Here is a 40,525-nt window from a genome sequence, read left to right as displayed (position 1 = left end):
CCCGGTGTGCACCGGGCGCCCTTCGCGCGTGCTGTCCCTACTCGTCCTCGTCCGGCTTGATCGGGTCGAACGGGCCGCCGCCGTCGTCCGGCGGTGTCGTCTGCGGGGCGCTCGGCGGGGCGGTGGAGGTGGGAGGGGTCGTCGACGGCTTCGTCGGCGGGGTGGTGGACGGCTCCTCGCTGGTCGGCGGCGGGGAGGAGGACGGCTCCTCGGTGGTCGGCTCCTGCGTCGGTTCCTGGGTGGGCGACTGGGACGGTGTCGGCGTCCACGTCGGCTCGACGGCCGCGCCCTGTTGGGTCTCCAGGTCGAACTTCTCGACGTCACCCATCACACCGAAGGTGTACGCCGCCCAGATCTGCGCCGGGAAGCCACCGCCGTTGACCCGGGGCTGGCCGCCGGCCTTGTACATCGGGACCTGCCTGTACGGCGGTTTGTTGTCCTCTCCGAACAGACCCACCGAGGTGACCAGGCCCGGCGTGTAGCCGGTGAACCAGGCCGACTTGTTGTTGTCGGACGTGCCGGTCTTGCCGGCGACCTGCTGGCCGTCGCGCAGGGGGTTGTCGCGCACGGACGCCCGGGCGGTGCCGTCGTCGACCACGCCGGTCAGTACCGAGGTCACCGTGTCGGCGGCTTCGCGGCTGATGACCTGCTCGCCGACGGGGTCGGGCATGGTCACGGTCTTGTTCAGGTGCTCGGCCGACTTCACGAGGGCCGGGGTGACCTTCTTGCCGTGGTTGTCGAGGGTGGCGTAGACCCCGGCCATCTCCAGCGGGCTCGCGCCCATGCTGCCGAGGGTCTGGGCGGGCACGGCCTCCATGTTCTCGGTGTCCATGCCGAGCTTGCCGGCGACCTCGACGACCTTCTCCATGCCGACGTCGACGCCCATCTGCGCGAAGACGGAGTTGACGGACTTGTTCATGGCCGTCTGGACGGAGATCGGGCCGTAGTCCGCGTCGTCCTCGTTCTCCGGCGCGAAGCCGACCTTGCTGCCGTTGTCGACGACCGGGCGCTTGCTGGTGCCGTCGTAGACCGTGCTCGCGGTGATCGGCTTGCCGTCCTGCGTCTTCGCCTGCTCCTCCAGGGCCGCGGCCAGGATGACCGGCTTGAAGGTGGAGGCCGGCTGGTAGTCGGAGCGGGTGGCGTTGTTCACGTAGTGCTTGAAGTAGTCCGTGCCCCCGTACATCGCGACGACGGCGCCCGTCTTCGGGTTCACGGACACGGCACCGGCCTGGACGTCCGCGTCGACCGCCCGCTTGCCCGGGTCGAGCTTGCTGGTCAGCTGCTGCCTGACCGACTTCTCCAGGGCCGCCTGCTTCTTCCTGTCGACGTTCAGCGTGACGGTCCAGCCACCGGCGTTGACCATCGCCTCGGCCTCCTTGGCGCTGCCGGCGGTGCCGTCGGCGACGAGCTGCCTCTCCAGCGCCGCGTTGGCCGCGTTGACCAGGTAGCCCTTCTGACCCTCCATCCCCGGGGCGGGCTTGGGCTCCTTCGGCACCGGGAACTTCATTCCGGCCCGCTCCGACTGGCTGAGCCAGCCCTCGTCGACCATGTTGTCGAGCACGTAGTTCCAGCGGGCCTTCACCAGCTTCTTGCCGGTCTCCGAGGCGACGGCCCAGTCGTACTGGCTGGGAGCCTGGAGCAGCGCGGCGAGGTAGGCGCCCTGCGCGACCGTGAGCTTCTCGGCGTCGGTGCGGTAGTAGGCCTGGGCGGCGGCCTGGATGCCGTAGGCGCCACGGCCGTAGTAGCTGGTGTTGATGTAGCCGGCGAGGATGTAGTCCTTGGACTTCTCCCGGTCCAGCTTCAGCGAGATGACCAGTTCCTTCAGCTTGCGCGAGACGGTCTGTTCCTGGGTCAGGTAGTAGTTCTTGACGTACTGCTGCGTGATCGTGGAACCGCCCTGAGCGCCCTTGCCGGCGACGGTGTTGAGCAGACCGCGGGCCGTGCCCTTGAGGTCGACGCCGGCGTCCTTGTAGAAGGTCTTGTTCTCGGCGGCGACGAAGGTGAGGCGGACCTCCTTGGGAACCCGGGCCAGGTCGACGACCTCCCGGTTGACCTTGCCGTCGCGGGCCATGATCGTGCCGTCGCGGTACTTGTAGATGTTGCTCTGGCGCTTGGCGTCGGCGTTCCCCTCCGGGATGTCGATCACCATGTACAGCACGATGAAGGCGCCCATCCCGAGCAGGCACAGGCCGAGGAAGGTGCCGAGGATCTTCTTCCAGGTGAAGAGCGCGCGTATGCCGCTCTTGCCGGCCGCGCCCGACGAACGGCGGCGCCTGGGCGCCGCCCGGCGCCCACCGCGCTGTCGGGCGCGTCTCTCTTCCGCTCGTCCCATCGGTCCGATCCGCTCCGCTTCGTTCATGTGTGCTCACATGTCACACGGGTTCGCCGCTCAGGTCAGCTCAGAAAGCTAACACCGGGAGATAAGAGAAAGGGCTGTCGATCCGGGTCTTTGCGGACGTGACAATCAGCACCCATCCCAACGGAACCGACGTACGAGACACGTGTCAGGTTGCCAGCACGGGGTAAAGTGATATCACTTAGATAGGCAGAAGCTTGCAGGAGTGGCTTCTCAGAGGAACCGGGGGACACCCATGACCACACACGACGCGCAGATCACCGCCGATGTGCCCGAGATGCCGGCGCCCCGCGTACGGGAGTTTGCCGCCCACAGCATCGGCGGCGGGCTCGCCCTGCTGCTCGGCCTGCTCGGGCTGCTGGCCGGCGCCGGGCTGATCGTGGCGGCCACGACGGTCTCCGCGACCGGCGCCAAGGCCGCCCTGATCATCGCCGGCATCCTGATCGCGCTCGCGGCCTTCCTCGCCATGTGCGGGCTGAACATGGTGGCACCGGGCGAGGCCCGCGTCGTCCAGCTCTTCGGCCGGTACCGCGGCACGATCCGGCAGGACGGCCTGCGCTGGGTGAACCCCTTCACCTCGCGCACGAAGATCTCCACACGCGTGCGCAACCACGAGACGGCCGTCCTGAAGGTCAACGACGCCTACGGCAACCCGATCGAGCTCGCCGCTGTCGTGGTGTGGCGCGTAGAGGACACCGCCCAGGCGACGTTCGAGGTGGACGACTACATCGAGTTCGTCTCCACGCAGACCGAGGCGGCCGTGCGGCACATCGCCATCGAGTACCCCTACGACGCGCACGAGGAGGACGGCCTCTCGCTGCGCGGCAACGCCGAGGAGATCACCGAGAAGCTCGCGGTCGAACTGCACGCGCGCGTGGAGGCGGCCGGCGTGCAGATCATCGAGTCGCGCTTCACGCACCTCGCCTACGCCCCCGAGATCGCCTCGGCGATGCTCCAGCGGCAGCAGGCCGGAGCGGTGGTCGCGGCCCGGCGGCAGATCGTGGAGGGCGCCGTCGGCATGGTCGAGTCGGCGCTCGCCCGGATCACCGAGCGGGACCTCGTCACGCTCGACGAGGAGCGCAAGGCCGCGATGGTCTCCAACCTGATGGTGGTGCTGTGCGGCGACCGGGCCCCGCAGCCCGTCCTCAACACCGGGACGCTCTACCAGTGACGGCTCCTTCCGAGGGTTCCCCCTCCCAGCGGCGGCCGCAGCAGCGCAAGCAGGTGCTGCTGCGGCTCGACCCGGCGGTGTACGAGGCGCTGGCCCGGTGGGCCGGGGACGAGCTGCGGTCGGCGAACGCGCAGATCGAGTTCCTGCTGCGCAGGGCCCTGGCCGAGGCGGGGCGGCTGCCGCGGGACACCGGCCCGCTGCCCCGGCGGGGCCGTCCGCCCGGCCCGCAGGGCGGTCCCACCTCCGGTCCGCCGCCGGCCTGAACGGCCTTCCGCGGCCGCTCGACCTCCGGGGCTGTTCGGCCCCGGGGGCTGTTCGGCCCCGGAGGCTGTTCGGCCCCGGGGGCTGTTGCGGAACCGTGACAACACCCCCCGACCTGCGCGGCCGCACGCCCCGCCATGATCTACACACTCGGCGTATACATCCCGCGTATACACCCCGTGTACAGTCCTGGTCATGTCCATCGGTCACACTCTCCTGGGGCTCCTGGAGTCCGGTCCGCGGCACGGTTACGACCTGAAGCGGGCCTTCGACGAGAAGTTCGGTCACGACCGGCCGCTCCACTACGGCCAGGTCTACTCGACGATGTCCCGGCTGCTGAAGAACGGGCTCGTCGAGGTCGACGGCATCGAGGCGGGCGGCGGTCCCGAGCGCAAGCGGTACGCCATCACCGAGGCCGGCATCACCGACGTCGAGCGCTGGCTCGCGACGCCGGAGAAGCCGGAGCCGTACCTGCAGTCGACCCTCTACACCAAGGTCGTCCTCGCGCTGCTCACCCACCGCGAAGCCTCCGACATCCTCGACACCCAGCGCTCGGAGCACCTGCGCAGCATGCGCATCCTCACCGACCGCAAGCGCAAGGGCGACCTCGCCGACCAGCTCATCTGCGACCACGCGCTGTTCCACCTGGAGGCGGACCTGCGCTGGCTGGAGCTGACCGCGGCCCGTCTGGACAAGCTCCGCGAGGCGGTGACCCGGTGACGATTCCCGCTGGTTCGCTGCTCACCGCCCAGGACCTGCGCAAGGCGTACGGGCCGACCACCGCGCTCGACGGCGCCGAGTTCTCCATCCACCCGGGCGAGGTCGTCGCCGTGATGGGCCCCTCCGGGTCGGGCAAGTCGACGCTGCTGCACTGCCTCGCCGGGATCGTCACGCCCGACTCCGGCTCGATCACGTACAACGAGCGCGAGGTCACCGCGATGAGCGATGCCGAGCGCAGTGCGCTGCGGCGCTCGGAGTTCGGGTTCGTGTTCCAGTTCGGGCAGCTCGTGCCCGAACTGACCTGTGTGGAGAACGTGGCCCTGCCGCTGCGGCTGAACGGCTCGTCCCGCAAGGAGGCGGAGCGGACCGCCCTCGGGTGGATGGAGCGGCTGGAGGTCGACGACCTGCGCGGCAAGCGGCCGGGCGAGGTCTCCGGCGGTCAGGGGCAGCGGGTCGCCGTCGCCCGGGCGCTGGTGACCGACCCCCGGGTCGTCTTCGCCGACGAGCCGACCGGCGCGCTCGACTCCTTCAACGGCGAGCGCGTGATGGAACTGCTCACGGATGCCGCCCGGTCGGCCAGCACGGCCGTGGTGCTCGTCACGCACGAGGCCCGGGTGGCCGCGTACTCCGACCGCGAGATCGTCGTACGGGACGGCAGGTCGCGGGACATGGAGCGCGTCGTATGAACCTGAGCCAGTGGGTGCGGGACCTGGGCATGGGGGTGCGGTTCGCCCTCGCGGGCGGGCGTGAGGGGTGGACCCGGGCGCTGCTCACGGCCGTCGGCGTCGGGCTCGGTGTGGCGCTGCTGCTGCTCACCACCGCCCTGCCGGGCGCGCTGGCCGAACGGGACCGGCGCGAGGAGGCCCGCAGCGACCACACGCTGAGCCAGCAGAAGATCCCGAAGGCCGACGACACCCTGGTCGTGCTGGACGCGGACACCATGTTCCACGACCGGGACGTGCGGGGCCGCCTGCTGGAACCGGAGGGCCCCAAGGCCCCGCTGCCGCCGGGCCTGGCCGGATTCCCGGCCGAAGGCGACATGATCGTCTCGCCCGCGCTGAAGGAACTGCTGGCGTCCGACAGCGGGAAGCTGCTGCGGGAGCGGCTGCCCTACCGGATCACCGGCACCATCGGCGAGCAGGGGCTCATCGGCTCGCGGGAACTCGCCTACTACGCCGGCGGCAAGGGGCTGGCCGACCGGCTCGACTCCTCCGCGGGCGCGCGGATCGACAGCTTCGGCAACCCGGACCTGGGGTCGTCCGAGCCCTGGGACCCGGTGCTGCTCCTGCTGGTCCTGGTCGTCTTCGTGGTGCTGCTGATGCCGGTCGCCGTGTTCATCGCGGCGGCCGTGCGGTTCGGCGGCGAGCGACGCGACCGCCGGCTCGCGGCGCTGCGGCTGGTCGGCTCCGACAGCCGGATGACCCGGCGGATCGCCGCCGGCGAGGCGCTGGCCGGCTCCGTGCTCGGGCTCGTCCTCGGCACCGGGTTCTTCCTGCTCGGACGCGAACTGGCGGCCACGGTCGAGGTGTTCCACGTCAGTGTCTTCCCGAGCTATCTGAACCCCTCTCCCCTGCTGGCCGCGCTGGTCGCGCTGGCGGTGCCGACGGCCGCCGTGCTGGTGACCCTGTTCGCGCTGCGCGGGGTGGTCATCGAGCCGCTCGGGGTGGTGCGCACCGCCAGGCCCGCGCGGCGCCGGCTGTGGTGGCGGCTGCTGCTGCCGCTCGGCGGGCTCGCGATGCTCGCCCCGATGATCGGGCAGGGCGACGACGAGGGGACCTTCAACCAGTACCTCGTGGTCGGCGGTGTGATGCTGCTGCTCGTCGGTGTCACGGCCCTGCTGCCCTGGGTCGTCGAGACGGTCGTGGCCCGGCTCGGCCCGGGCGGCGTCGCCTGGCAACTGGCGGTGCGCAGGCTCCAGTTGAGCAGCGGCGCGGCGGCCCGCATGGTCAACGGCATCGCGGTGGCGGTGGCCGGGGCGATCGCGCTGCAGATGATGTTCGCCGGGGTGGAGGGCAACTACACGGCCGCGTCGCAGTACGACGTGGCGCGTGCCCAGATGCAGGTGCGCGTGCCCGACCGCCTCGACGCCGTCTCCACCGCCGAGAAGTTCCGCGACACCGAGGGCGTCCGCAAGGTCATCTCACTGTCGGAGACGTACCTCCACGGCCGGGGTGCCGACGCGGAGTCCATCGTCCAGGTCACCCTCGGGGACTGCGCCTCGCTGCGCGAGGTGGCCACGCTGCCCTCCTGCCGCGACGGTGACGTCTTCGCCGTCCACGGCGCCGAGTACGACACCTACACGAACAAGCTGGGCAAGCCGGGCAAGACGCTGTGGCTGGACGGCGAGAGCGTGGACCAGCCCGGCAAGCAGTTCTCCTGGACCGTGCCGAAGGGCATCCGGAAGGCCGAGTCCCGCGAGGACCCGACCGGCACCGAGCGCGGCGGCATCCTGATCACGCCGGGCGCGGACTCCGCCGAGCTGGACTCGCTCGCGCAGAAGGAGCTCTATCTGAGCCTCTCCCCCGGCGAGCCGAACGCGTACGAGTACGTGCGCAACACGGCGGCCCGGATCGACCCCGCGGTCGACGCCGTCGTCTGGCACGCCGTCGAGCGCAACGAGCGCTACGCGACCATCCGCACCGGTCTGTTCGTCGGCGCCGCGGCCGTGCTGGCGCTGATCGGGGCGAGCCTGCTGGTCTCGCAGCTGGAGCAGTTGCGCGAACGCCGCAAGCTGCTGTCCGCGCTGGTGGCCTTCGGCACCCGGCGCCGCACCCTCGGGCTGTCGGTGCTGTGGCAGACGGCGATCCCGATCGGGCTGGGCCTGCTGCTGGCCACGGCGGTGGGGATGGCCCTGGGCGCGGTCCTGCTGCGGATGGTGAACCTGTCCGTCCGGGTGGACTGGCCGAGCGTGCTGTCGATGACCGGGATCGGCGCGGGCGTCGTCCTGGTGGTGACCCTGCTGAGCCTGCCGCCCCTGCTGAAACTGATGCGCCCGGACGGCCTGCGCACCGAGTAGTCCCCTGAACGGGGCCTGGCGGCTCCAGACATCCCACCCCGGACCGGTGTGCCATACGGCGTCCCGGCCCGGGGTGGTGTGCCATACGACGTCCCGGCCCGGGGCCGGTGCCAGACGGTGTCCAGGCCCGGGGTGGTGTGCCATACGGAACCGGGTCCCGAGGTCAGGCATCCCGGGCGGCCAGGGCGGTGTCCAGGCGTCCCGGGCCGGCCCGGGACCACGCGTCCCGGGTCGGGCCCCGGGATCACGCGCCCCGGGTCGGGCCCCGGGATCACGCGCCCCGGGTCGGGCCCCGGGGTCACGCGCCCCGGGTCGGGCCCCGGGGTCACGTGTCCCGGGTCGGGCACTGGGGCCAGGCATCCCGGTCCAGGACGGCTGGCCGCCGAACCAGGGCCGGACGGCATCACACGTCCCGGTCCGGGTCCAAGACCAGGACGGGCCGGCGGCCCGGGACCCGGTCGCCACGCCCGGGGCCAGGGCGGTCTGCGCCCGGCGCGGGCCCCGGCCCAGGGCGGCGTCAGGCATCCCGGCCCAGGACGGTGTGCCGTACGGCACCAGGACCCAGAGATCAGGCATCCCGGGCCAGGACGGCGTCAGGCGGCCGGGCCGGGGGGCTTCAGGCGGCCCTGGCCAGGGCGACGTCACGCGGCCCGAACCACTACGACCTCACGCGGCCGAACCAGGACGACCTCACTCGGCCCGAACCAAGACGACCTCACTCGGCCCGAACCAAGACGACCTCACTCGGCCCGAACCAAGACAACGTCACGCGGCCCGAACCAAGACAACGTCACGCGGCCCGAGCCAGGACGACCTCACGCGGCCTGGGCCGCACTGTCAGGCGGCCCTGGCCAGGCGGTGTCAGGCAGCCCGGGCCCAGGCCGCATCAGGCGTCCCCGGGCAGGACCCGTACGGGCAGCGGCCGCAGGGCCTCGCGCAGGGCGGCTGCCAGTTCCTCGTACTCCGCGCCGCGCGCGGCCCCCGCCCGCATCGCCAGGGCGACCCGGCGGCTGGGGGCCGGGTCGGCGAAGTACCCGGTGAGGAGCTGGTTGCTGCGCGAGGTCTCGACCTTGACGGCCGTGCGCGGCAGCAGCGTGACCCCGAGCCCGCCGGCCACCAGCTGCACCAGCGTGGACAGCCCGGCGGCGGTCGTGGTGACCGGCACGTCGTCGCGGCCGGCCTCCCGGCAGATGTCGAGGGCCTGGTCGCGCAGGCAGTGCCCCTCGTCGAGCAGCAGCAGGTTCAGCTCGCGCAGCGCCTCGCGGGGAATGCCCTCACGTCCGCCGAGCCAGTGGTCGAGCGGCGTGACGAGCACGAAGTCCTCGTCGAACAGCGGCAGTTCCACCACCCCCGGCACGCCCAGCGGCACGGCGAGCAGCAGCAGGTCGAGCCGTCCGGCGGCCAGGCCGTCGAGCAGGCTGGCGGTCTGCTCCTCGTGCACCTGCAGATCCAGGTGCGGATACCGCTCGTGGACGAGCCGCAGCACGGTCGGCAGCAGATAGGGCGCCACCGTCGGGATCACCCCGAGCCGCAGCACCCCGGTGAAGGGCGCCCGGACCGCCTCGGCCTCCTCCATCAGCGCGCCCACCTCGGCCAGCACCGCCTTGGCCCGGACGGCGATCCGCTCGCCCTCGGGCGAGAGCAGCACCTTGCGCGTCGTACGCTCGAGGAGCGTCACTCCGAGTGTCTCCTCCAACGCCGAGACGGCGCCCGAGAGAGCGGGCTGACTCATCCCGATCGCCCCGGCGGCGTCCCGGAAATGCAGGTGTTCGGCGACGGCCGCGAACGCCCGCAGCTGGGCGAGGCTCGGCTGCCTGCGCTTACTACCCACCGTCACTGATAACTACCTCCGATCAACCCGACCGAGTGTAGCTATTTCCGTAATCAATCGACGCTGTGCCAACATCAACACCGTCCAACCCATGGGAAACGCCCGCAATCCGGGAGTTTCTTCGCTGCAAGGAGAGCCTGTGCTCACTGTCGGTGACAAGTTCCCCGAGTTCGAACTGACCGCCTGCGTCTCGCTGGAGAAGGGCAAGGAGTTCGAGAAGATCAACCACAAGACCTACGAAGGCAAGTGGAAGGTGATCTTCGCCTGGCCCAAGGACTTCACCTTCGTGTGCCCGACCGAGATCGCCGCCTTCGGCAAGCTGAACGACGAGTTCGCCGACCGCGACGCCCAGGTCCTCGGCTTCTCCGGCGACTCCGAGTTCGTCCACCACGCCTGGCGCAAGGACCACGACGACCTGCGTGACCTGCCCTTCCCGATGATGGCCGACTCCAAGCACGAGCTGATGCGCGACCTCGGCATCGAGGACGAGGACGGCTTCGCCAAGCGCGCGGTGTTCATCGTGGACCAGAACAACGAGATCCAGTTCTCCATGGTGACCGCCGGTTCCGTCGGCCGGAACCCGAAGGAGGTCCTGCGGGTCCTGGACGCGCTCCAGACGGACGAGCTGTGCCCCTGCAACTGGTCCAAGGGCGACGAGACCCTGGACCCGGTCAAGCTGCTGGCTGGTGAGTGAGGCATGTCCCTCGACTCCCTGAAGTCGCGCATACCGGACTACGCCAAGGACCTGAAGCTCAACCTGGGCTCGGTCATCGGCAACTCGGACCTGCCGGCCCAGCAGCTGTGGGGCACCGTGCTGGCGACCGCCATCGCCTCGCGCTCCCCGATCGTGCTGCGTGAGCTGGAGCCCGAGGCGAAGGCGAACCTGTCGCCGGAGGCCTACACGGCGGCCAAGGCCGCCGCCGCGGTGATGGCGATGAACAACGTCTTCTACCGCACGCGCCACCTGCTGTCGGACCACGAGTACGGCAGCCTGCGCGCGGGTCTGCGGATGAACGTCATCGGCAACCCGGGCGTCGACAAGGTCGACTTCGAGCTGTGGTCCTTCGCCGTCTCGGCCATCAACGGCTGTGGCATGTGCCTGGACTCGCACGAGCAGGTCCTGCGCAAGGCGGGCCTCGACCGCGAGGTCGTCCAGGAGGCGTTCAAGATCGCGTCCGTGATCCAGGCGGTCGGCGTGACGCTCGACGCCGAGGCGGTCCTGGCCGGGTAACCCTCGGCCGTACGCCCGTCGTGACAGGGCCCCGTCCACCCACCGGTGGACGGGGCCCTGTTCGTCGTGCGTGCTACTCCCGCGGCGCCTCGGGGGCGGGCTCCGCGCTCACCGCCGTGGCCCCGCGCGGCGGCACGGCATGCCGCACCGCGGCCTTGCGCGAGTACGCCCGCAGATACCCGGCGACGGTGTTCGTCACGGCCACCAGCGGCACGGCGACCACCGCGCCGCCGATCCCGGCCACCATCCCGCCGCAGGCCACCGCCAGCACCACCGCCAGCGGATGCACCCGCACCGCCCGGCCGAGGATGAACGGCTGCAGGATGTGCCCCTCGATCTGCTGCACCGCCAGCACCACCGCCAGCGTCATGACGGCCGTGAACACGCCCTGCGTGACGAGCGCGACGACCACCGCCAGCGCCCCGGACACCACCGCGCCCACCAGCGGGATGAACGCGAACAGGAAGATGAACACCGCCAGCGGTACGGCCATCGGCACGTCGAGGAAGTAGATTCCGAGCCCGATGAAGATCGCGTCGATCAGCGCGACGATCACCGTGCCCCGCACGTACGCCGTCAGCGTCCGCCAGGCCGCGGGCCCCGCCCCGGCCACGCCCGGCCGGGCCGCCGCGGGCACCAGCTTCAGCGTCCACTCCCAGATCCGCTTGCCGTCGTAGAGCAGGAACAGCGTGCAGAACACCGCGAGCAGAATGCCGGTCAGCGCCTCGACGACGACCGTGACGCCCTCCAGCCCGGCGGAGGTGATCTGGTCGGTGTTCGCCCCGACCGCCTCACGCAGGTTCTTGGCGATCTCGTTGATCTGCTTGTCGGTGACGTGGAAGGGGCTGTTCAGCAGCCAGTTCCGCAACTCGTCGATGCCGTCCTGGATCTGGCTCGACAGGTCGTCGATGTTCTCCATGACCTGCCAGGTCACGAACCAGCCGATGAGGCCCATGACGACGAAACCGAGGATCGCCGTCAAGGCGGTGGCGGGCCCGCGCGGCACCCCGTGACGCCGCAGCCGCGCCACCGTCGGCTGCAGCATGGCGGTGATGAGCAGCGCGATGACGAACGAGAGCACCACGAGTTGGACGGCGCTGATGATCCGCATCAGCACCCAGAGCGTGCCCGCGAGGACGAGCAGCCGCCAGCCGGCCTCCGCCGCGACCCGCACGCCCCACGGCACGGCGAGCGCGGGGTCGGGCCGGGCCGGGACGTCAGGGGCGTAGTCCGGGGGCGGCGGCACGAGCTCGTCGGGCCGCGGGACGGACTCGGGGTCGTCCCGCTCCCGTTCGGCCGCGGCACGGCGTTCGTTGTACCGCTCGCTCATCTCGGTCAGTCCGGCACCGAGCCGGCCGAGCCACCCTGGCACTCGCGACATGATCCGTCCTTTTCCCCCGTCTGTGCGCACCACTCCCCCGGGAGCCGTCCGCGTCCGACCGTACATGGCGCGAGCCCCGCACCGTACGACGGTGCGGGGCTCGCGCGAAGGAGTGGATCGGCCGTGGGCCGGTCGGCTCAGTACCAGTGGTTGGCCTGCCAGAACGACCAGGCGTCACACGGGCTGCCGTAGCGGTCGTTCATGTAGTTCAGGCCCCACTTGATCTGCGTGGCCGGGTTCGTCTGCCAGTCGGCGCCGACGGACGACATCTTGGATCCGGGCAGGGCCTGGAAGAGGCCGTAGGCGCCGGACGAGGGGTTGACCGCCTTGTAGTTCCAGTCGGACTCGTGGTCCACGATGTTGCTGAAGCACTGGAACTGACCCGCCGGCACCATCTGCCGTGCCATCGCCTGGATCTGCGCGATGGAGTAGGAGGACGCCACGGGGAAGTCGGAGATGTCCTTGGAGCGGGTGGCCGCTGCCTTGGCCTCCGCGCGCTCCTTGGCCTCCTTGGCGGCCTTCTCGGCGGCCTCTTCGGCAGCCTTCTTCTTCGCGATGGCCGTCTCGGCGGCGGCCTTGCGGGCGGCCTCCTCGGCGTCCTTCTTCGCGCTCACGTCCGCAGCGATGGCCTGCGCGTCGGCCTGCTGCGTCAGGGACGCGGTCTGCACCTGGGCCTGCTGGCCCGCGGGGATGTCCGCGAGCAGCGTGGCGCCGCTTGCCGTCGCTTCCGCGTCGCTGTTCTGCGCGGTGCTGCCCGAGGCAACGCCGACGACGCTTCCGACAGCGGTGACCGCCGTGGCCGAGGCCACTGCGAATCCCCGGACCGAGATCCGGCTCACACGGTTTCCTTCCAGCATCGCCCGCTTCGGTGACCCTCGCGGACGCAATCGTGCCCCTGGCACTGGCCTCCCCAACTACGGGGTCACGGGAGGCGCGGGCCCGGTGGGCAACTCCCGCGTGGGGAGTGCCGCGTGGTGCTCGGGCGGCATACGACATCGCTATGGAGTTGGCGTGTGCTCTACGTGGTGCCGTACCGCTGGGGGTACAGCTGTGTCGTATGCGGGGCCTGACAGAAGTGAGACTCTGCCGTAACCCGACGGGGCAAGGCAATTCCGAGTTGCGTGTGAAAGCTCACATCCCGTTTGGCGCGGGAAATTCACAGGAAAGTCCACACGCGAAGGCGCCGCCCGGCTAGGCTCTTCGCCTCTCCGGACGGCGCAACTCCTGCGCAGTCGCTCCTTATCGCATCGGGGCGGTCACATCTGCCCGTCTTCGAGCATTTCGGTCACCAGGGCGGCGATCTGGGACCTCTCGGACCGGGTCAGGGTCACGTGCGCGAAGAGCGGATGCCCCTTCAGCTTCTCCACGACGGCGACGACACCGTCGTAGCGGCCGACCCGCAGGTTGTCCCGCTGGGCCACGTCATGGGTGAGCACCACCCGTGAATTGGCCCCGATCCGGGACAGCACGGTGAGGAGGACGTTCTTCTCCAGGGACTGCGCCTCGTCCACGATGACGAACGCGTCGTGCAGCGAGCGCCCGCGGATGTGCGTCAGCGGCAGGACCTCCAGCATCCCGCGCGCGGTGACCTCCTCGATGACCTCCCGGCTGGTGACCGCCGACAGCGTGTCGAACACCGCCTGCGCCCAGGGGCTCATCTTCTCCGCCTCGGTACCGGGCAGATAGCCGAGCTCCTGCCCGCCCACCGCGTACAGCGGACGGAAGACCATCACCTTCTGGTGCTGACGGCGCTCCAGCACGGCCTCCAGGCCCGCGCACAGCGCCAGCGCCGACTTGCCGGTGCCGGCCCGGCCGCCCATCGACACGATCCCGACGTCCGGATCGAGCAGCAGGTCCAGCGCGATCCGCTGCTCGGCGCTGCGGCCCTTGATGCCGAACGCCTCGCGGTCCCCCCGCACGACCCGGATGCTGCCCTCGGGTGTGACCCGCCCGAGCGCCTTGCCGCGCTCCGACTGGATCATCAGACCCGTGTGCACCGGCAGGTCGGCGGCCTCGGGGACGTAGACCTGGCCCTCCTCGAAGAGGATGTCCACCTGCTCGCCGGGCAGGGTCAGTTCGGACATCCCGGTCCAGCCGGAGGAGTCCGTGATGGCGAGCTCCGCGCGGTACTCCTCGGCGAGGAGTCCGACGGAGGACGCCTTGATCCTGAGCGGGAGGTCCTTGGAGACGACGGTGACGTCGAACCCCTCGGCCTGCAGGTTGCGGGCGACCGCGAGGATGCGGGAGTCGTTGTCCCCCAGGCGGTAGCCGCTGGGCAGCACGCTGGGGTCCGAGTGGTTGAGCTCGACACGGACGGTCCCGCCCAGGTCCCCCGTGGGGATGGGGGCGTCGAGGCGGCCGAACCGCACCCGGAGGTCGTCGAGCAGGCGCAGGGCCTGCCGGGCGAAGTAGCCGAGTTCGGGATGGTGCCGCTTGGCCTCCAGTTCCGTCACCACGACGATGGGGAGCACGACCTCGTGCTCGTCGAAGCGGTGCAGGGCGTTCGGGTCGGCCAGCAGGACGCTGGTGTCGAGGACATAGGTGCGCCGGTCGGGCTTGTGGCGCTTTGTGCTGGTCACCACGGAAGGACGTACCCCCTCGGATGAGGTCGGGGAGCGACGGAGTGGAGCTGGACCGGTTGTCGGCCGCCCTGCATGGGCCGAAAACCGGCCCTCCGCCTGCGTCCGTGCGGTGACCGCACGATCGGGCTGGTGCAAAGGGCCTCCCGGGCGGACGGCCCCGTGCCGTCCGCTGAGATCCGACACCCGTGGTTCGGGCGTCGACCTGACTGGGTTATGCCCTCGAACGAGCGTCGCCATGCCACGGCATATGACGGCGGGCCGGTGAACTCCGCGTGACGTGCGTCTTCGGAGAGGAACCGGGGGTACCGGGAAGGGTTACGGCGCGGGAGTCCGACGTGGGACGTCCTGCGTCCGGGTGGGTCCGTGGGTGTCCGTGCCGGCGCCCGTGGGTGTGCCGGTGGTGTGCCCGTGGGTGCGCTCAGCCGCCGTAGCGGCGGTGGCGGGCGGCGTAGTCGCGCATGGCGCGCAGGAAGTCCACCTTGCGGAAGGCCGGCCAGAACACGTCGCAGAAGTAGTACTCGGAGTGCGCGGTCTGCCAGAGCATGAATCCGGACAGCCGCTGCTCGCCGCTGGTGCGGATCACCAGGTCGGGGTCGGGCTGGTCGCTCGTGTAGAGGTGACGCCCGATCATGTCGATGTCGACCGCCTCGGCGAGCTCCTCCATCGAGGTGCCCTTGTCCTGCGCGTCGAGCAGCATCGACCGCACGGCGTCGGCGATCTCCTGGCGGCCGCCGTACCCGATGGCGACGTTGACCAGTATCCCCTCGACGTGCGCGGTGGCCTCCTCGGCCTCCTTGAGGACCGTCTGCATCCCGGCGGGCAGCAGGTCCGGCGTGCCCACGTGGTGGACCCGCCAGCGGCCATCGGCGGCGAGCGCGCGCACGACGTCCTCGATGATGCCGAGCAGGGGGACGAGCTCTTCCTTCGGACGGTCGAAGTTGTCCGTGGACAGCAGCCAGAGGGTGACGACCTCGACGTCGGTCTCGGTGCACCAGCCGAGGAATTCCTCGATCTTCTCGGCACCGGCCCGATGCCCGTGGACGGTGCTGGATCCGGCGGCCTTCGCCCAGCGCCGGTTGCCGTCCATGATGACGCCGATGTGCTTGGGCACCTGAGCGTGGTCCAGGTGGCCTTCCACCCGGCGTGCGTACAGCCTGACCAGCAGGCCACGCAGCTTGTCGCGCAGGTTCACGTGATTGTCGCCCCTCCGTACGGATCGGACGGGCCGCGGCGAGCGGCCCGGTCGTGGCCGCGGGCGGTCCCCGCCCGTGTGGCAGTCCCCGGAGGCGAAGCCTACCCCCGCTGCCGCCTTGGGCCGCCAACGGGTGCGGAACGCAAGGTTCCGGCCGTTGGTTCGAGCCGCCTCGCGAGGCGTAAAGAAAACGGGCCGGTCCGTGGGGGGGAGACGGACCGGCCCGAGGGGGGGTTTCCACCATAACCCTTTGTAAGTGCTGCTGCGTGCATCGGCGTGCCACAACTACTCTCCGGAGCCGCCCGGCGACGCCGCGATGACCGCGGAACCCTTCGTTCACCGCTCGCGCATGGCCGAAACACCGCCTGTACGCAGGGGAATCGGGTGACCTGGGGCAGGATCCGGTGGATTTGCCGCACCTTGGGGTCCACTCGGCAGACTTGTCCACCCATCCCCCTGACGGGTGAACCCGGCGGCGAACGCCCGCTTGACCGCCGAGGTCGCCCACCCGCCTCCCTCGCGGGGAGGCCCTGGCACCGCGCAGCCCCCTCCACTGCGCGGTACCGCCCGCGCAGCTTTGCTCACGCGAATTACCTTGTTCCGAACTTACGCGATGGGGCGGCTCGAAAGCGAGCCAGCAGGATAACGATGTGAAAACCCTCGACGGAAGATGCGCGAGAGGAGTGAGCGAACGGAGTGACACGGCCCACGGAGCGAAGAGGACGGAACCTGTCCTCGTTCCCCTCTACGGTCGGCCCATGACGAGCACGGTGCAGATCACCTGGGACGCGGCGAATGCGCGGCGCGCGGAGCGGCAGTTTCCGGCCGGACCGGCGCCGGCCGGCACCCCGGCCGCCGGCACGGTCGCCGACATCGTCACGGCGATGAGGGGGGCGCACGCGCAGGTGCTCTCCGCCGCCGAGGTGTCGATCGGGATGCGGGCGGCGGGCGGGGTGACGCGTGCGGACGTGCGGTCCGCGCTCTGGGAGGAGCGGTCCCTGGTCAGGACGTACGGCCCGCGCGGCACGGTCCATCTGCTCCCGGCGCGCGAACTCCCCCTCTGGTCGGCGGCCCTGACCGCGGTCCCGGTCGGCCCGAGCCCCTTCCCGCCCGACGTGCGGCTCACCGACGAGCAGGCCGATGAGGTGGTGGCGGCGATCGGCGACGCGCTCGACGGCAGGTGCCTGACCCTCGACGAACTGACCGGGGAGGTCGTCGCCCGTACGGGTCCGTGGGCGGGCGACCGGGTGATGCCGGCGTTCCAGGACCTGTGGCCGCGCTGGCGGCAGGTGATGCACCGGGCGGGCTGGGCGGGGAAGTTGTGCTTCGGTCCGAACCGGGGGCGCAAGGCGACGTACACGCGTCCGGCGTGGGCGGGGGTGGGCTCGGAAGGGGCTCGCGGGGCGGAGGACGGGCTGTTCACCTTCGTCAGCCGCTACCTGCGCGCGTACGGACCGGCGACCCCGGCGCACTTCGCACGGTGGCTGGCGGCGCCGGCCGGCTGGGCCACGGGCCTGTTCCGGGATATGGCGGCGGCCGGCGCCGTCGAGGAGGTCGGCTTCGAGGGGACACCGGCCTGGGTGGCGGCGGGTGACACCGCGTTCCCCGAGGGCCCCGCGCGAGGCGTGCGGCTGCTGCCCCACTTCGACGCGTACGTCGTCGCCGGGCAGCCCCGGGAGCGGCTGTTCCCCGGGGAGGCGTACCGGCGCGCCCTCGCCGGCGGCCAGGCCGGCAACCATCCCGTGCTGCTCGTCGACGGTGTGGTGGGCGGGGTGTGGCACCAGCGGCGCCGGGGCCGTCGTACGACGATCACGGTGGAGCCGCTCGTCCGGCTGACGGCGCGGCAGCGGCGGGAACTGGGCGAGCAGGCGGAGCGGGTGGGCGAGGTGCTGGAGGCGACGGCGGAACTGGTGCTGGGGAAGGTGACCGTGGGGCCGCACGCGTGAGCTGACTGCCGCTGATCACGCAGGCCGGGCGGGCCCGCCCGGCCTGCGGGCCTCGACGAGGTGGCGGGTGCTGTGCGCGACGAAGGGCCCGTCGGCCAGGATCCGCTCGTGCAGGGCCCGCAGGCGCGGCTCGTACGCCTCGACGGTGAAGCCGGGGACCATCCACACCACCTTGCGCAGGAAGTGCACGACCGCGCCGATGTCGTGGAACTCCATCCGCAGCCGCTCCGCCCGCAGCTCGACGACGTCCAGCCCGGCGGCCTCGGCGTCGGCCCGTTCGCGCTCGGGGTGACGGCCGCCGCGCACCTCCTCCGGCTGGGGGCCGAGGAAGTACTCGACGAGTTCGAAGACGCTGGCCGGGCCGACGTGCTGGGCGAAGTACGTCCCGCCCGTCCGCAGCACACGGGCGATCTCCGCCCAGCGCGGGCGGACGGGGTGACGGCTCACGACCAGGTCGAAGGCGCCGTCGGCGAAGGGCAGCGGGGCGTCCTCGGCGGTGGCCACGACGGCGACGCCCTGCGGTGCCAGCAGAGCGGTGGCCTTGGCGACGTTCGGCGGCCAGCCCTCGGTGGCGACGGTGAGCGGAGGCCGCCGGCCGGCCCTGGCCAGGGCGAAGTCGAGCACTTCCCCGCCCCCCGTCTGCACGTCGAGCGCGGCACTCGCCCGGCTCAGCCGCCCGGCCATCGACACGGCGTACCCCCAGGAGGGCCGCGCCTCCGTGGCGCGCCCCTCGAACCACGAGAAGTCCCAGCCTTCCGTGGGCACGGAGGCGCCTTCGGCGAGGAGGGCTTCGAAGGTGGAGGGCTTGGGGGGTGTGGTGCGGTGGCCGGCCATGGGGGGATGGTGCCAGGGCGGGGTTGGGGGAAGCGCGGCATTTTCGCGCGTGGGCCGGGTGCGGACCGTGTGCGGCTACGGCTCCGGCGGGGCTTCGGCCAAAGCCGGGTGCTGTGGGTGTCTGCCGCTTTCGGGGGCGTCAGCGGAGGACGAGGAGGATGTGTGTGTCCTCCCCGTGCCGGACGGTGCCGCTCCGCTCGAAGCCGGCCTTCTCCAGGAGCCGTACGGACCCGGTGTTCCCCTCGAAGGGGTCGGCGTACAGCGGCCGGTTCGTCTCCTGCTCCAGGAAGAGGCGCAGGGCTCTGCTGCCGATGCCGCGCCCCCAGTACGGGCGCCCCAGCCAGTAGCCGAGGAAGCGGCGGTCCTCCTCCCACCAGGCGACGAGGCTGCCGGCGACGTCACCGCCGTCCACGGTCACCGTCTGCACGACGTTGGCGGGGTCGCCGAGGACCTTGGTCCTCCAGTGCCGCAGGAACGCATCGCGCGGCCGGGGCGTGAATCTCGAACGCCGGACGGCTTCCGGGTCGTGCTCGTAGGCGAGGAAGAACTCCAGGTCGGCTTCCACCACGTCACGCAGGCGTACGTCCAGGTCGTCATCGCTCATGCCCGGAGTGTGGCAGGCGCCACTGACAACCGGACCCGCCGTGGTACCGAGGCGCGCCGCACCAGGGCAGGGCGTCTGCCGGGGCCTCACGCGACCAGGGGACGCACCTCCTCGGCGGCGAACCGCACGAAGCCCTCCGGGTCGGGCTCGTCCCCGGTCGGCTGCAGCACCACCGTGTCCGCTCCGGCCTCGGCCAGTCGCGCGACGGCCTCGGCGACGGCACCGGCGTCCCCGGCGACTCCGAGGCCGGGGACGGAAGCCACCCCCTCGGCGGCCAGTTCGGCGCGCAGCCGGGCGTCGGCGCCGGGCCCGGTGGCGGCGAGGAGGTACACGACGACGTGATGCGGCTCGGCCTCGCGGCCGGCGGCCTTGCGCCCTTCCTCGACGAGCTGCCGCGCCGTGCGCACGCCGTCGGCGTTGGTGGAGGCGGTGAGGATGGTGCCGTCGGCGGCCTCGCCGCTGAGGCGCAGGGAACGCGGCCCGGTGACCCCTGCGAGCACCCCGGTCCCGATCTCGGTCCCGCTCCCGGTCTTGCTCCCGCTCCCGCTCCCGGCGGTCGGGGGCCAGTCGAGGACGACGTCGTCGAGCGTGACGTACCGCCCGCCGGTGGTGACCCGCTCCCCGCGCAACAGGGCCCGCAGCGCGAGGAGATACTCCCGCAGCAGCGTGACCGGCGACTCGACCCGGGCCCCGACCTGCCCCATCCAGTCCTGCACGCCGTGCCCGACGCCGACGACGGCCCGCCCCGGGAACATCCGGTGCAGCGAGGCGACCTCCATGGCGGTGAGGGCGACGTTCCGCAAGGGCACGGGCAGCAGCCCCACCCCGACCCGCACCCGCTCGGTCCAGGCGAGGGCGGCGGCGGCGGTGGACAGACCGCCTTCCGCGAAACAGTCCTCCCAGAGCCAGAGCTGTTCGAGCCCTGCGGCGTCCGCGGCTTCACAGACCGACCGCAGTCGCTCCGGAGGGAGTTGGGGACGGAAGACAGCGCCGAGTGTGGTCATGGACGCCTTCCTACCCAGGCCGGCGGGCACCCAACAGCCCTCGGGGTTCGGTCAGCGGTTAACGGCTTGGATCTCCTGCACGACGACGTCCTGTGTGGCGCCGAACGTGCCGTCGGGCAGGTCGCCGCCCGCGCCGCCCGTACCGGTCCAGTCGATCTCCCAGGTGACGGTGGCCTGGAGGGGGTAGGTGCCCTCACCCGAGGAGCGCAGGTACCGCACTCCGCAGGGTGGGGTGCGGTCCGCCTTGCCCTTGGCGTAGGGCTCGCCGATGCGGCCGTTGTCGATCTCGCAGACGCCGGACGCCGGGTAGGTGACGGCGTCCTTGGTGCCGGGCTGGATCCTGAGCGACACCGGTCGGGCCGTCGCGGTCGCCGTGATGCCGATCACCGGTACGGACGCGGTGACGGAGACCGGTTTGAAGTCGGCGGCGTCCAGCCAGGCCCAGGTCGGCAGGTTGACCTTGGTAGCGGCGGCGGGAGCCAGGGTCACCTTCGTGCCGGGGACGCGTATCTCGGCGTAGGCGAGTTCGGCGAGGATCTCGGGCGTGACGGCGTTCTCGATGTCTGCGGGCGGCGGGTCGCCCTGGTCGACCCAGAACGGAGGTTCCTTGCAGGAGTCCCACCCCGGGGGGAAGTCCTCGTTGACGAACGAGTCCCAGAAGTAGCCCTCGCCGGTCTTGTCCTTGTTGAAGTCCTTGTAGGGCTTGCCGTTGACGTAGCGGTCGCGCTGTTTCGCGTCCCACTCGTAGCCCGTCGAGCCGGCGTCCCAGATGGGCTCCAGCTCCTTCTGGAGCTGCTCCGGCGTGTACTTCGGGGCGTACCAGCACGCCGGGGGCGTCCAGGGGGTGGAGGACGTGAGCGCGCCCGCGGAGTTGCCGCTGCCGTTCTTCGAACGGTCGAAGACGACACCGCCGACGGTCACGGAGACGGTGCCGTCCTTGCCGGTGCCGGCGCCCTGGTTGGTGCCCTGTGTGGCACCCCCCAGGGTGTCGTCGGCATGGGCCACGCCGCCGGGCAGCGCGAGGAGCGACCAGCAGGCGGCGGCCGTGACCACCGTGGAGAGCTTGGTCAAGGGACGACTCAGGGCTGGCACTTGGGGCTCCCACTCTGCGAGACCATCTTCTGGACCACCCAGACGCCCTTGTCGTTCTTCTTGAGCGACGTGTGGTAGACGACGTAGCTCTTGGCCGTGACCTCGGTCTTCTTGACCTCGTCGTTCTTGAGGTACTTCACATAGGCCTTGCCCTGGTCCTCGCAGTAGCTGAAGGACGCCGTGCCGTCCTTGTCGACCGCCACCTGGGGGGCGTAGAAGCGGTAGGCGCCGGTGATGGCGGCCTTGTGGTCGACGTAGTTCTGAATGAACTTCTGCGTCGAGGCGGCGGCCTCGCCCTCGTAGTAGTAGAGGTACGGCTTGTCGAGCGCATTCTGGTTGACGATCGCCAGGTCGACGGCCTTGATCGACTGCTCGCTGTCGGTCAAGATCGCGTCCTTCTCCTCGTCGCCTGTCCTGGGCCAGTCGAACGTGTAGGAAAGGTCTGACGGCAGGTCGATCTCCGGGCGTCCGGCGGAGGCAGAGGCGGATGCGGTCGCGGAGGCCGAGGCCTTGTCTCCCGTGTCGGCGCCCGCGATCTTGTCGCTGTCCGTGGCCTTGGAGCTGTCATCGCTCCCGCACGCGGACAGCGTCAGGGCCGCAGCGGCGGTCAGCGTGAGCGCTGCGAGGAGGGTGGGGCGGCGGTTCACGGTCGACTCCCGGTCAGAGGCGAGGCTTCTCTTGAGCGAACCCAAGCTATCCAGCGGTGTGGGGCCACACCAGAGTGGACCTTGTGAACGGGCGGGGTGTATGGGGAGGAATCGGTGCCCTGTCGACCGGTTCGAGCCGTAACGGTTGCGTAACGCGTATGCCGGTTCGTCAAGTGCTCCGTGCCGGAGGGCGTTTCAGTCAGGAAGCAGCAAAGGGAAGAGCCTCGATGGCGAACGGGCGGGGACGGGAGGGCCGATGGGGCGGCGGTGGCGGGACGGGCGTGGTGAACTGGTGGTGCACGCGGAGGGGCGGGCCGCTGTGCGCGTGCCCTTGGAGATCGCCGCTTCCTATCGGGCCCGGACTCGGGGGCTGCTGGGGCGGGAATCCCTCGACGGGGCGATGCTGCTCTCCCCCGCCGGCAGCGTGCACACCTTCCGTATGCGCATGGCCATCGATGTCGCCTACCTCGACCGTGAGCTGAGAGTCATCGCCGTGCGCACCATGCGGCCGGGGCGGCTGGGGATGCCTCGGCTGCGGTCGCGGCACGTGGTGGAGGCGCGGGCCGGGGTGATGAGTGAGTGGGGGATGCGGGAAGGGGTGCGGGTGGAGGTCGTCGGGACAGCCACCCCGAGGTAGGGCCGGCGCCCGATGTGGTCCGCGGGGTGCAGCACCAAGCTGTCCGTCCTGGCCGCCAGGCCCAGTGCCAAGTCTCTCTCGGTGAGGCCCGCGGCGGTGGCGTCCCGCACGGTGATGTCCAGTTCGAGGGCGAGGTCGCCGGGCGGCAGGCGGCAGGCGGCAGGGGGGCGCGACCGTGAAGAGGTTGGCGGTCGGAGTCGGTGGCATCCTGGGGGCTCCGCCTTGTGATCAGGGGCCTGTTGCTTCGTTGTCCAGGTCGAAGAGGATGCTTTGGGCCGCTTCCGCGTTCTGCCAGGTCGCCGGGCCGTCCGGTTTCGCCGAGAGGCGCTGCAAGGCCGCCCTGGCCTCCGAAGTGCGCATCGCGCCCAGGAGTTCGAGGGCGGAGTCGGCGCCGATGTCCTCCGTCACGCAGCGCTCGGCAAGCTCCACCGCCCACTCCGCGAAACGGCCCGGGTCGGGGTCGAGGGCCAGCCAGCGGAACACCGAGTCGGCGATGTCGTCGCGCAGGGACGGGATCAGGGCCAGCATCGCCGCTTCGACGTGCCGTACGACGTGCCGTTGCAGCGGGTACAGCCGAGGGCGGTCCTGCCAGGCGCGGACCAGCTCGTCCACGCCGGACCAGGTCACGTCGCTCGTGCGGGGCATGCTCTCCCCCACGGCCCGGTGGAACTCCTCCCAGGCGTGCCACAGCAGGCCGGGCGACGGCGGCTGGGGGACGTGCGGCGACAGCGCCGGGTCCTCCAGGAGGTCGGTCACCACCCGCCGTGCCTCCGCCAGGCGCTCGCCGGTGCGGGGCAGTGCCGTGATCCGGCTCCAGTCGCCCGCGTCCCAGGGCTGCGGCAGGGTCCGCAGCGTACGGGGCAGGACGTAGTCACCCTCCGGGTCGTGCCAGCGCGCGACACGCGGGTCCCAGGTCTCCTCGCTTCCCCGCTCGCTCATCACCGATGTTCCGCCACAGTCGTGCCTCCGTCGTCCGTTCAGCTGATCCCCAGGTACGCCTTGGCGCTCTCCGGGTCCTTCATCCTGGACCAGTCCATCGTTCCGTCGGCGGTCCGTTCGTCAATGGCGCGTTGCATCCTGCCTAGCTGGTCCGCGGACAGGTTCTGGCCGGCCACCCGCACGTCGACGTCGTTCTTGGCCATCTCTCCGGCCGCCGTCCTGGTGTCCTTCGCCGGTTTGCCGTTCCGGGCGGGCTTGAACTCGCTGAAGATCGACGTCCAGCGGTCCGTCGTCTCGATCTCCACGGTGGCCTTGCGGCCGGGCTCCTTGGCCGCCCACTTCTTCAGCCGTTCGACCTGGTTGGCGAAGTCGGCCTTGCGCGTGGCCGAGCCGGCGTTCTTGACCTCCTTGACGTGGACGGTGCCGTTCCGGTCCTTGTAGACCACGTCGGCGTCCGGGATCTCGTCGAGATTCACCTTTTCCCCGTTGCCCAGGTCGGCCTCCTGCCGGTTCATCTTGCCGCCGACACCGGCGTCCACCCGGGTGCCGGGGGCCGCGTCGTCGGCGGCGCGGCGCACCGCGTTCACCTCCGCGCGTGCTTCCGCCAGCTTGTTGGCGTCCGAAGCGTTCACGACCTTGCCCTGCAGAGCCGCGGCGGCGTCGGGGTTGACGTTGCCGCGACGGGCCAGATCGGTGATCTCGTCGAGCGCGGCGGCCGCGTCCTGCGTGCTGATCTCGGCCTTGGCCGGATCCGGGTCGTCCTTGGCCCGGTCGACGAGCCCGTCGATCTGGTCGTCGGGGACGGAGGAACCCTGCTCCCGCAGCGCGGCCTTCGCGGCCTCGGCCCGGGCTTCAAGCGTCTGCCGTTCCGCCTCGTCGGCCTTCTTACGGGCTTCCTGGGCCTGCTGCCTGGCCTCCTCGTCACAGCCTTCCTCGGCCCGCGCCACGACCTGTGCGGCGGAGCGGCCGGCCGCCAGGACGGTGGTGCCGGTGCCGGAGGAGCCGGTGAGAGGGGCCGGTGGGTGCCCGGTTCCGCCGTAGGGCGTCCTGCGGGGCGGGGCGGCGATGGTGCAGCCGGATTCGCGGGCCTTCTTCTCGGCCTCGTCCGCGGCCTCGTCGGCCTCTTTCGCGGCCTTCTCGGCGCCCTTGACGTCGCCCGCCCTGGCGGCCTTCCCCGCGTCCTCCGCCGCGTCGGCCGCCTTCTCGGTGAGCTTGCCCAGGTCGCCCAGCTTCCCGAGTTTGCCCAGCTTTCCGAGCTTTCCGGCGAGCTTGGCCTCGCCGTAGCCGGGGATGAAGAGGGAACCGACGTTCCAGACGACCGTGGTGACGGCGCGGGTCTCGTTGCCCTGGTTCCACTGGTCGCGGACGTCCTCCCCGATGAACATGTCGTCGAGGACCTTGCCGCCGGAGTTCACCGTCGCGCCGCCCCAGTCGGTGAGCGCGTCCCAGTAGTCGCCCTTGGCCCACTTGTCGCCCGCGTCCTCGGCGTCCTGCGACCACTGGTCGGCGATGACGCCGCCGTAGTCCTTCAGGCCGTCCAGGGTGTCGAGGGGATTGGTGACGGTGTCCCAGACGCCCTTGAGGTCGCCGCCGATGCCGTCGACGACGAGGCCTTCGCCGACCTGCTTCAGCTGGTCGCCGGTGCAGCCGAAGAAGGCGCCTACGCCGGAGAAGCAGCCGTCGTCCTCGTCCTTGTCGTCTCCGCCCTGGTCGCCCTGGTCGCCCTGGTCGCCCTGGTCGTTCTGGTCGTTCTCCTGGCCGCCGGTGCTCTTCTCGGCGTCGCCGCCCCCTGTGGCCTGGCCTCCGGTGTCCTCGGGCCGCCCGCCCTCACCGCCCTCGGGCCCGGTTCCCGGGCCGTCCGCCGGGTCCGGGCGGGTGGCCGTGACATCCGTGCCGCCGTCGGCGGCCGGGGACGGGCAGGCCGTCCCGGTGACCTTGCAGACCGCCGCCTGGAGACCGCTCTGGATCTGCGTGCCCAGGCCGCTGACCAGCAGGGCGGCGATGATCGCCACGACGATCGCGATCAGGCCCGCGTACTCCACCGCCGTCTGGCCCTCGTCGCGCCGCCAGCGGATCATCCGGGGCAGGGAGAAGGGACGGCGTTCGGCGCGGTCCGGGGCGGGGAGGCGGTACCAGGCGCGACTGTCCTCACGGGTGAGGAAGTAGACGATGAGGAGGGGCAGGAAGAGCTGGGTGAAGCCGCGCGCCGATCCGTCGAGGATGTTGGCGAACGAGCCGGTGATCAACCATGCCTGTACGGCGATGAGACCGGCCAGGACCCTGGTGCCGCCCTGCCAGGTGCGCCGGGCCAGCCACCAGCCGAGGATGCCCGGGGCGGCGGCGTAGGCGGTGAGGGCGAGGAGACCGCCGTCGACGGCGTCGTAGGAGGAGGCGGTGAGCAGGACGCCGAGTCCGCCGAGGACGGTGATCGCGAAGAGGGCGTGGACGAGCACCAGCGCGGTCGCGAGCGAGCCGGGCATCGGCCGGCGCTCCCCGTGTCCCGGCGGCCACCCCATGCCGGCCCTCGGCACTCCCCCGATCGAGGCCATGCCCCCACCTCCGCCCTCGGTCCACGACACGGCCGAGGGTAGGGAGGGACGCGCGGGACGGGATGGGTCCGTGGCCCCAAAACGGGGCCCAAACCAGGGCCTTCGCTGCTCGTTCGCGGGCCCAGGGCTGCACGAGCGGTGCGGACGGTGCTCGCGCCGACTGCGGCTACGAGGGCTTTCCGCCGTCGGCGGCGATGCTGTCGGCGAGGTGCTGGTACTCCTCCTTGGCCGGAGCGGCGACCTGCTCCTCGCGGCCGCGTTCTCGGCCGACCGCGAGCCAGTACGGGCAGGAGTCGGTGTCGTCGGCGTCCATGGTGTGATCGGCGATCCTGCGGCCGGTGCGTGCTTCGTAGACGTCGATGCGGTAGCGGGCCCGGTGGAACGTCAGCTTCGACTCGCCACCGTCGTAGGTGCAGATCATGTCGACCTGGCGTCGGACCAGCCTGCTGCACGCCACGAGTTGGATGGCGTCGGGGTCCGGTGCGGCCGTCGTCGTTCCGCCGTCGCCACCTGTGGACGTGACGACCGGGTCGGTGCCGTGGTCCTCGTCGAAGAGGGCCGTGGGGTGGGGGCCGGTCGTGGTGTGTGGTGCCGACTCGGGGAACGAGGTGCCGGGGTGCGTGCAGAGGCTCGCGAAGTCCCTGAGGTCGTAGGCGCGGTGGGCAAGGACGATGCCGGCGAGGGGTGACAGCGTCAGCATCCAGAGCTGGATGACGGCGACGGCCGCGAACGCCGTGCCGGCGAGGAGGCGCGGGTGGGGTGGTGCGGCCGAGGGCCTGCGGGACTCGACGGACTCGATCAGGGCGCCCCGGGCGGTCAGGGTGCGGAGGGAGATGTACCGCTGTGTGCCGTTGTCGAGCCAGTGAAGACGTGGGGGCAGCGGACCGGCCCCTTCGGGGGTGGTCACCGCGTCCCAAGGGATGACGATCGTCCCGGCCCGGCCCGTGCCGTCCGTGTGGATCAGCAGTCCGCCGTCGCACACCGCGAAGCTGCGTCTGCCGTCACGGATCAGGGCCCAGTGGGCCAGGGCGGCCCAGGAGGCCAGCAGCCAGCCGGACACCGCGAAGGGGCGGGCGCCCGGGGTGACGTCCAGTGCGGTGAGGGCCCGGATGAGGAGCGGGATCGTCGCGGCGTCGAGCACGAGCTTGCCGGTCAGCAGGACGGGCCAGGGGCGGCGTTCGTGGTGCACGCGCCGCACGCTGCCGAGCCCGGCCTGCGTGGCCAGGCTCGGCAGCGTGCGGTGGAGACGCCATTCGCCCACGGGGCCTCGCCGTATCCGTCGGTCCGAGTGCTTCCGCCCGTCAGCTCTCCGAGCGGGGGAAGGAGACCTCGACCCGGCGGTTCTTCTTGCGGCCGGATTCCGTGGAGTTGTCGGCGATCGGGTACTGCTCGCCGTAGCCGCGGACCTCGTACGTGACGTTGGAGTCGGTCAGTTCCTGGGCCAGGACGTTCTGGACGGCGTCGGCGCGCTTGCGGGACAGGACGTCGCCGTGGGCGGAGGAACCGAGGTTGTCCGTGAAGCCGAAGACGCGGATCTTCGTCGCGTTCTGGGTCTTGATCTCCTCGGCGATCGCGGAGATGCGGGCCTTCGCCTGGGCGCTGAGTCTCGCGCTGTCCTTGCCGAAGAGGACCTCGGCCTGGAGGGCGAACTTGACGTCGGCGTTGGTGTCTTCGCGGCGCTCGTCACCGCTTTGGTCTTCGACGACCTGCTTGATGTCGAGGACCTTGGGCTCGGCGAGAGTGGCGCCTTCGGGCAGCTTGAGGTCGGGGTCATTGGCGTCGACCTCGACGGGGGCGGAGGCGGAGGCCTCGGTGCCAGGGGGGACGCCGGGGCTTTCGTCGGCGTGGGCCGACACGGCGCCGTAGATGTTCGTCGCGACCATGAGGCCTGCGGCGGTGAGGGCCAGGGCGAGGCGTGGAGTCGCCGTTCGATGGTGCGTACGGGTCATGGCCGGCCTCACCCGGAGATCTTGATGGTGCCGCTGGAGAATGTGGGTACCTGGAGGCCGACCTCGGTCGTGCTCGCGGGTGGCGCCGGAAACTGCATGAAGACGGGGAGGGTCTGTCCCGCTTCAAGGTTTCCCAGACCAGTCGTCGTCAGCGGTCGGCCTTCCGTGTCGCGGAGTGTGTAGTAGCGCTTCTTGCCCTTGGCATCCACGATGGTGGCTCCGCCGAGGGACGGGCCGTGTTTGATCACTTCGGTCTCGTCCCCGCTGGTCTGCGGTGGCACCACCACTGCCTTGTCGCCGTCGTTCTTCACGGTTCCGTTCACGGTGAGGAAGCCGCCCGCGTCCCGGGTGGCAGAGGTGATCTGCAGGAGCAGCCCGTCCGTGCCCTTGAGTTCGGCCAGCGGCGTCTCCGGCTCCCCCTCCTGAGCACTCGGCTTCGGTCCACTGTCCTTGGAGGCGGAGGCCGGTGGGCTCGACTTGTCATCGTTGTCTCCACCACCGCCGCAGCCGGCCACACCGAGGGCCAGTCCGGCCGCAATGGTCAACGCGACCATCCCCCTGCGGGCCTTCGCTGTGAACCGAATGCTCATCTCTCTGCTTCCTTCATCACTCGTCGTTCGCTTGTGAGTCGGCCAGGTGGACGTCGAAGAGGTCTTCCGGTTCCGGCAGGACATCGAGATCGTCCGGCTTCAGCTCCCACTGCACGTCGCCCTTGCACAGAAGCTTCGGCAGTACATCAGGCTCGGCGTCGCCAAGGGGTGGATCGAAATCACAGCGGGGCTCGACCACGGCTCTGGCGGTCGCGTTGGCCTTCCGGTTCTCCGTCCCGGGGACAATGGAATCTCCCACGGATTTGTTGGTCTCGACCTCGACCCTGAAGCCCAGAGGGCCGTCCGGAACGCACGTATCACCGACCAGTCGGGCGTCGTTGCGTTCGGCCAGTTCCTGCGCACGCCAGCACGACGGATCGAGTCCCTCGGCGTTGCCGTCGAAGATCTGCCGCCACTTTGCTGGATCGAGAACGTTCTCAATCCATGCGCCCGCGAGTTGGTCCCGCCGGTCCTGTGCCGCCGCCAGAGCCGCTGCGTCCGCGGCTGTCTGCGCGCCGTTCCTGTTCGCTGCGGCCTGGCCGACCGCGAAGTACGCGAACGCGAGAAAGAGCAGGCCCCCCACCACCGTGATGTAGATGGGGAAGGCCTGCCCTGCGTCGCCGTAGCGGCGAGGTCGGATCAAGGAGCGACCTTGGCGATCTGCGCCTGAATCTTGCCGAGAATGGTCTGACCGATGTTCGTACCCGTGATCGCCAGCACGATCGCCACCACCACCGCGATGATGCCCAGGTACTCGACCGCCGTCTGCCCCCTGTCGCCGGCGCGGCGCTGCATCGCCTGCACCGTCGTGTTCTTCCAGCCGTTCACGCGGACCTTGGTCGCGACGGCGGTCTTCAGCATCAGGTCGCTCATGGTGTTCCCCTCCGGGTTCGGCTGTGCCGCTTTCGACATGAGGAACGTACGGCGGAACAGCCCGGCCGCCAGAGGGCCCCTGGGCCCAATCCCGGGCCCAATCGCGCGGGCCCAAACGGTTCTCCCCCCATACCGTCACCTCACGTCACCCCATCCCTCGGTGCGAGTCCGGTGCCGTGCCGATCCACTTGGCGGCGGCCTCGGAGCGACTGGTGCTGTGGAGCTTGGCGAAGATGCGGTTGATGTGGTTCTTGACGGTCTTCTCGCTGATGAAGCACGTGGCGGCGATCTGCTGGTTGTTCATGCCGGACGCGATGAGGTCCATGATCTCCGCCTCCCTCGTACTCAGCTGGAACCGCGACCTGTCGGGAGTGGTCGGCCGGCCACTCGTCCATCCAGACGAAGACTGTGCCACATCCGGTTGCATTCGCGAAAGGTTTTCTGAAGAAATAGGGTCGCGGCCGATCGGGCGTGTCGGCAAGTCCGCTACCAAAGGCCGCCCTTGGGGATGAGTATGCGAGTTGCCAGAGCTCGAGATTCCGTATGCAGTCGCACTCGTCGACTCCCCCAGCCCTTCGGGCAGCGACGGCGCCGCCGGTGCCTGGCTCAGGCGGAGCTGGGTCAGGAGGGCGCCCGCCGCCGTGGGGGTGAAGTGAGGCCGTCCCTCCTTGATGTCCCGTACCGCGTCGACCAGTTGGTCGGCCGTGAACTCGCCGTGGACCAGGTAGCCGCCCGCCCCCCGGCGCAGGGCCTCCTGGACGATCTCCGACTCCCTGCTGTACGTCAGCATCACCACCGGCGCGATCCGCACCAGGTACGGCAGGGCGGAGATGCCGTCCACGCCGGGCATGCGGACGTCGAGCAGGACGACGTCGGGACGGTGCTGGTGGGCGGCCTCGTAGGCCTGGCGGCCGTCGGCCGCCTCGGCCACGACCTCGATGTCCGCGCGGCCCGAGAGCAGGGCGGTGAGGCCGGCGCGCACCACTGGGTTGTCGTCGGCCACGACGACCCGGAGGCGGTGGGTCGGTGGCGCGGCGAAGGGGTTCGGTGGGGGCGGCGGCTGGGGTGCGCCGGGGTGGGGAGCGGTGGGGTCCGGCAGGTCCGGCATGGGGCCTCCTCTCGGGTCGTGGGGGTCAGGCGGTGGGTGTCGTCAGGGCTGCCAGGGGGAGTTCCAGACGGACCTCCGTGCCCTGGGGTTGGCCGCCGCGGCCGATGCGGATGCGGGCGCCCACCGATGCGGCGCGCTCGACCATGCCGACCAGGCCGAAGTGGCCCGCGCGGCGCAGTTGTTCGAGCGTGGTGCCCGGTGGGAGGCCGCGGCCGTCGTCGCGCACGCTGATGCGGAGCAGGCCGCCGTGGACGCCCGCGCGGACGTCCACGCGGGTCGGTTCGGCGTGGCGGTGGGCGTTCTCCATGGCTTCCGAGGCGATGGTGAGGAGCTGGCGGGCCACCGCGGGCGGGACGGGGGGTACGGCGTGCTCGCCGGTGGGGTGGTAGACGGCGGGCAGGCCGGTGCGGGCGCTGAAGTCACGGGTGCGGGCCGCCAGTTCCACCAGCACGTCGGTGCCCTGGCCGGGGTCCGACTCGCGGCGCAGGTCGGCCAGGAGTTCACGGGACTCGGCCGCGGCGCGCCGGGCCGAACGGGCGACCAGGGCGGCCTGTCGCCTGACCAGGGCCGGGTCCATGCGCTCCGCGCCGGCCGAACCGGTCAGGCCGTCGGCGGCCAGGGCCACGCCGTGCAGCGTCTTGGCGACCGAGTCGTGCATCTCCCGCGCCAGACGGGCCCGTTCGGCGCTCACCGCCTCCGTGACGGCGAGGCGGGCCTGGACGGTGGTGAGGGCCTGGGTGGCCGCGCCGAAGCGGAGCATCAGGTTGCGCAGGCTGGAGCCGACGGCGCCGGCGATGACGCAGAGGCCGGGCAGGAGGGTCGACTCGGCGATACCGGGAGCCGGGTCCTCCGCGGCCGCGTGGATGAGGAGGAGCAGCAGGGCCTGGAGGGAGGCGAAGACGGCCGCGCCTCGCCAGCCGTAGACCAGGCCGGCCAGGAGGGGGGTGCAGACGCTGACGTAGGCGAGCGTGCTGTCGGGGCCGGCGGAGATGAGGAGCAGGGCACCGAAGAGGGTGTCCGCGGCGAGGAGGCTCGGGTGGCGCAGGAGGAGGGGGCCGAAGCGCTCCCAGTCCCGGAAGAGGACGTAGGAGGTCATGAAGGTGACGACGACGGCCGCGCCGACCAGGCGGGTGGGGAGGCCCTCGTTGGCGTTGATCAGGGCGCTGGGTGTCGCCAGGGCGATCATGGCCAGGCGGAAGCCGAACACCTGGCGGCACATGGCCTGGAGGGCGTTGACCTGGATGTCGATGGCGGGGTGGGTGGTCGGTGGGCTGCCGTCGTCCCGGCCTTCTCCCGGCATCGGGTGAGCCGTCCCGTCACCGTTGCGGCTCCCGCCCGGTACCGGGTGGGCGGCCGCGTCATCCGTGTGGCTTGTGTGGCTCTCTCCGTGGCGTGCGGGTGGTCCCTGCGGAGGCGTGCCGTCCTCAGTGGCTGACGTCCCGTTCGCCGTTCCGTCCGGACGCCGTGTGGAAGCGGCCGCATGTTCGTCCCTGCGCCCGGCCCCCGTGATCCGCAGCGTCCGTTCGCCCCCGACAGCGCCCCCCTCCGGCTCCCACCCCGGTGGCAGCGCGGGTGTCACCGACGTCACCGGGACGTCCGGCGCGCCCGTGCGGACATGGGCGGGCAGCACCGTGCCCGCCGGGGGCGTCGTGATCTCCGGGGTCCGGTCCGCGCGGCGGCGACGGCCCAGCAGTCCGCTGCGTTCCCCTGTCATCGGCATCGTGGCGCCCCCTTACTTCCCCGTCACCGAGCCGAAGTCCGTGCCCGAGCCGAGGATCAGGCCGGCGCCCAGGAGGAGCATCGTGGCCGGGACCATGAAGGTCGTGATCATCATCGTGGCCTTGGGGACCGCCCGGGCCGCCTTCCTCCTGGCGTTCTGGGCGTCCGTGCGCCGCATGTCCTTGGCGAGGGAGACCAGCGTGTCGACGATCGGGGCGCCCAGTTCCTCACCCTGCTGCAAGGCGGTGACGAACATGGCGACCTGCTCGGAGTCGTTGCGGCGGCGCAGTTCCGCGAAGGCGTCGCGGCGGCTCATGCCGAGGTCCATCTGGCGCAAGGTGATGCGCAGTTCGTCAGCCCAGGGGCCCTCGTACTTGGACGCCACCCGGTCCAGGGCCTGCCGGAAGCCGAGGCCGGCGCTGACCACGACCGCGAGGACGTCCAGGAAGTCCGGCAGGGTCCGTTCGATGACGTCCTTGCGGATGCGGATGGCCGACCAGATGCCGACCTCCGTCCAAAAGGCCCCGAAGGCCAGCAGGAGCAGCGCGACGAACAGCTGTCCGCGCATGAGGAAGACCAGGAAGCCGACTCCGCCCAGGGCGCCGTAGACGGCGCGCCGGGCGGCGTAGCGGTCGATCGTGAGGCCGCCGGGGTTGCCCGCGAGGTCGATCTTGCGGCGGTACTTGGCCACCTGCTTGGGGCCCATCAGGCGCAGCACGGCGGGCGCGTAGCGCATGCCCATGCGGTCGACCAGGGAGTCGACCGCACCGGTGCGCGTGGAGCCGACCTCCAGGGCGAGGGCCAGGTCGCCGGGGAGTTTCGCCTCGGCGCGGTACATGCGGATGCCGGCGAAGACGCCCCAGACGCCGATGCCCATCAGCAGGGCGAGAAGCAGTCCCATGGTGTGCCTCCGGGCTTCTCAGATGTCGATGCGGGACAGGCGGCGGATGAGGACGAAGCCGACGGCGTAGAGCGAGAAGGCGATGATGACCGCCGCCTGACCGAAGGGTGAGCCGGTCATGCGTTCCAGGGCGCCGTCCTTCACGCCGTCCATGAGGAAGAGCGAGCCGACGCCCAGGACCGGGACCGCGTACGACGTCATGTTGACCTGGGAGAGCTGGGTGCGGACCTCACGCCGGGTCTCCTTGCGCTCCTCCAGGGTCTCGGTCAGGTTGCGCAGGGCGCTGACCACCTGGCCGCCCGCCCGGTTCGACAGCACCAGGGTCGTCACGAGGACGACGAGTTCGCGGGAGGGGAGGCGGTCCGTCAGTTCGCCGAGCGCCTCGTCCATCGACGCGCCGACGGCCAGCTGGGCGGACACCTTGCCGAGTTCCTCGCCCGCGGGGGCCTCCATTTCCTCCGCCGCCATACCGATCGCCGTCCGCAAAGCCAGCCCCGCCTGTGTCGCGTTGGCCAGGATCCGGGACATCTCCGGAAGCTGGTTGATGAACTTCTCGATCCGCTTCTGCCGCTGCCAGTTGAGGAACTGGATCGCCACCCACACGCCCAGCAGTCCCGCCAGCGGTCCGAAGAACGGTGCCAGGGCCGCCTGGCCGATCAGCCACAGGCCCGCCACCGTCGCCAGCATGTAGACGAAGAACTCACCCGGCGTGATGTCCAGGCCCGTCGCGGCCAGGCGGAGTTCCAGTTTCCTGCCGGGCCTGGTGCGCCGCAGGCGGCGGTCGATGCCGCGGAAGTGGCGGCGGCGGCCCGCGACCGGGATCTGGCCGGTCGAGGACAGGCGGTCGACCAGCGCCTGGCGCTGGGCCTTGCCCATGGCGTAGGAGTGCAGGCCGATGACCGCGAGGACGCAGGTCAGCAGGGTGATGCCGGTGGTGAGCGTGATGAGCTGGTGCAGTTCCATCGGTCGGTCCTACCTGGCTTCTCGGGTGGCTAGCTGGTCCGCGGTCCGGGCGATGCCGAAGGCCTGCGGGATGGGCTGGCTCGCCATGTAGAGGCGGTCGGCGGTGCGGCGCGGGAGGGGGTGGTACTCGAAGGCGCCGTAGACGCGGCCGTCGGCGGCCATCGGCTGTGCGTGGAAACGGGCCACCGTGACCAGGCGGTACGGGTCGCTGCCGTGGCTGTCCATCAGCGCGATCTCGGTGATGCGGCGGGCGCCGTCCGCGAAGCGGGTCAGCTGCACGATGACGTCGACCGCGCTGTTGATCTGGTCGTGCAGGGCGACGAAGGGGATCTCCACGTCCGACATGGACGCGAGGGTCTGCAGCCGCATCAGCGCGTCCTCGGCGCTGTTGGCGTGGACGGTGGCCAGTGAGCCGTCGTGGCCGGTGGACATCGCCTGGAGCATGTCGAGGGACTCGCCGCCGCGCACCTCACCGACGACGATCCGGTCGGGGCGCATACGCAGGGAGTTGCGGACCAGGTCGCGGATGGTGACCTGGCCCTTGCCCTCGACGTTCGGGGGGCGCGACTCCAGGCGGATGACGTGCGGCTGCTGGAGCTGGAGTTCGGCGGAGTCCTCGATGGTGATGATGCGTTCGCCCTCGGGGATGAGGCCGGAGAGGGCGTTGAGCAGCGTCGTCTTGCCGGTGCCCGTCGCGCCCGAGACGATGATGTTGAACTTCGCCTGCACCAGGCCCGCCAGCAGGTACAGCATCGACTCGTCGAGCGAGCCGAGGCCGATCAGCTCCTGGAGCGTGAAGGAGCGCGGGAAGCGGCGGATGGTGAGGGTCGCGCCCGTCAGGGACAGCGGCGGGATGATGACGTTGACGCGTTCGCCGGAGGGCAGCCGGGCGTCGACCATCGGGTTCGACTCGTCGACGCGGCGGTTGACCGTGGAGACGATCCGCTCGATCGTCTGCATCAGCTGCTCGTTGGAGGCGAAGCGCAACGGCAGTTGCTCGACCCGGCCGCCGCGCTCCACGAAGATCGCGTCCGGGCCGTTGACCATGATCTCGGTGATGGACGCGTCCTCCAGCAGCGGCTCCAGGATGCCCAGGCCCAGGGCCTCGTCGACCACCCGGCGGATCAGCTGCGAGCGCTCCACGGTCGACAGGACCGGGCCCTCGCGGCTGATGATGTGCCCGAGCACCCGCTCCAGCCTCGCCCTGCGCTCGGCGGCGGCCAGCGAACTCATCTCCGCGAGGTCGATCTCCTCCAGGAGCTTGGCCCGGTAGGAGGCGACCATGTGGCCGTCCTCACCCCGGTTGCCGTTCTCCTCGGGGGTGTTGATGCGTGCTCGCAGGCTCATGAGTGCGGTGCTCCTCGCTCGTTGCTCAGTGGTCGCGCGGCATCGTGGCGGTCTTGACGGCGGGGTCGAAGTCCCAGCCCGGAACGACGGAGGGGATCCGCACGGTGGCCGTGACCGTCACCTCGTCCCCGCCGATCGACGCCGGGCAACTGGTGCCGTCCGCCAGCCAGCTGCTCACCGCGGCCCGGCAGTCCGCCTCGTGCGGTCCGTTCAGCGACGCGCTGCGCGCCCCGGCCCGGGCCGCTGTGCCCGCCTGCTGGGCGGTGTAGGCGATCAGCCCGAGCTGTACGGCCGCCAGGGCGACGAGCAGCAGGATCGGCAGGAAGCCGATGTACTCGATGGCGACCTGGCCGCGGTCCCGGCCTTCGCGGATTCGAGCCATGTCAGTCCGTCTCCTCCTCGACCGCGCCCGCGTGGCCCTTGACGGCGTACGGGAAGGACAGCGTGCCCGGGAAGAGGATCGGGACCTCCAGGCGCACGTCGGCCGTCACATAGCCCGAGCCGCCGCAGGTCACCGTCGCGCCGGAGCGCCACGCCTCCGACAGGTGCCGCAGTCCCGCCTCCTGGCACGCGCCCTGCCGTGCGCCCGCCCCCACCGCCGTCCCCGCCCGCACCGCCTCGTCCGCCGCGTTGCCCGCGAGGATGAAGGTGTAGCCGACGAGGACGACCTGCCACAGCGCGATCAGCGTGACGAGGATCGTCGGCGTCATGCCGAGGAACTCGATGGTCACCTGGCCCTGATCACGGTTCCGACGTTCCCACACCATGTTCACCCCTCCCTTCTGCGCCGAAGGCTCACCGACCCCCGGTCGCCGCCCCGGAACCGGCCCGGTTTCCCGGCGCCCTCGGGGACCTTGACCAGGCCCAGTTCGGCCGCCAGGCCCCACAGGGCCTGCTTCACCGCGCTCTTGTTCTCCAGTTCGTGGATGCGGCCGGCGTCCACCACGCTCTGCAGTTCCTTGAAGTTGGCGGGGACGGCGGTGGCCGCGACGGCCGTGCCGGTGATCTTCTGGATCAGGGCCGGCTGGATCTCCGTGGCGCGCGAGTGCCGGTTGACCACGACGGTCGTCTCCTCGGCCTTGCGGATCTGCAGCCGGTCCCACATCCGCACCGCCCGTTTGGCGCCCCGGACGGCGACCACGTCCGGCGTGGTGACCAGCAGGGCCCGGTCCGCCATCTCCACGGCCGCCGCGCCGGCGCCGCCGATTTGGGCGCCGCAGTCGATGACGACGACCTCGTAGCGGGAGCGCAGGGCGCTGACGATCTGGCGGGCGGCGCGGTCGGTGACGTCCTCGCCGCGTTCCCCCTCGGCCGGCGCGAGCAGCAGGGCGACGCCGGTGTCGTGGCGGAAGACCGCGTCGGCCAGGACGCGCGGGGAGATGTCGGTGATGGCGGCCAGGTCGACGACGGAGCGGCGGAACTGCACGTCCAGGTAGGAGGCGACGTCACCGGTCTGCAGGTCCAGGTCGACCAGGGCGGTGCTGCGGCCGGACGCCTGGGCGGCCAGGGCCAGCTGGATCGCGGTGAGGGTGGCCCCGACGCCGCCCTTGGCGCCGCTGACCGTGACGACGGTGCCGCCGACGCCGGTGAAGACGTCACCGCCGGAGCCGAGGTGCCGGCGGACTCCGGTGGACCACTGGGCGACGGCCTGGACGCGGCTGGCGAGTTCCTCGTAGCTGAGGGGCAGGGCGACCAGGCCGCGGGCGCCGTAGTCCATGGCGGCCTGGAAGAGGCCGGGGCTCGCGTCGGAGGTGACGAGGATGACGCCGACGGCCGGGAAGCGCAGGGCGACCTCACGGATCAGCTCCAGTGCGGGGACGGGGCCGATCCGCTCGTGGACGATCACGACCTCGGGCAGCTCGTCGACCGATTCGGCGGCCAGGCGGGCGAGGGTGTCGATGAGCTGCGTGGAGTCGACCACCGGGGCGACCGGTTCGGCGTCCGGGAGCTGGCTGAGCAGCGTCGTGACGGACCGGACCGCGTCCGCGTCACCGACCGCCGGGAGGATCCTCGTGGGCATGCGCTCTCACTTGTCCTTCGCGAGTTCGTACGTCCGCTCCCGCTCGGGGACGGTGGTGTCGCTGCCGGGGGCGACCAGGGCGAGCCGGACCCGCTTGGCGAACGACTCGGCGTAGGTGATGCGCTGGGCGTCCAGGGCGGACAGCGCGAAGGTGATCGGGACGGCGTCGGTGGGCTGCTGGGTGCGGTTGCTCTCGTCGGGGTTGAGGGCGGTGAGTTCGCCGACGTCGAGGACCTTGGCGTTGGTCACGATGATCTTCGACTGGTCGGGGTCGCCCTCGCGCGCGCCCTCGAAGGTGGCGTAGACGTTGACCGCGGCGCCGGGGGTGATCTTGCCGGCCACGCCGGTCGCCGCGTCGATCATGATGGCGACCTCCTGCTGGCCGGGCTGGAGGGCCGGCTGGCGGACGATCATGTCCGACTGGAGCAGGGAGCCCGCCTTGAGGGTGGTGACGGCGATCCTGCCCTGGATCTCGCGCAGGTCGGTGACCGCGTTGTCCGACAGCCACCGTTCGGGCATCTTGATCTTCTCGAACTGGCCCGTGCTGAGGGTGGTGTAGGGCGGCACGTCGGACTTGAGCCGGTAAGCGGTGACCTCGGGGCCGACCTTGGACTCCACGTCGCTGATGACGGACAGCACGCCGGCGAAGGCGCCGAGGGCGCAGACGACCGACAGGAGCAGGAGAATCACGCCGCGGCGCTGACGGGAATTCATGAACCGTACAACCTCGTTGGGGATATCGGTCGAGCGGGACGGGAGCGGTGCCGGAGGGCGGTGCGCGGGCTCACCCGGCGGCCGCCCGGTTCTCTGGCTGCGTCGGGGGCGCAGCGTCGTGGACGGGCGGCGCGGCGGAGCAGAAGACGCAGCGGTCGCCGATGACGTCGATGCCGCACCAGTGGCAGCGGCTGCGCCGTACGGAGGTGACCAGCTGGTAGAGGACGGACAGGTCGGGCAGGTAGCTGCAGAACTCGATCAGCTTGCCGGTGCCCCACCAGGGCGGTGACTCGGCCGGCAACTGCGTCTCGCGCAGGCCCTGCACGTTCCAGGCCGGGGCGAGGGTGGCGCTGACCCAGTCGGACTGGAGCTGTCCCTTGGCCACGAGCATCCAGGTGCCGAACTCCGGCCCGGGCAGCAGCGCTTCGGGGGTGATCTTCACGAGCTTCGGCTCGGGGTGGGCGAGGACCCCGAACTGGCTGCCGGGCACCCAGGACTTGGCGTGCGACTTCAGGCCGACGGGGACGTGGTCGAGGCGGGCGACGGAGTTGAGCAGCGCTCCGGCGTGGATGTAGTGGACGAGCAGCCGGCCGGCCGAGGCGAGCACGCCGGGACTGATGTCGCAGGAGGCGAGCTGGCGCAACTGGCGGGCCAGCACGGCCAGTCCGAGGGGCGGCAGGTCCGGACGGAACAGGGCGACGCGGTCGGTCTCCATCAGCGAGCGCAGGGTGTGCAGGCGGCGTCGCAGGGCGGTGGGCGCGGCCGGTGAGCAGACCACGATCACGTGCCCGTGCTGTTCGACCAGGGCCTGGAGGTCGGCGAGCGCCTGTTCCAGGGGGCGCTCGGCGAGGTCCCTGAGCACGACGGCGGGCAGGGTGCGTTCGTCCTGTGGCGGCAGCGCCATGTCGGCACTGGTCACGGCAATGGCAGTTGGCACGCGCAGCTCCCCGTTTTCCCCATGCCCGTCGGAACGCCGGGTGTCACTCCGGCGCACCGTGTCGACTTCACTGCGTGACTACCTCAGCACTGTATCCACGGCTCTGTGACCGGAGAACAGCGTTTGTGTAGCTGATGAGCAACTGCCGTTGCACAAGACGCTTCAAAACGGGGCACGTTGAGCATCTTGCCGGTCACCGGAAGGGCTCGGGCGGGCCCGGGCGGTGGGCCCAGCGGGCCCAGAGTTGACGGTGGGCCTTCCTTTGGGCCCTGAGGCCCACGCCCCGGGCGCCGGCGCGTATCTACTCTCGCCGTCCACGCAGAGGTGGTTCGGGCAAGGAGGGGTGCCGTATGGCTGGCGGGGGCGGCATACGGGCGTACGGGCACAGACCGGTCTTCGACGACCGCGGCGCGACCGGGACCGAGTACCTCGGCATGGTGGTCGTCAGCGCCGCGATCGTCCTCGCCCTCTCGGCGACCGGGGTCGGGCAGCTGATCTACGACAGGCTCGCCGCACAGGTCTGCCGGGTCGCGGGCGGTGGCGACTGCGGGACGGGGACGCCCGGCCCGGGCAAGCCGCTCACCGACGCCGACTTCGAGCCGGCGCTGTGCCAGGTCTCCTCCGTCACCGACAAGGCCGGTTCCAAGGCGAAGATCTTCTTCTGGGAGATCGGCAAGGAGTACGGCTTCCAGGAGCAGCACCTGAAGGCGAAGACGGACGTCAACGGCGACGGCAAGGTCGACGACAGCGACCAGCTGGTCTACCTGACCTTCACCGACGCCTCCTCGGTCGCGGCGAAGAAGGACTTCAAGCCGGGCATGAAGGTCGGCAAGTTCGGCGCGGACAAGGTGGAGCTGGGGCTCGGCATCAAGGTCACCAACGGCGACACCTGGGTCTTCCAGAGCCCCGAGGAGGCCCAGCGCTTCCGGGACGACGTGGAGAAGCTCCAGATGTACGAGATGCGCCGCACGATGCCGGGCGGCGCGGAGGCGAGCGTCGGCGACAGCATCCTCTACCTCTTCGGCACGGGTCCCCTCAAGGACGAGGAGGACACCCAGAACCGGATCAAGGAGCACCTCGGCGACAACCGGAAGATCACCTACGGCAAGGTCGGCCTGGAGGCCTCGGCGTCGGCGGGCCTGAAGATCTCCGCGGGCGACGAGAAGAAGCTGAGCGCAGCGCTCGGCGGCACCTTCAAGTACGCCCCGGAGGTCACCTGGACCGACAACGCCTACAAGAACACCAAGTCGTACACGTACTCCTCGTCCATCGAGTACGGCTCCAAGGTGGGTTACGAGGCGGGTCCGCTCAGCGGCGAGTACGCGGCGAACACCGTCCAGACGGGCACCATCACGGTCACCTACGACAAGAAGACCGGCAAGCTGGTCCGCGTCGACATGACCCGCACGGT

At 71.0% G+C, this 40,525-nt stretch carries 38 protein-coding genes (1 of these 38 only partly in view); 10 read left to right on the top strand and 28 right to left on the bottom strand.

The window, feature by feature from the left end; genetic code table 11:
- Positions 1 to 37: 37 nt before the first annotated feature.
- On the bottom strand, positions 38 to 2,332 hold the full coding sequence (locus ABTZ58_RS18365) for a transglycosylase domain-containing protein (protein WP_351357232.1): 2,295 nt from the start codon (positions 2,330 to 2,332) through the stop codon (positions 38 to 40).
- A gap of 259 nt (positions 2,333 to 2,591) precedes the next feature.
- Here ABTZ58_RS18365 and ABTZ58_RS18360 point away from each other — a divergent pair, with 259 nt between their 5' ends.
- From ABTZ58_RS18360 to ABTZ58_RS18340, 5 genes are all read left to right on the top strand, one after another.
- Complete coding sequence (locus ABTZ58_RS18360) at positions 2,592 to 3,527, top strand: SPFH domain-containing protein (RefSeq protein WP_351357229.1); 936 nt, start codon at positions 2,592 to 2,594, stop codon at positions 3,525 to 3,527.
- Positions 3,524 to 3,790, top strand: coding sequence for a type II toxin-antitoxin system antitoxin (locus tag ABTZ58_RS18355; RefSeq protein WP_351357226.1), 267 nt, complete (start codon positions 3,524 to 3,526; stop codon positions 3,788 to 3,790). The genes ABTZ58_RS18360 and ABTZ58_RS18355 overlap by 4 nt, the downstream gene beginning before the upstream one ends.
- 193 nt (positions 3,791 to 3,983) lie before the next feature.
- Positions 3,984 to 4,508, top strand: a complete 525-nt coding sequence (locus ABTZ58_RS18350; RefSeq protein WP_351357223.1) for a PadR family transcriptional regulator — start codon at positions 3,984 to 3,986, stop codon at positions 4,506 to 4,508.
- Positions 4,505 to 5,194 (top strand): ABC transporter ATP-binding protein, encoded by a 690-nt coding sequence (locus tag ABTZ58_RS18345; RefSeq protein ID WP_351357220.1) that lies wholly within the window; start codon positions 4,505 to 4,507, stop codon positions 5,192 to 5,194. Before ABTZ58_RS18350 ends, ABTZ58_RS18345 begins: the two co-directional genes overlap by 4 nt.
- The gene (locus ABTZ58_RS18340) at positions 5,191 to 7,524 is read left to right on the top strand and encodes an ABC transporter permease (RefSeq protein WP_351357217.1); all 2,334 of its coding nucleotides are present in this window, start codon (positions 5,191 to 5,193) and stop codon (positions 7,522 to 7,524) included. The genes ABTZ58_RS18345 and ABTZ58_RS18340 overlap by 4 nt, the downstream gene beginning before the upstream one ends.
- Positions 7,525 to 8,410: 886 nt before the next feature.
- Here the strand turns inward: ABTZ58_RS18340 and ABTZ58_RS18335 are convergent.
- Complete coding sequence (locus ABTZ58_RS18335; protein ID WP_351357256.1) at positions 8,411 to 9,355, bottom strand: LysR substrate-binding domain-containing protein; 945 nt, start codon at positions 9,353 to 9,355, stop codon at positions 8,411 to 8,413.
- A 139-nt stretch (positions 9,356 to 9,494) separates the two neighbouring features.
- Here ABTZ58_RS18335 and ABTZ58_RS18330 point away from each other — a divergent pair, with 139 nt between their 5' ends.
- Positions 9,495 to 10,049, top strand: coding sequence for a peroxiredoxin (locus ABTZ58_RS18330; protein ID WP_031119691.1), 555 nt, complete (start codon positions 9,495 to 9,497; stop codon positions 10,047 to 10,049).
- A gap of 3 nt (positions 10,050 to 10,052) precedes the next feature.
- Positions 10,053 to 10,586 carry an alkyl hydroperoxide reductase gene (locus tag ABTZ58_RS18325; RefSeq protein WP_351357214.1) on the top strand — a complete coding sequence of 178 codons (534 nt, stop codon included), beginning with the start codon at positions 10,053 to 10,055 and terminating at the stop codon, positions 10,584 to 10,586.
- Between the two features lie 73 nt (positions 10,587 to 10,659).
- Here the strand turns inward: ABTZ58_RS18325 and ABTZ58_RS18320 are convergent, their stop codons facing one another.
- The 4 genes from ABTZ58_RS18320 to ABTZ58_RS18305 all read right to left on the bottom strand — a co-directional run bounded on the left by ABTZ58_RS18320 (position 10,660) and on the right by ABTZ58_RS18305 (position 15,741).
- On the bottom strand, positions 10,660 to 11,967 hold the full coding sequence (locus tag ABTZ58_RS18320; RefSeq protein ID WP_351357211.1) for an AI-2E family transporter: 1,308 nt from the start codon (positions 11,965 to 11,967) through the stop codon (positions 10,660 to 10,662).
- Positions 11,968 to 12,104: 137 nt separating this feature from the next.
- Positions 12,105 to 12,806 carry an aggregation-promoting factor C-terminal-like domain-containing protein gene (locus ABTZ58_RS18315; protein WP_502996087.1) on the bottom strand — a complete coding sequence of 234 codons (702 nt, stop codon included), beginning with the start codon at positions 12,804 to 12,806 and terminating at the stop codon, positions 12,105 to 12,107.
- Positions 12,807 to 13,223: 417 nt separating this feature from the next.
- Positions 13,224 to 14,549 (bottom strand): RNA 5'-3' helicase PhoH2, encoded by a 1,326-nt coding sequence (gene phoH2 / locus ABTZ58_RS18310; protein ID WP_351357207.1) that lies wholly within the window; start codon positions 14,547 to 14,549, stop codon positions 13,224 to 13,226.
- A 418-nt stretch (positions 14,550 to 14,967) separates the two neighbouring features.
- Entirely contained in the window at positions 14,968 to 15,741 is a 774-nt protein-coding gene (locus tag ABTZ58_RS18305; protein ID WP_351357204.1) for an isoprenyl transferase, read from the bottom strand.
- Positions 15,742 to 16,499: 758 nt separating this feature from the next.
- Between ABTZ58_RS18305 and ABTZ58_RS18300 the strand changes: the two genes are divergently transcribed.
- Complete coding sequence (locus tag ABTZ58_RS18300) at positions 16,500 to 17,687, top strand: winged helix DNA-binding domain-containing protein (protein ID WP_351357201.1); 1,188 nt, start codon at positions 16,500 to 16,502, stop codon at positions 17,685 to 17,687.
- 15 nt (positions 17,688 to 17,702) lie between these two features.
- On the opposite strand, the gene ABTZ58_RS18295 is transcribed toward ABTZ58_RS18300, so the two are convergent.
- From ABTZ58_RS18295 to ABTZ58_RS18275, 5 genes are all read right to left on the bottom strand, one after another.
- The gene (locus ABTZ58_RS18295) at positions 17,703 to 18,521 is read right to left on the bottom strand and encodes a class I SAM-dependent methyltransferase (RefSeq protein ID WP_351357198.1); all 819 of its coding nucleotides are present in this window, start codon (positions 18,519 to 18,521) and stop codon (positions 17,703 to 17,705) included.
- Between the two features lie 139 nt (positions 18,522 to 18,660).
- Entirely contained in the window at positions 18,661 to 19,125 is a 465-nt protein-coding gene (locus ABTZ58_RS18290) for a GNAT family N-acetyltransferase (RefSeq protein ID WP_351357195.1), read from the bottom strand.
- 86 nt (positions 19,126 to 19,211) lie between these two features.
- Positions 19,212 to 20,129: an LLM class flavin-dependent oxidoreductase gene (locus ABTZ58_RS18285; protein ID WP_351357192.1), complete on the bottom strand. Its 918-nt coding sequence runs from the start codon at positions 20,127 to 20,129 to the stop codon at positions 19,212 to 19,214.
- Positions 20,130 to 20,180: 51 nt separating this feature from the next.
- The gene (locus ABTZ58_RS18280; protein WP_502996086.1) at positions 20,181 to 21,221 is read right to left on the bottom strand and encodes a hypothetical protein; all 1,041 of its coding nucleotides are present in this window, start codon (positions 21,219 to 21,221) and stop codon (positions 20,181 to 20,183) included.
- Entirely contained in the window at positions 21,209 to 21,868 is a 660-nt protein-coding gene (locus ABTZ58_RS18275) for a hypothetical protein (RefSeq protein WP_351357189.1), read from the bottom strand. Before ABTZ58_RS18275 ends, ABTZ58_RS18280 begins: the two co-directional genes overlap by 13 nt.
- Positions 21,869 to 22,124: 256 nt before the next feature.
- Between ABTZ58_RS18275 and ABTZ58_RS18270 the strand changes: the two genes are divergently transcribed.
- Positions 22,125 to 22,505, top strand: coding sequence for a DUF192 domain-containing protein (locus ABTZ58_RS18270; protein WP_351357186.1), 381 nt, complete (start codon positions 22,125 to 22,127; stop codon positions 22,503 to 22,505).
- A gap of 228 nt (positions 22,506 to 22,733) precedes the next feature.
- Here ABTZ58_RS18270 and ABTZ58_RS18265 read toward each other — a convergent pair whose 3' ends face one another.
- The 17 genes from ABTZ58_RS18265 to ABTZ58_RS18185 form a co-directional block, all read right to left on the bottom strand.
- Positions 22,734 to 23,444, bottom strand: coding sequence for a hypothetical protein (locus ABTZ58_RS18265; RefSeq protein WP_351357183.1), 711 nt, complete (start codon positions 23,442 to 23,444; stop codon positions 22,734 to 22,736).
- A gap of 38 nt (positions 23,445 to 23,482) precedes the next feature.
- A complete protein-coding gene (locus ABTZ58_RS18260; RefSeq protein ID WP_351357180.1) occupies positions 23,483 to 25,924 on the bottom strand; it encodes a hypothetical protein in 2,442 nt (813 codons plus the stop codon).
- Between the two features lie 235 nt (positions 25,925 to 26,159).
- On the bottom strand, positions 26,160 to 27,254 hold the full coding sequence (locus ABTZ58_RS18255) for a hypothetical protein (protein ID WP_351357177.1): 1,095 nt from the start codon (positions 27,252 to 27,254) through the stop codon (positions 26,160 to 26,162).
- Positions 27,255 to 27,294: 40 nt separating this feature from the next.
- Positions 27,295 to 27,942 (bottom strand): OmpA family protein, encoded by a 648-nt coding sequence (locus ABTZ58_RS18250; protein ID WP_351357174.1) that lies wholly within the window; start codon positions 27,940 to 27,942, stop codon positions 27,295 to 27,297.
- Between the two features lie 8 nt (positions 27,943 to 27,950).
- Positions 27,951 to 28,532, bottom strand: a complete 582-nt coding sequence (locus ABTZ58_RS18245; protein ID WP_351357171.1) for a hypothetical protein — start codon at positions 28,530 to 28,532, stop codon at positions 27,951 to 27,953.
- 16 nt (positions 28,533 to 28,548) lie between these two features.
- The gene (locus ABTZ58_RS18240) at positions 28,549 to 29,172 is read right to left on the bottom strand and encodes a pilus assembly protein TadG-related protein (RefSeq protein WP_351357250.1); all 624 of its coding nucleotides are present in this window, start codon (positions 29,170 to 29,172) and stop codon (positions 28,549 to 28,551) included.
- Complete coding sequence (locus tag ABTZ58_RS18235) at positions 29,172 to 29,405, bottom strand: hypothetical protein (protein ID WP_351357168.1); 234 nt, start codon at positions 29,403 to 29,405, stop codon at positions 29,172 to 29,174. The genes ABTZ58_RS18240 and ABTZ58_RS18235 overlap by 1 nt, the downstream gene beginning before the upstream one ends.
- Before the next feature lie 145 nt (positions 29,406 to 29,550).
- Positions 29,551 to 30,513 (bottom strand): response regulator, encoded by a 963-nt coding sequence (locus tag ABTZ58_RS18230; RefSeq protein ID WP_351357165.1) that lies wholly within the window; start codon positions 30,511 to 30,513, stop codon positions 29,551 to 29,553.
- Positions 30,514 to 30,538: 25 nt separating this feature from the next.
- The gene (locus tag ABTZ58_RS18225) at positions 30,539 to 32,233 is read right to left on the bottom strand and encodes a sensor histidine kinase (protein ID WP_351357162.1); all 1,695 of its coding nucleotides are present in this window, start codon (positions 32,231 to 32,233) and stop codon (positions 30,539 to 30,541) included.
- A gap of 12 nt (positions 32,234 to 32,245) precedes the next feature.
- Positions 32,246 to 33,133: a DUF5936 domain-containing protein gene (locus ABTZ58_RS18220; RefSeq protein WP_094055064.1), complete on the bottom strand. Its 888-nt coding sequence runs from the start codon at positions 33,131 to 33,133 to the stop codon at positions 32,246 to 32,248.
- Positions 33,134 to 33,151: 18 nt separating this feature from the next.
- Positions 33,152 to 34,096 carry a type II secretion system F family protein gene (locus ABTZ58_RS18215; protein ID WP_351357158.1) on the bottom strand — a complete coding sequence of 315 codons (945 nt, stop codon included), beginning with the start codon at positions 34,094 to 34,096 and terminating at the stop codon, positions 33,152 to 33,154.
- Between the two features lie 9 nt (positions 34,097 to 34,105).
- Entirely contained in the window at positions 34,106 to 35,443 is a 1,338-nt protein-coding gene (locus ABTZ58_RS18210; RefSeq protein WP_351357155.1) for a TadA family conjugal transfer-associated ATPase, read from the bottom strand.
- Positions 35,444 to 35,468: 25 nt separating this feature from the next.
- Positions 35,469 to 35,825, bottom strand: a complete 357-nt coding sequence (locus tag ABTZ58_RS18205) for a TadE/TadG family type IV pilus assembly protein (RefSeq protein WP_351357153.1) — start codon at positions 35,823 to 35,825, stop codon at positions 35,469 to 35,471.
- Between the two features lies 1 nt (position 35,826).
- Positions 35,827 to 36,210, bottom strand: a complete 384-nt coding sequence (locus ABTZ58_RS18200) for a pilus assembly protein (RefSeq protein WP_351357150.1) — start codon at positions 36,208 to 36,210, stop codon at positions 35,827 to 35,829.
- A 2-nt stretch (positions 36,211 to 36,212) separates the two neighbouring features.
- Positions 36,213 to 37,463, bottom strand: coding sequence for a CpaE/TadZ family protein (locus tag ABTZ58_RS18195; RefSeq protein ID WP_351357147.1), 1,251 nt, complete (start codon positions 37,461 to 37,463; stop codon positions 36,213 to 36,215).
- Between the two features lie 6 nt (positions 37,464 to 37,469).
- A complete protein-coding gene (cpaB, locus tag ABTZ58_RS18190; RefSeq protein ID WP_351357144.1) occupies positions 37,470 to 38,177 on the bottom strand; it encodes a Flp pilus assembly protein CpaB in 708 nt (235 codons plus the stop codon).
- 70 nt (positions 38,178 to 38,247) lie between these two features.
- Complete coding sequence (locus tag ABTZ58_RS18185) at positions 38,248 to 39,114, bottom strand: hypothetical protein (protein ID WP_502996085.1); 867 nt, start codon at positions 39,112 to 39,114, stop codon at positions 38,248 to 38,250.
- A gap of 350 nt (positions 39,115 to 39,464) precedes the next feature.
- Between ABTZ58_RS18185 and ABTZ58_RS18180 the strand changes: the two genes are divergently transcribed.
- Positions 39,465 to 40,525, top strand: partial view of a hypothetical protein gene (locus ABTZ58_RS18180; protein WP_309095976.1) — the 5' portion only. 499 nt of this gene lie beyond the right edge of the window; 1,061 of the gene's 1,560 nt are visible here — the first part of the coding sequence; the start codon lies at positions 39,465 to 39,467; the stop codon falls past the right edge of the window.

It is taken from the genome of Streptomyces sp. NPDC094143 (genome assembly GCF_040303825.1).
Lineage (GTDB): Bacteria > Actinomycetota > Actinomycetes > Streptomycetales > Streptomycetaceae > Streptomyces.
The sequence above is the reverse complement of the archived record's forward strand: the minus strand, read 5'-3'. Positions and strand labels throughout refer to the sequence as shown.

Bases quoted from the DNA above. Each gene is read 5' to 3' on its own strand.
- ABTZ58_RS18365 (WP_351357232.1), bottom strand. From the start codon at position 2,332: ATGGGACGAGCGGAAGAGAGACGCGCCCGACAGCGCGGTGGGCGCCGG.
- ABTZ58_RS18360 (WP_351357229.1), top strand. From the start codon at position 2,592: ATGACCACACACGACGCGCAGATCACCGCCGATGTGCCCGAGATGCCG.
- ABTZ58_RS18350 (WP_351357223.1), top strand. From the start codon at position 3,984: ATGTCCATCGGTCACACTCTCCTGGGGCTCCTGGAGTCCGGTCCGCGG.
- ABTZ58_RS18340 (WP_351357217.1), top strand. From the start codon at position 5,191: ATGAACCTGAGCCAGTGGGTGCGGGACCTGGGCATGGGGGTGCGGTTC.
- ABTZ58_RS18325 (WP_351357214.1), top strand. From the start codon at position 10,053: ATGTCCCTCGACTCCCTGAAGTCGCGCATACCGGACTACGCCAAGGAC.
- ABTZ58_RS18320 (WP_351357211.1), bottom strand. From the start codon at position 11,967: ATGTCGCGAGTGCCAGGGTGGCTCGGCCGGCTCGGTGCCGGACTGACC.
- ABTZ58_RS18300 (WP_351357201.1), top strand. From the start codon at position 16,500: ATGACGAGCACGGTGCAGATCACCTGGGACGCGGCGAATGCGCGGCGC.
- ABTZ58_RS18295 (WP_351357198.1), bottom strand. From the start codon at position 18,521: ATGGCCGGCCACCGCACCACACCCCCCAAGCCCTCCACCTTCGAAGCC.
- ABTZ58_RS18290 (WP_351357195.1), bottom strand. From the start codon at position 19,125: ATGAGCGATGACGACCTGGACGTACGCCTGCGTGACGTGGTGGAAGCC.
- ABTZ58_RS18285 (WP_351357192.1), bottom strand. From the start codon at position 20,129: ATGACCACACTCGGCGCTGTCTTCCGTCCCCAACTCCCTCCGGAGCGA.
- ABTZ58_RS18270 (WP_351357186.1), top strand. From the start codon at position 22,125: ATGGGGCGGCGGTGGCGGGACGGGCGTGGTGAACTGGTGGTGCACGCG.
- ABTZ58_RS18265 (WP_351357183.1), bottom strand. From the start codon at position 23,444: ATGAGCGAGCGGGGAAGCGAGGAGACCTGGGACCCGCGTGTCGCGCGC.
- ABTZ58_RS18260 (WP_351357180.1), bottom strand. From the start codon at position 25,924: ATGCCCGGCTCGCTCGCGACCGCGCTGGTGCTCGTCCACGCCCTCTTC.
- ABTZ58_RS18250 (WP_351357174.1), bottom strand. From the start codon at position 27,942: ATGACCCGTACGCACCATCGAACGGCGACTCCACGCCTCGCCCTGGCC.
- ABTZ58_RS18245 (WP_351357171.1), bottom strand. From the start codon at position 28,532: ATGAGCATTCGGTTCACAGCGAAGGCCCGCAGGGGGATGGTCGCGTTG.
- ABTZ58_RS18235 (WP_351357168.1), bottom strand. From the start codon at position 29,405: ATGAGCGACCTGATGCTGAAGACCGCCGTCGCGACCAAGGTCCGCGTG.
- ABTZ58_RS18230 (WP_351357165.1), bottom strand. From the start codon at position 30,513: ATGCCGGACCTGCCGGACCCCACCGCTCCCCACCCCGGCGCACCCCAG.
- ABTZ58_RS18225 (WP_351357162.1), bottom strand. From the start codon at position 32,233: ATGCCGATGACAGGGGAACGCAGCGGACTGCTGGGCCGTCGCCGCCGC.
- ABTZ58_RS18220 (WP_094055064.1), bottom strand. From the start codon at position 33,133: ATGGGACTGCTTCTCGCCCTGCTGATGGGCATCGGCGTCTGGGGCGTC.
- ABTZ58_RS18215 (WP_351357158.1), bottom strand. From the start codon at position 34,096: ATGGAACTGCACCAGCTCATCACGCTCACCACCGGCATCACCCTGCTG.
- ABTZ58_RS18210 (WP_351357155.1), bottom strand. From the start codon at position 35,443: ATGAGCCTGCGAGCACGCATCAACACCCCCGAGGAGAACGGCAACCGG.
- ABTZ58_RS18205 (WP_351357153.1), bottom strand. From the start codon at position 35,825: ATGGCTCGAATCCGCGAAGGCCGGGACCGCGGCCAGGTCGCCATCGAG.
- ABTZ58_RS18200 (WP_351357150.1), bottom strand. From the start codon at position 36,210: ATGGTGTGGGAACGTCGGAACCGTGATCAGGGCCAGGTGACCATCGAG.
- ABTZ58_RS18195 (WP_351357147.1), bottom strand. From the start codon at position 37,463: ATGCCCACGAGGATCCTCCCGGCGGTCGGTGACGCGGACGCGGTCCGG.
- cpaB (WP_351357144.1), bottom strand. From the start codon at position 38,177: ATGAATTCCCGTCAGCGCCGCGGCGTGATTCTCCTGCTCCTGTCGGTC.